General features: G+C 35.7%; 61 protein-coding genes (2 of these 61 cut by a window edge). 35 read left to right on the top strand and 26 right to left on the bottom strand.

All coding sequences use genetic code 11. The features are described from left to right. Positions 1 to 85: the final stretch of a pyridoxal-phosphate dependent enzyme gene (locus VBZ51_RS06865; protein ID WP_091608474.1), read on the top strand. 863 nt of this gene lie to the left of the window's left edge; only the last 85 of its 948 coding nucleotides appear in the window; the start codon falls outside the window, past its left edge; the stop codon is at positions 83 to 85. A 9-nt stretch (positions 86 to 94) separates the two neighbouring features. On the opposite strand, the gene VBZ51_RS06860 is transcribed toward VBZ51_RS06865, so the two are convergent. Continuing rightward, entirely contained in the window at positions 95 to 520 is a 426-nt protein-coding gene (locus tag VBZ51_RS06860) for a hypothetical protein (protein ID WP_416576461.1), read from the bottom strand. A gap of 1 nt (position 521) precedes the next feature. Beyond that, a complete protein-coding gene (locus VBZ51_RS06855) occupies positions 522 to 875 on the bottom strand; it encodes a heavy-metal-associated domain-containing protein (protein WP_416576460.1) in 354 nt (117 codons plus the stop codon). Between the two features lie 156 nt (positions 876 to 1031). Between VBZ51_RS06855 and VBZ51_RS06850 the strand changes: the two genes are divergently transcribed. Beyond that, positions 1032 to 1928 (top strand): DMT family transporter, encoded by an 897-nt coding sequence (locus VBZ51_RS06850; RefSeq protein ID WP_416576459.1) that lies wholly within the window; start codon positions 1032 to 1034, stop codon positions 1926 to 1928. Positions 1929 to 1988: 60 nt separating this feature from the next. Further along, on the top strand, positions 1989 to 2732 hold the full coding sequence (locus VBZ51_RS06845; RefSeq protein WP_416576458.1) for a head GIN domain-containing protein: 744 nt from the start codon (positions 1989 to 1991) through the stop codon (positions 2730 to 2732). Between the two features lie 67 nt (positions 2733 to 2799). Here VBZ51_RS06845 and VBZ51_RS06840 read toward each other — a convergent pair whose 3' ends face one another. Together VBZ51_RS06840 and VBZ51_RS06835 are read right to left on the bottom strand one after the other, a co-directional pair. Then, positions 2800 to 4872, bottom strand: coding sequence for a M16 family metallopeptidase (locus VBZ51_RS06840; RefSeq protein WP_416576457.1), 2073 nt, complete (start codon positions 4870 to 4872; stop codon positions 2800 to 2802). A gap of 8 nt (positions 4873 to 4880) precedes the next feature. After that, positions 4881 to 6197 carry a M16 family metallopeptidase gene (locus tag VBZ51_RS06835; RefSeq protein WP_394332430.1) on the bottom strand — a complete coding sequence of 439 codons (1317 nt, stop codon included), beginning with the start codon at positions 6195 to 6197 and terminating at the stop codon, positions 4881 to 4883. A 187-nt stretch (positions 6198 to 6384) separates the two neighbouring features. Here VBZ51_RS06835 and VBZ51_RS06830 point away from each other — a divergent pair, with 187 nt between their 5' ends. The 3 genes from VBZ51_RS06830 to rpmA all read left to right on the top strand — a co-directional run bounded on the left by VBZ51_RS06830 (position 6385) and on the right by rpmA (position 7915). Continuing rightward, complete coding sequence (locus tag VBZ51_RS06830) at positions 6385 to 6840, top strand: DUF4199 domain-containing protein (protein WP_058104882.1); 456 nt, start codon at positions 6385 to 6387, stop codon at positions 6838 to 6840. A gap of 95 nt (positions 6841 to 6935) precedes the next feature. Then, positions 6936 to 7613 carry a 50S ribosomal protein L21 gene (gene rplU / locus VBZ51_RS06825; RefSeq protein WP_416576456.1) on the top strand — a complete coding sequence of 226 codons (678 nt, stop codon included), beginning with the start codon at positions 6936 to 6938 and terminating at the stop codon, positions 7611 to 7613. A 41-nt stretch (positions 7614 to 7654) separates the two neighbouring features. After that, on the top strand, positions 7655 to 7915 hold the full coding sequence (gene rpmA, locus VBZ51_RS06820; RefSeq protein WP_013992723.1) for a 50S ribosomal protein L27: 261 nt from the start codon (positions 7655 to 7657) through the stop codon (positions 7913 to 7915). A gap of 64 nt (positions 7916 to 7979) precedes the next feature. On the opposite strand, the gene VBZ51_RS06815 is transcribed toward rpmA, so the two are convergent. Both VBZ51_RS06815 and VBZ51_RS06810 read right to left on the bottom strand, forming a co-directional pair. Then, positions 7980 to 9320, bottom strand: a complete 1341-nt coding sequence (locus VBZ51_RS06815; RefSeq protein WP_416576455.1) for a hypothetical protein — start codon at positions 9318 to 9320, stop codon at positions 7980 to 7982. Positions 9321 to 9377: 57 nt separating this feature from the next. After that, positions 9378 to 9899, bottom strand: a complete 522-nt coding sequence (locus VBZ51_RS06810; protein ID WP_071340538.1) for a 5' nucleotidase, NT5C type — start codon at positions 9897 to 9899, stop codon at positions 9378 to 9380. A gap of 154 nt (positions 9900 to 10053) precedes the next feature. Here VBZ51_RS06810 and VBZ51_RS06805 point away from each other — a divergent pair, with 154 nt between their 5' ends. Together VBZ51_RS06805 and VBZ51_RS06800 are read left to right on the top strand one after the other, a co-directional pair. Further along, positions 10054 to 10389, top strand: coding sequence for a CCC motif membrane protein (locus VBZ51_RS06805; RefSeq protein WP_416576454.1), 336 nt, complete (start codon positions 10054 to 10056; stop codon positions 10387 to 10389). Positions 10390 to 10526: 137 nt separating this feature from the next. Then, positions 10527 to 11111 (top strand): DUF3332 domain-containing protein, encoded by a 585-nt coding sequence (locus VBZ51_RS06800; RefSeq protein ID WP_416576453.1) that lies wholly within the window; start codon positions 10527 to 10529, stop codon positions 11109 to 11111. Positions 11112 to 11179: 68 nt separating this feature from the next. Here the strand turns inward: VBZ51_RS06800 and ahcY are convergent, their stop codons facing one another. Then, positions 11180 to 12496 (bottom strand): adenosylhomocysteinase, encoded by a 1317-nt coding sequence (gene ahcY, locus VBZ51_RS06795; protein WP_416576452.1) that lies wholly within the window; start codon positions 12494 to 12496, stop codon positions 11180 to 11182. Positions 12497 to 12578: 82 nt separating this feature from the next. On the opposite strand from ahcY, the gene VBZ51_RS06790 reads away from it, so the two are divergent. The 9 genes from VBZ51_RS06790 to VBZ51_RS06750 all read left to right on the top strand — a co-directional run bounded on the left by VBZ51_RS06790 (position 12579) and on the right by VBZ51_RS06750 (position 19603). Further along, positions 12579 to 13217: a 4'-phosphopantetheinyl transferase family protein gene (locus VBZ51_RS06790; protein ID WP_416576451.1), complete on the top strand. Its 639-nt coding sequence runs from the start codon at positions 12579 to 12581 to the stop codon at positions 13215 to 13217. Positions 13218 to 13234: 17 nt separating this feature from the next. Further along, positions 13235 to 13495 (top strand): thiamine-binding protein, encoded by a 261-nt coding sequence (locus VBZ51_RS06785; protein ID WP_071340536.1) that lies wholly within the window; start codon positions 13235 to 13237, stop codon positions 13493 to 13495. Continuing rightward, positions 13479 to 14111: a nicotinamide riboside transporter PnuC gene (pnuC, locus tag VBZ51_RS06780; protein ID WP_058104890.1), complete on the top strand. Its 633-nt coding sequence runs from the start codon at positions 13479 to 13481 to the stop codon at positions 14109 to 14111. The genes VBZ51_RS06785 and pnuC overlap by 17 nt, the downstream gene beginning before the upstream one ends. Continuing rightward, a complete protein-coding gene (locus tag VBZ51_RS06775; protein ID WP_071340534.1) occupies positions 14072 to 14635 on the top strand; it encodes an AAA family ATPase in 564 nt (187 codons plus the stop codon). Before pnuC ends, VBZ51_RS06775 begins: the two co-directional genes overlap by 40 nt. Beyond that, a complete protein-coding gene (locus tag VBZ51_RS06770) occupies positions 14632 to 16170 on the top strand; it encodes a DUF4301 family protein (protein WP_416576450.1) in 1539 nt (512 codons plus the stop codon). Before VBZ51_RS06775 ends, VBZ51_RS06770 begins: the two co-directional genes overlap by 4 nt. Positions 16171 to 16377: 207 nt before the next feature. Continuing rightward, a complete protein-coding gene (locus VBZ51_RS06765) occupies positions 16378 to 16680 on the top strand; it encodes a hypothetical protein (protein WP_416576449.1) in 303 nt (100 codons plus the stop codon). Between the two features lie 152 nt (positions 16681 to 16832). Next, the gene (locus VBZ51_RS06760; RefSeq protein WP_071340531.1) at positions 16833 to 17135 is read left to right on the top strand and encodes a hypothetical protein; all 303 of its coding nucleotides are present in this window, start codon (positions 16833 to 16835) and stop codon (positions 17133 to 17135) included. Positions 17136 to 17752: 617 nt separating this feature from the next. Then, positions 17753 to 18070: a hypothetical protein gene (locus VBZ51_RS06755; RefSeq protein WP_058104895.1), complete on the top strand. Its 318-nt coding sequence runs from the start codon at positions 17753 to 17755 to the stop codon at positions 18068 to 18070. A gap of 174 nt (positions 18071 to 18244) precedes the next feature. After that, on the top strand, positions 18245 to 19603 hold the full coding sequence (locus VBZ51_RS06750) for a sigma-54-dependent transcriptional regulator (protein WP_416576448.1): 1359 nt from the start codon (positions 18245 to 18247) through the stop codon (positions 19601 to 19603). Here VBZ51_RS06750 and VBZ51_RS06745 read toward each other — a convergent pair. Beyond that, positions 19578 to 22037: a hybrid sensor histidine kinase/response regulator gene (locus VBZ51_RS06745; RefSeq protein WP_416576447.1), complete on the bottom strand. Its 2460-nt coding sequence runs from the start codon at positions 22035 to 22037 to the stop codon at positions 19578 to 19580. The two genes, VBZ51_RS06750 and VBZ51_RS06745, sit on opposite strands and share 26 nt — an antisense overlap. Positions 22038 to 22431: 394 nt before the next feature. On the opposite strand from VBZ51_RS06745, the gene VBZ51_RS06740 reads away from it, so the two are divergent. Then, a complete protein-coding gene (locus VBZ51_RS06740) occupies positions 22432 to 24594 on the top strand; it encodes a TonB-dependent receptor (RefSeq protein WP_416576446.1) in 2163 nt (720 codons plus the stop codon). Positions 24595 to 24690: 96 nt separating this feature from the next. Further along, positions 24691 to 25356 carry a hypothetical protein gene (locus VBZ51_RS06735; protein ID WP_058104899.1) on the top strand — a complete coding sequence of 222 codons (666 nt, stop codon included), beginning with the start codon at positions 24691 to 24693 and terminating at the stop codon, positions 25354 to 25356. A gap of 3 nt (positions 25357 to 25359) precedes the next feature. Here the strand turns inward: VBZ51_RS06735 and VBZ51_RS06730 are convergent, their stop codons facing one another. Next, positions 25360 to 25797 carry a hypothetical protein gene (locus VBZ51_RS06730; RefSeq protein WP_074670299.1) on the bottom strand — a complete coding sequence of 146 codons (438 nt, stop codon included), beginning with the start codon at positions 25795 to 25797 and terminating at the stop codon, positions 25360 to 25362. A gap of 132 nt (positions 25798 to 25929) precedes the next feature. Here VBZ51_RS06730 and greA point away from each other — a divergent pair, with 132 nt between their 5' ends. Next, complete coding sequence (gene greA / locus VBZ51_RS06725) at positions 25930 to 26406, top strand: transcription elongation factor GreA (RefSeq protein ID WP_058104901.1); 477 nt, start codon at positions 25930 to 25932, stop codon at positions 26404 to 26406. 78 nt (positions 26407 to 26484) lie between these two features. Next, positions 26485 to 26874, top strand: a complete 390-nt coding sequence (locus tag VBZ51_RS06720) for an HIT family protein (protein WP_416576445.1) — start codon at positions 26485 to 26487, stop codon at positions 26872 to 26874. Here the strand turns inward: VBZ51_RS06720 and VBZ51_RS06715 are convergent. Next, a complete protein-coding gene (locus VBZ51_RS06715; protein WP_074670294.1) occupies positions 26871 to 27221 on the bottom strand; it encodes a hypothetical protein in 351 nt (116 codons plus the stop codon). The two genes, VBZ51_RS06720 and VBZ51_RS06715, sit on opposite strands and share 4 nt — an antisense overlap. 2 nt (positions 27222 to 27223) lie before the next feature. Further along, the gene (locus VBZ51_RS06710; RefSeq protein WP_416576444.1) at positions 27224 to 28372 is read right to left on the bottom strand and encodes a sensor histidine kinase; all 1149 of its coding nucleotides are present in this window, start codon (positions 28370 to 28372) and stop codon (positions 27224 to 27226) included. 126 nt (positions 28373 to 28498) lie between these two features. Between VBZ51_RS06710 and VBZ51_RS06705 the strand changes: the two genes are divergently transcribed. Beyond that, on the top strand, positions 28499 to 28876 hold the full coding sequence (locus tag VBZ51_RS06705; RefSeq protein ID WP_058104905.1) for a DUF3127 domain-containing protein: 378 nt from the start codon (positions 28499 to 28501) through the stop codon (positions 28874 to 28876). 134 nt (positions 28877 to 29010) lie between these two features. After that, positions 29011 to 29643: a leucyl/phenylalanyl-tRNA--protein transferase gene (gene aat / locus VBZ51_RS06700; RefSeq protein WP_416576443.1), complete on the top strand. Its 633-nt coding sequence runs from the start codon at positions 29011 to 29013 to the stop codon at positions 29641 to 29643. Here the strand turns inward: aat and VBZ51_RS06695 are convergent. From VBZ51_RS06695 to VBZ51_RS06685, 3 genes are read right to left on the bottom strand one after another with little or no spacing between them, the layout of a single operon-like run. Then, complete coding sequence (locus VBZ51_RS06695) at positions 29635 to 30324, bottom strand: DUF2490 domain-containing protein (RefSeq protein ID WP_416576442.1); 690 nt, start codon at positions 30322 to 30324, stop codon at positions 29635 to 29637. The two genes, aat and VBZ51_RS06695, sit on opposite strands and share 9 nt — an antisense overlap. After that, a complete protein-coding gene (locus VBZ51_RS06690) occupies positions 30311 to 30898 on the bottom strand; it encodes a hypothetical protein (RefSeq protein WP_416576441.1) in 588 nt (195 codons plus the stop codon). The genes VBZ51_RS06695 and VBZ51_RS06690 overlap by 14 nt, the downstream gene beginning before the upstream one ends. Before the next feature lie 19 nt (positions 30899 to 30917). Beyond that, complete coding sequence (locus VBZ51_RS06685; protein ID WP_416576440.1) at positions 30918 to 31481, bottom strand: DNA-3-methyladenine glycosylase I; 564 nt, start codon at positions 31479 to 31481, stop codon at positions 30918 to 30920. Between the two features lie 189 nt (positions 31482 to 31670). On the opposite strand from VBZ51_RS06685, the gene VBZ51_RS06680 reads away from it, so the two are divergent. The 5 genes from VBZ51_RS06680 to VBZ51_RS06660 are packed head-to-tail and all read left to right on the top strand — an operon-like array spanning position 31671 to position 37452. Further along, complete coding sequence (locus VBZ51_RS06680) at positions 31671 to 32357, top strand: TetR/AcrR family transcriptional regulator (protein WP_416576439.1); 687 nt, start codon at positions 31671 to 31673, stop codon at positions 32355 to 32357. Next, positions 32350 to 34032, top strand: coding sequence for a peptidase domain-containing ABC transporter (locus VBZ51_RS06675; RefSeq protein WP_416576438.1), 1683 nt, complete (start codon positions 32350 to 32352; stop codon positions 34030 to 34032). The genes VBZ51_RS06680 and VBZ51_RS06675 overlap by 8 nt, the downstream gene beginning before the upstream one ends. After that, positions 34025 to 35377, top strand: coding sequence for an HlyD family secretion protein (locus VBZ51_RS06670; protein WP_416576437.1), 1353 nt, complete (start codon positions 34025 to 34027; stop codon positions 35375 to 35377). The genes VBZ51_RS06675 and VBZ51_RS06670 overlap by 8 nt, the downstream gene beginning before the upstream one ends. Positions 35378 to 35379: 2 nt before the next feature. Next, positions 35380 to 36783, top strand: a complete 1404-nt coding sequence (locus VBZ51_RS06665; RefSeq protein ID WP_215997265.1) for a TolC family protein — start codon at positions 35380 to 35382, stop codon at positions 36781 to 36783. Positions 36784 to 36840: 57 nt separating this feature from the next. Beyond that, the gene (locus tag VBZ51_RS06660) at positions 36841 to 37452 is read left to right on the top strand and encodes a thioredoxin family protein (RefSeq protein ID WP_416576436.1); all 612 of its coding nucleotides are present in this window, start codon (positions 36841 to 36843) and stop codon (positions 37450 to 37452) included. Here VBZ51_RS06660 and VBZ51_RS06655 read toward each other — a convergent pair. From VBZ51_RS06655 to VBZ51_RS06630, 6 genes are all read right to left on the bottom strand, one after another. Continuing rightward, positions 37435 to 38163, bottom strand: coding sequence for a hypothetical protein (locus tag VBZ51_RS06655; protein ID WP_215997063.1), 729 nt, complete (start codon positions 38161 to 38163; stop codon positions 37435 to 37437). The genes VBZ51_RS06660 and VBZ51_RS06655 overlap by 18 nt on opposite strands. A 64-nt stretch (positions 38164 to 38227) precedes the next feature. Further along, a complete protein-coding gene (gene truB / locus VBZ51_RS06650; RefSeq protein ID WP_416576435.1) occupies positions 38228 to 38941 on the bottom strand; it encodes a tRNA pseudouridine(55) synthase TruB in 714 nt (237 codons plus the stop codon). 21 nt (positions 38942 to 38962) lie between these two features. Continuing rightward, entirely contained in the window at positions 38963 to 39760 is a 798-nt protein-coding gene (locus tag VBZ51_RS06645) for an undecaprenyl-diphosphate phosphatase (protein ID WP_058104916.1), read from the bottom strand. Next, positions 39761 to 40024 carry a DUF3098 domain-containing protein gene (locus VBZ51_RS06640; RefSeq protein ID WP_058104917.1) on the bottom strand — a complete coding sequence of 88 codons (264 nt, stop codon included), beginning with the start codon at positions 40022 to 40024 and terminating at the stop codon, positions 39761 to 39763. A 9-nt stretch (positions 40025 to 40033) separates the two neighbouring features. Further along, positions 40034 to 40912 (bottom strand): cell division protein FtsX, encoded by an 879-nt coding sequence (locus tag VBZ51_RS06635; RefSeq protein WP_416576434.1) that lies wholly within the window; start codon positions 40910 to 40912, stop codon positions 40034 to 40036. Positions 40913 to 40974: 62 nt separating this feature from the next. Then, positions 40975 to 42789, bottom strand: coding sequence for a T9SS type B sorting domain-containing protein (locus VBZ51_RS06630; protein ID WP_416576433.1), 1815 nt, complete (start codon positions 42787 to 42789; stop codon positions 40975 to 40977). A 201-nt stretch (positions 42790 to 42990) separates the two neighbouring features. On the opposite strand from VBZ51_RS06630, the gene VBZ51_RS06625 reads away from it, so the two are divergent. The 3 genes from VBZ51_RS06625 (at position 42991) to VBZ51_RS06615 (ending at position 48198) form a co-directional block, all read left to right on the top strand. Next, positions 42991 to 46008 carry a leucine--tRNA ligase gene (locus tag VBZ51_RS06625; RefSeq protein ID WP_416576432.1) on the top strand — a complete coding sequence of 1006 codons (3018 nt, stop codon included), beginning with the start codon at positions 42991 to 42993 and terminating at the stop codon, positions 46006 to 46008. A 258-nt stretch (positions 46009 to 46266) separates the two neighbouring features. Then, on the top strand, positions 46267 to 47367 hold the full coding sequence (gene ald, locus VBZ51_RS06620) for an alanine dehydrogenase (RefSeq protein ID WP_071340510.1): 1101 nt from the start codon (positions 46267 to 46269) through the stop codon (positions 47365 to 47367). Positions 47368 to 47502: 135 nt separating this feature from the next. Further along, the gene (locus tag VBZ51_RS06615; protein ID WP_058104922.1) at positions 47503 to 48198 is read left to right on the top strand and encodes a zinc metallopeptidase; all 696 of its coding nucleotides are present in this window, start codon (positions 47503 to 47505) and stop codon (positions 48196 to 48198) included. 71 nt (positions 48199 to 48269) lie between these two features. Here the strand turns inward: VBZ51_RS06615 and VBZ51_RS06610 are convergent, their stop codons facing one another. The 4 genes from VBZ51_RS06610 to VBZ51_RS06595 all read right to left on the bottom strand — a co-directional run bounded on the left by VBZ51_RS06610 (position 48270) and on the right by VBZ51_RS06595 (position 51237). After that, entirely contained in the window at positions 48270 to 48776 is a 507-nt protein-coding gene (locus tag VBZ51_RS06610) for a ferritin (protein WP_071340508.1), read from the bottom strand. A 110-nt stretch (positions 48777 to 48886) separates the two neighbouring features. After that, entirely contained in the window at positions 48887 to 49201 is a 315-nt protein-coding gene (locus VBZ51_RS06605) for a hypothetical protein (protein WP_071340507.1), read from the bottom strand. Between the two features lie 38 nt (positions 49202 to 49239). Then, positions 49240 to 49710: an Lrp/AsnC ligand binding domain-containing protein gene (locus tag VBZ51_RS06600; protein WP_071340506.1), complete on the bottom strand. Its 471-nt coding sequence runs from the start codon at positions 49708 to 49710 to the stop codon at positions 49240 to 49242. Between the two features lie 153 nt (positions 49711 to 49863). Continuing rightward, entirely contained in the window at positions 49864 to 51237 is a 1374-nt protein-coding gene (locus VBZ51_RS06595) for a saccharopine dehydrogenase family protein (RefSeq protein WP_416576431.1), read from the bottom strand. An 81-nt stretch (positions 51238 to 51318) separates the two neighbouring features. Between VBZ51_RS06595 and VBZ51_RS06590 the strand changes: the two genes are divergently transcribed. From VBZ51_RS06590 to pckA, 4 genes are all read left to right on the top strand, one after another. Continuing rightward, positions 51319 to 51711 carry a DUF423 domain-containing protein gene (locus VBZ51_RS06590; RefSeq protein WP_071342521.1) on the top strand — a complete coding sequence of 131 codons (393 nt, stop codon included), beginning with the start codon at positions 51319 to 51321 and terminating at the stop codon, positions 51709 to 51711. A gap of 62 nt (positions 51712 to 51773) precedes the next feature. Further along, the gene (locus VBZ51_RS06585; RefSeq protein ID WP_416576430.1) at positions 51774 to 53240 is read left to right on the top strand and encodes an SLC13 family permease; all 1467 of its coding nucleotides are present in this window, start codon (positions 51774 to 51776) and stop codon (positions 53238 to 53240) included. Next, on the top strand, positions 53241 to 54362 hold the full coding sequence (locus VBZ51_RS06580; RefSeq protein WP_416576429.1) for a glycerate kinase: 1122 nt from the start codon (positions 53241 to 53243) through the stop codon (positions 54360 to 54362). 252 nt (positions 54363 to 54614) lie between these two features. Continuing rightward, positions 54615 to 56231, top strand: a complete 1617-nt coding sequence (pckA, locus tag VBZ51_RS06575) for a phosphoenolpyruvate carboxykinase (ATP) (RefSeq protein WP_071340502.1) — start codon at positions 54615 to 54617, stop codon at positions 56229 to 56231. A gap of 52 nt (positions 56232 to 56283) precedes the next feature. Here the strand turns inward: pckA and VBZ51_RS06570 are convergent, their stop codons facing one another. Continuing rightward, positions 56284 to 57027, bottom strand: a complete 744-nt coding sequence (locus VBZ51_RS06570; protein WP_416576428.1) for a uroporphyrinogen-III synthase — start codon at positions 57025 to 57027, stop codon at positions 56284 to 56286. Between the two features lie 8 nt (positions 57028 to 57035). Further along, positions 57036 to 57463: the 3' portion of a DUF4271 domain-containing protein gene (locus VBZ51_RS06565; RefSeq protein ID WP_348111663.1), read on the bottom strand. 172 nt of this gene lie beyond the right edge of the window; only the last 428 of its 600 coding nucleotides appear in the window; the start codon falls outside the window, past its right edge; the stop codon is at positions 57036 to 57038.

Genomic DNA, 57463 nt, shown 5'->3' with positions numbered 1-57463 from the left:
GCAACAACCGGAAATTTTTCAGAATAAGAAAATTGGTATTATTATTTCTGGAGGAAATGTAGACCTTTCTAAATTACCCTTTTAAGCACTAGGTTTATTTTTCACTTAGAATTTTTTCAGCATTTGCAATACTGGAATTGATATTCTCTTTTACTTGTTTTACTTTTTCTTCCTCTTCTAAAAGCCATTTTTTCTTTTCATCACTAAGATCTTTTCCGTTCAAAATTTCATCGGCATCAAAGCGGTCTCCAAAACCTTGCATCCAATCCATCATAGATCTATTGGCTTCTTGTAAATCTTTCATTGCCTTGAATTCAACTGATTCCGCACCTAAGGAATCTGCCATTGGCTTAAGTTGACCAACAAGTTTTCCTAAAGTTCCCATTTTGGGCATCACCTCGTCATGGATGGCCATTACTTCGGACATTTTTGAAGTTTCTGTTTCCGTCTTTTTGGATTCCTTGCAGGAGGTAAAAGATATAAAGATGGCTATGGTAGCTATGTAAAGAATATTTTTCATTTTAGTTTTCTTGTGGGGTAACAGAAGTTATAGTGTATTCATAGTTTTTAACTTTTGTACCGGTAATAATTGATTTTACTTCTTCAATTGATATTAAAGAAGGGTCAAAAACGATATTTCCATTTTTATTGTTAAAACTGATATCAGCGGAAATTACGCCATCTTTCTCTTTAAGGTTAGATGCTATTTTATCCGCACAACCTTCTTGGCAAGCCATACCGTCTATACCAATTTCTACAGACTTAGTTATTCTGTTTTCTAATTTAATAATGCTCGTAGTGTTTTCTTGTGCCAATGAAACTGTTGTGGTCAAGGTGAAAACACTTATGAATAGAGCCAATATTTTTATTCTCATGATGCTAAGATTTAATGAATACTACTGTGAAGTAAATTCAGTTATAGCGTAAAGATACCAATTATGTAAAATCCATTTAAAAATCATTTGTAAAAATAAATAGCTAACCAGATGTTTTTTTAGAAAAAACCTCAATTTTGTTCTAAATCTAATCAATTGAAGAACATAGATCAAAAATGGATTTACCTAATAATTCTGTCATTTATTTGGGGTTCATCCTTTATTCTTATTAAAAGATCATTAGTAGGTTATACGCCATTACAGGTAGGTGGGTTGCGTATTGTTTTTGCATCATTGCTTTTGTTTGTGTTGGGATATAGATCATTGAAAACCTTATCTAAAACAGATTGGAAATGGGTTGTTATAGCAGGGCTCTGTAGTTCGTTTTTTCCACCTTTTTTCTTTGCACTTGCACAAACGGAAATCAGTAGCGGCATCACCTCAATTTTAAATTCGGTAGCACCTTTGTTTACAACAATGGTAGGTATTGCTCTTTTTGGTTTAGCGTTAAAAGGAAGACAGGTGATTGGTGTTCTCATTGGTCTTTTTGGTACTGTGGTATTAATAGCTGCCGGTATGGAGAATAATACGGATCAAAATTATTGGTATGCCTTCTTTATTATATTTTCTGCATTAGGGTACGCATTCAATATTAATATTATTAAGAAATATTTGTCTCATTTGAGTCCGTTGGCGGTTACCACGGCAAGTTTTGGTGTTGCGTTTTTTCCTGCTTTGATCATTCTTATATATTCTGGAGTATTTAGACTGTTTGCCGGTAACGGTGCTATGTATAAAGCGGTGTGGTATGTAATGGCACTGGCATTTTTAGGTACCGCTTTGGCAAATATTCTGTTCAATAAATTAATAAAGCTATCTAGTCCGGTATTTGCGGCATCAGTAACCTATTTAATTCCCTTAGTGGCTGTTTTATGGGGTTTTTTGGATGGAGAGAATATTAGTATACTTCAATTGTTGGGAGGTATTATTATCTTATTTGGGGTATGGCTAGTGAATAGAAAAAAAGTTAGTTCGGCAAAAATAACTACGTGAACTGTAACAATATCATCATATGGTTGTCTTTGAATTGAACTAATCAAAAAACTGAAGATCATGAAAAAAATAGTATTTGTCATATTGGCGGTCACTTTTGCGATCGGTAATATTCATTCTCAAGAAAAAACGTTCAACGTAAAGTCATTTGATAAACTAATTGTAAGTCCGCACATTGAATTGAATCTTGTAGAGGGTGAAGAGGAAAATGTGGTTATTGACAATGCAAAAGTTCCTTTAGAAAAGATAAATGTTGAAGTTGAAGGAAGAACCTTAAGACTGTATTTGGAAGGGGCTAAATTGGTTACAAAATCTGAACGTATTTCAAATGATAACTGGCGCGGTAGTAAACCTTTGTACAATGGTACCATGGCTACTATTACCGTCACATATAGAAAATTGGAAAATCTTTCTGTAAGGGGAGAAGAGATCGTAAGGTGTAAGAATCTTTTTAATGCAGATGATTTTAAAATGTCTTTGTATGGTGAGGCAAAAATTTATTTTGATGAGGTTTCTATAGACGAATTGACCGTGGCAATTTATGGTAGTAGTTATTTGGAAATTGGCGGAGGTAATGTAGCTCGTCAGGTTTTTAGGGCCTATGGTGAAAGTGAAGTAAATACTGAAAGTATGGTTGCCGATGAAACTAAAATTACTGCTTACGGAGAAAGCAATTTTAGAGTGAATGTGGTAGATAGGTTGAAGGTAACTTGCTATGGAGAAACAAATGTAAATTATACCGGTAACCCAGATGTGGATAAGGGCTTAATATTTGGCGAAGCCAGAATTAGAAAGATAGGTTAGAAGAAAGTAATTGTTTAAAACAAAAAACCCGCTTTTTAGCGGGTTTTTTTAGTGATGGTATGCTATGTTATTCAAAATCGGATGGAGAAACGCCATCGTTGATCTTGATTTCAGAAACTATGAATTCAAATGACTGAGGACCCACGGTCTGTATAATTTTGAAAGGGAACATAATGCCAGACACCTCTTTGTAATCCTCAAAATTAGTGATGCTTGAGATTTGTTGTCCTTGCATTTCATTTGTGGTGATCTCTTGAAGTTTCAATCCAGTTTCCACATCATAGAAAGCAGATTTCTTTTCGTTGATCGTAACTTTATAGGCATTTTTATCACCTACCATTTCCATTCCTTCTAAAGAAAGTGATTTAGCCTTTAGGTACTGAAGTTCGGATATCGGGGTAGATTCTCCTTTGAAAGTAACAATTTCTTCTTCGCCAAAATCTTTACGTTGACCTTGTACAACCATATAACCGCTATCACCATTAAGAACTTGCTTGCTAACCGAATTCCCCATCATTTGTACATCTTGCATCAATTGGTAGTTAGATGTTTTTTTGATGTTTAGGTTAAGCTTCATGCCCTGCATTTCAGCTTCGGCCATCATGGCGAATGTTTTTACGCTTTCAAGTTTGTCTTTTCCGCCAACAGCTGCTACATACTTTTCAATGATCGATTGTGCAGATACACCTTCCGGTACGGTAACTTCATAGTTGGGTGTTTCAACGCGATCTGCAGTTTTTGAATAAGCAAGTACAGGCAATTTTTTACCTTTAAATTGTACGTTCTGAAGGTTGCTTAGAATTTCACTTCCTTTACCAACAACGATTACACGGGCGTTATCAACATTGAAGTATTTTTTTGCGGCAGCCTCAACTTCTTCTTTGCTGATCTTTTCCAATTTTTCTAAAAAAGTCTTGTAGAAATCTTTTGGTAGATTTTCCTTTTCAACGTTCAGGGCATATCTGGCAATAGTCTCTGGGTCTTCAAGAGCCATAATAAAACTACCGGCATATAAAGCTTTGGTGTTTTTTAATTCCTCATCTGTAACAGGTTTAGAGGTTATAAGCTCAAGCTCTTTTAACATTTCAACTACGGAACTATCGGTTACCATATTTCTAACTTCTGCAGATGCCCTAAATCTAGACGGGCCATATTTGTCGTTCCCAATAGAAGAATAGGCACCGTAAGTGTAACCCTTGTCTTCTCTTAAATTAGAATACAACCTGCTATCAGATCCTCCGCCCAATATTTCATTGGCTAAAAGTGCGGCGATATAGTCATCGTCCTTCATTTTAAGATTTACGATATTTTGTACCGTAATTTCAGATTGAACCGCATTGGGCATATCAATAAAATTGATCTGGGTATTTGGTACGTTCTTTGGTTGAGAGTAAGAGAAACTTGGTGGTACCGCTTTGGTCCAAGAGGTAAAGTATGTTTCGGTCAATGTTTTTACTTCATCAAAATTTACGTCACCTATTACGATTAAATAAGCATTGGCGGGAACAAAGTATTCTCGATAAAAATCTTCAACATCGGCTAGGGTAACATTGGTTACGGTTGACTCTGTCGTGAATTCCCCATAAGGATGATTTTTACCATAGGCTAAGGCTCTTTGCGCTCTGCTAGATATAGATGAAACCACTTTCTCTTCAGATTTAAGTCCAGTAATAAGTTTGTCTTTTTCTTTATCAAATTCCTCCTGCGTAAATTTTGGATTAATAGCGGCATCCGCCATAAGTTCCATCATTCTTGTAAAGTATTTTGAAAGCGACTGAGCATACGCTCCTTGTGAGCTAAAATAAAGTCTAGCACCTAAAAAGTCGATTTCTTCGTTAAAGGCTTCTTTTGTTATGGTTTTTGTGCCTTGTCCCAAAAGACTGCCGGTTAAACTGGACATACCGGCCTTATTACCTTCTAAAATTGGAGGATTATCAATGGATAATTGAATAGATACCCTTGGAAGTTTATGATTTTCTACCACTAGTACTTTTAAGCCGTTATTCAGTTTAAAGGATTGTGGTGTGCCTAAATTTACTTCAGGAGCAGGTCCTGGTGTTGGCATTACTGTACGGTCTACTTGTGCCTGTATGGCAATAAAGGAGAACAATGCTAAGAGTAATATATATGTATTTTTCATGGTCGTGTTTAGTTTGCGGTATTTTGTTCAGGTAAATATTCTAGTACCAATCTTTGGTTGGGTTTCAAATACTTTTGGGCCACTTCTTGGATCTCTTCTCTAGTTATGGATCTATAAACTTCTATTTCTTTGTTGATTAAAGAAGTATCCCCATAGAGCATATAGTATTCAGCAAGTGAGTTTGCAATGCCCTCAACGCTAGAATTACTGTTTACAAACTGGTTCTCAAACTTATTCTGTAGTTTTTGATAATCGTTTTCGGAAATTAAATCAGTTCTCAATTTCTCTACTTCCTCTTCAATAGAGTTGTTAAGAGTGTTTAAACCTGTTTCACCTACGGGTAGCGCAAAAATGATGTACATACCATAATCTTCTAAAGTAACGGGTATGGCACCAATTTGTAAAGCCTGCTTTTCATCGTCTACCATCTTTTTGTATAGTTTGGATGATGGTCCGTCGCTGAGGTAGGTGGAAATCATTTCTAAAACTTGGCTGTCTCTATTTCTGAGTCCCGGAGTTCTATACGCGATCATAGAAGCCGGAATCTGAATGTTGGAGTCATAAGCTTTTGCATTGATTTCGGTAGTTATAGGGTCTTCTTTAGGGAAATTTCTGGTGATTTCTGCACCTTTTGGAATATCCTTGAAATAATCGGAAATCAATTTTTTGGCATTGTCTTTCTCAAAATCCCCGGCAATGACCAATACGGCATTGTTTGGAGAGTAAAACTTTTTCTTAAAAGCAATAAATTCGTCTAAAGTAGCGGCATCTAAATCTGCCATTTTGCCAATTACGGTTTCTTTATATGGATGATTTTGAAAAAGGTTTTTCTTGATATTTTCTATAAATTTACCATAGGGAGAATTATCGACACGAAGCCTTTTTTCTTCTTTGACTACTTCATTTTGAGTGTCTACCCCTTTTTGATTGATGACTGGGTGCAGCATTCTCTCAGATTCTAGCCAAAGCCCTAATTCTAAATTGTTAGAGGGGAATACTTCGTAGTAGTAGGTTCTGTCCTCATCAGTGGTAGCGTTTCCTGAGCCACCGTTAGAAGAAACAATTTTGTCCCATTCCCCTTTTTTAATATTCTCGGTTCCCTCAAAGAGTAGGTGTTCAAAAAAATGGGCAAAGCCCGTACGTTGTGGATCTTCATCTTTAGATCCTACATGGTATAGCACCGAAATGGAAATTAGCGGTGCGGTGTTGTCTTGGTGTAAGATTACATGTAGGTCATTGTCTAGGTCATACTCTTCAAAAGCGACCTCTTGTGAGATTCCGGCAAAAATGGAAAGGCACATTGCCGAAACCAGTAGTGATTTCATTTTCATTGAAACTGTATTAGGTTAGTGTTTAAATACTTTGTTCCATTGGTATATTTAAATACCATTTTGTTACAATAATTTTTGTTTTGTAGGAACAATCTTCAAATTTAGTATTCTTTAACATATTATTTCAAATTATTTATTGTTTATTCATTATCTTAAAAGAGTAAACAAAAATAAAATTAAGATGAACAATTTCGCCCTTCCTATAAGATTTGGTATCGCCGCCAGTGGTAGTTTAATCGCTTATTTTTTGGTGTTGTCTCTGTTTGGTCTTCATGTAAACGTTTTTTATAGCCTATTCAATGCAGTTATTACAGGGTTTGCCATTTATGAGGCCATAAAATATTATAAACTAAAAAAGGGAGATACGTTTAATTACTCGGGCGGTTTCATGGCCGGTTTAATTACCGGTGGTGTAGCAACCTTGCTATTTACACTTTTCTTTGCCATATATTCCACAGAGCTGCAACCCGGTTTTTTAGAACAATTATCAACGAGGTGGGCAAATACCTATAAAAGTTTTGAGGCTATTGTTTTTTTAGTAGTTGCCACTATGGGCTTTACCACAAGCCTGGTTTTAACACTTGCTTTTATGCAACTGTTTAAGACTTCGAATACTACAAAAATAAAGAGCGTATAAAATTCCACAAAAACGCTTGTAAATTCACGATTTAGAACTATATTTGCACCCGCCTATGGAAAAAATCCATCAGGTTTAATAATACATTTAACAATATGTACGCAATTGTAGAGATGGCAGGGCAGCAGTTTAAAGTTGCAAAAGACCAGAAAGTGTACGTTCACCGTTTACAAGTAGAAGAAGGTAAGAAAGTTACTTTTGACAACGTTCTTCTTTTAGATGATGGTTCGAGCGTAACTATCGGCGCCCCGGCTATAGACGGAGCCGCAGTAGAGGCTAAAGTCGTGAAGCACCTAAGAGGTGACAAAGTAATCGTTTTTCATAAGAAAAGACGTAAAGGTTACAAAAAGAAAAATGGACATCGTCAATCTCTTACCGAGATAGTGATCGAGTCTATTATTTCTAAAGGAGCTAAGAAAGCAGAAACTAAGAAAGCAGCACCAAAAGCTAAGAAGGCAGATGGTAAAGCGGCACCAGTTGATGTTTCTGTAGCATCTAAACCAAAAGCAAAGAAAGCTTCTGGTAAAGGTGATGATTTAAAAAAGATTGAAGGTATTGGTCCAAAAATAGCCGAAACCTTAAATAATGCAGGTATTTCTACTTTTGCTGATTTAGCAAAAACAGACGCAGCTAAAATTTCTGAAATTATTGCTGACGTTCGTGGAAATCACGTAACCGATACTTGGCCAAAGCAAGCTGAATTAGCTGCTGACGGTAGATGGGACGAGTTACAGAAATGGCAAGACGAATTAGACGGTGGTGTAGCTAAATAAGCTAGGTCATCAAAGTATAATAATATTTAAAACCTCAGACAATGGCACATAAGAAAGGTGTAGGTAGTTCTAAAAACGGTAGAGAATCAGAATCGAAACGATTAGGAGTTAAGATTTTTGGTGGTCAAGCTGCTATCGCTGGTAACATTATCGTTAGACAGCGTGGAACAAGACATAATCCTGGTGAAAATGTTTATGCAGGAAAAGATCACACATTACACGCACGTGTAGATGGTCTAGTGAAGTTTGAAAAGAAAGCAGGTGGAAAATCATATGTTTCCATTGAGCCTTTTGAAGCTTAAGCTTAAGACAAGTTATTTAGAAAACCCTCTTCAATACTGAAGAGGGTTTTTTTATGGAATAATTTTAAATTGAGTCAGCAAACTCTATATTCTTGGAGAGTTGTGGATGTAGAAGTAGGGTATTAATCAATTGGATGTTAGTATTCGGCTCGTTGTTCCGGATTACCTTTATAGAAGCTCCGTAGGTACCACCATATTCCTCGTAATTGTCAATATAAAAATTGTGCTTTTTAATATATAAATCCTTTAATTCTATTTGTTTATTGTCGATTAGTTTAATCAAATTTTTTGAAAGATTGTTGATAATAGTTTTTTGTTTTTTATTTAGACAATACACTGAAGGTATTAGTGCTCGTTGTTTGAATTCTAGCTTTATAAGAATTTTTCCTTTCGGTACGTAATCTCTGGTATGTCTTTTGTGAGCTTTTAAATGCTCCAATAACCTTTTTTTTAAATCGTTTTGATAAGTATTCCGTAAAATTTCTAGTTCTAACTTAATATTATTAGGAATGTCCTTTTCAATAGTTTCTCGCCAATTACATAAAACAGGCAAGTGGTGTTTGATTAGGTAATCTAAATAACTCTTAATTTCTTTTATTTTTTGAATTTTCCCTTTATTCTCATCATCGAAATAAGAGATTCTAAGCTTTTCATTATGCTCTTTCCATTCTAAATATTTCTTAAATTGTTGTTCGTTTAATATAGATTTTTTAAAAGATTTTTCTAATTCCCATTCTTCAAATTCGCTCAAAATTTCTCCATTAGAATCTTTACTGGTTTTGTTTTCTCTGTAATTATAAATTAGTTCGGCTTGCTCGTTTGTTAAATTAAGAGAGTCATTCATATTAACTATCAATTCTATTTGACCTTTTTTAATCCAATCTTCATTTAATTGATCTACCTTGTAAAACTCTTTTAATTGTTCTTGGTTTAGGAAAGTTTTTAATTTTTCATGGGCTATTTTTAAATATAAATTACGCCTATGGTTTATTTTATAATCTTCTACTTTGTAACCAGATTTATCACTTGTTTCCCATTGAATTTTTTGCAGTATTTCTTGAAGTTCTACTAATTCATTGTCACTCAATTTTAAAGAAGCGTATTCCTTTTGTTTGATTTCAAATCTTCTTTTTTCAAAATCTTGTTTTTCGTAATTACTTTTTACCTCTTGTTTTATTTCTCTAAATTGACTTCTTTGTTTAACGTTTAATTTTCTGTAAATGGTCTTATAATAACGACAGCGTTCTGTTTTTTCATCATAATCAGGATCAATACTCCATGTATAATCTTTAAACCACTTATAGGTGAGTTCATCAATTTCAAGAATCTGCCTTTTGGATAAATTTAAATGCTCGCCATACTGATCTGTAAATGTTATTGTATTCTTAATTTTGGGATGGGCCATAGCGTAAGAATGTAATGAACAAGGTAATTCACTTTAAATATAAATATTTTAGAGTAGTTACAATAACTTCTCACCAATCTCAAACCAAGTATTAACACGTTCAAAACCTTTTGTATTTACGTTGTGTGGAGAGGTGAATTGTAGGCTTCTGCCTTCAAAATTCTCTAAATTAAAACTACGGTCGTCTATGAGAACATCTCCTTTAAGAATGTGCTTATGACCACATAAAATGCGATTTTGCCAAGGAATAAAAGGAAAGTGTTCATCTAACCATTCACTTTTTTCTTCTAATGAATTGGGAAATTGCATAGCTGCAGATGCTATATATACCTCATGCTTATCGGCTAATCGTGCAAGTATTTCTTGACTGCCGGCAATCGGCTTTAAATTTCTAAAAAAGCCTCTTCTGGTGGCGTGCTTTCTAACACTGTCCTGGTGTGCTTCTGGCACCATATGCCAAACCTCTGATCCTTTACATATTTCTGAAGTGAGCTCACCTTTAAACTCTGTATTGTAAATTTCTATATGGGCACCGTAGGTATCGGCTATGACCTCGTCCATATCAACAAATATTATCATAGTGCTATATTTTAAACGAAGTACGTGAAAATGTAGGTAAGAGAAAAGAGATAACCCAATTGTATGTGCTTATGACTTTAATCTTAAGGAAAATATAAGATTGATTTAAAACTTAATGAATAACTTTAAGAAAACATTTCAATTAAATATCTCTATGGAAAGTAAAAAATTACCGAATTCTGCATTCATTTATGTGTTGTCCGTTCTTAGTTGTATTATCTGTTGTCTTGGCGGGTTTGGCATTATACCCGCAGTAATTTCTTATTATTTAGCTTCAAAATCTGAAGGAATTTATAAAATGAATCCTGATGGTTATGACAATTATGGTATTATAAAAAGGGGTAAAATAATTGCGATTATAGGGATAATTTTAAATATTATAGTAATTGGTATTACCATTTGGACGTTGAGCACAATTGGATGGGATGCATGGTCCGAGGAGTTCGTAAGAAAATGGAATGAGGGTATGCAAAGTGGTCAAGGTTATTAATATTGTTACGATAGCAGTATGTTATGAAATGCCCGTTTTTCAATATTAATGGATACCGTTAATAATTGATTTTTATCAGATTACAATTTTTGGGGTTAGTGATTATTTTGTACAACTAATTCTAAACAATTAAAATCATGAAAAAATCAGTTATCTGTATTGCTATGGCCGGCACATTATTATTTTCTAGTTGCTTGGGCTCTTTTAGCGCTTTCAATAATTTAAAGGACTGGAACCAAGGAGTCTCTGATAGTAAGTTTGTAAATAACCTGGTATTTTGGGGGTTGAACATAATTCCTGTTTACGGACTATTCTTTTTGGGTGATGCCATTATTTTCAATGTTATCGAATTTTGGAGCGGATCTAACCCAATTGCTATGGAAGAAGGAGAGTCTGAAACCCAAATGGTAGAAAGAGACGGTAATACCTTTGAAATGACCGCTACTAAAAATAGGATGCAGGTAACTGTTGTCGATGGACCTAAAAAAGGTAAGAAAATTGATTTGGTATATAAGCCAAGTGAAAAATCATGGAATGCGGTAAGACCTAATGGTGAGATTATAAAACTATCTTCTTTTGAAGAAGGTTTTTACATTGTTTACATGCCAAACGGTAAAGAGGTGAAAATTGATCCGTTAAGTTCTAAAGAACAAGGTTTGGTTCAATTAAAGGAGCAAACAGATTGTTATTATTTGGAAGGTATGTTGGCAGAAAACAACTAACTGGAAAAGCTTAAAACAAAAAAAGGTCTCGATGTTATCGAGACCTTTTTTATTTACAGGGCTATAATTTAGTATCTATAGTAATCAGGTTTAAAAGGACCTTCAACCGTAACACCAATATAATCAGCTTGGTCTTTCTTTAATTCGGTTAATTCTGCACCTAAACGAGACAAGTGTAATTTTGCAACCTTTTCATCTAAATGCTTAGGTAACATATATACTTCGTTCTTGTAGTTTTTACTATTCTTCCAAAGTTCAATTTGCGCCAAAGTTTGGTTGGTAAATGAATTACTCATTACAAAACTAGGGTGTCCGGTAGCACAACCTAGGTTTACCAATCTGCCTTCTGCCAAAATGATAATATCTTTACCGTCAATAGTGTATTTATCTACCTGAGGCTTAATTTCATCTTTAGTGTTTCCGTGGTTTTTGTTTAACCAAGCCATATCAATTTCATTGTCGAAATGACCAATGTTACAAACAATGGCTTTATCCTTTAGAGCTTCAAAATGTTCGGCTCTAATAATATCTTTGTTTCCAGTAGTGGTAATTACGATATCTGCATTACCAATAACGGTTTCCAGTTTTTTAACCTCAAACCCGTCCATACACGCTTGTAGTGCACAAATAGGATCAATTTCCGTAACGGTAACAATAGAACCGGCACCCTTAAAAGAAGCAGCGGTACCTTTACCAACATCACCATAACCGGCTACAACAACGCGCTTGCCTGCAAGCATGGTATCCGTAGCTCTACGTATAGCATCAACAGCACTTTCTCTACAACCGTATTTGTTATCAAATTTAGATTTGGTTACAGAATCGTTTACGTTAATAGCGGGCATAGGTAAAGTACCATTTTTTACGCGCTCATATAAACGGTGTACTCCTGTAGTGGTTTCTTCTGAAAGTCCCTTAACATCAGACGCCAATTCTGGATACTTATCCAAAACCATGTTGGTAAGATCACCACCATCATCTAAGATCATATTCAATGGTTTTCTGTCCTCGCCAAAGAATAGAGTTTGCTCAATACACCAGTCAAACTCCTCTTCGTTCATACCTTTCCAGGCATAAACAGGTACACCTGCGGCAGCAATAGCGGCAGCGGCTTGATCTTGGGTAGAGAATATATTACATGAGCTCCAAGTAACATCTGCACCCAATGCGGTTAAAGTTTCAATTAAAACGGCAGTTTGTATGGTCATATGAAGACAACCTGCAATACGTGCCCCTTTTAAAGGTTGCTCGTCTTTGTATTCTTCACGAAGGGCCATTAGGCCTGGCATTTCAGCTTCTGCCAATTCAATTTCTTTTCTTCCCCAATCGGCAAGGGAAATATCCTTTACCTTATAAGGCACATACGGAATAGTTTTCGTGCTCATATCTTTATAATTTTATACTTTCGTTAATCTATGTACAGCAATTTTTAATTCGTGCAAAGGTACGAATAACACTAAGAATCCCATGCCGCTTTACAAAACTATAACAGTAAACAAAGAAACCTCTGTAGCTATATGGAAGGTAGAAGAGACAGAAGAACATCTTTGGAAAGGAATTGAACTTACTGATCATTGTCAAAATAGGTTCAATGGTATGAAGTCTGATCTTCACCGTAAGGCATTTTTAAGCATTAGACATTTATTGGCCTTGTATAATTATGTAGATGCCGATCTGGAGTATGATGATAATGGGAAACCACATTTAAAGGACGGAAATTTTATTTCCATTACGCATTCCCATAATTTCACGGCGATAATAATAAGTGAATCCGAAGAAGTAGGTATAGATATTGAAATGCAGCGCGATAAAATATTGCGAATTGCACACAAATTTACACCATTTGAAGAGTATAGAACTTTGGCTAATACTGCAGCAATAATCAGAAAATTGACCATAGTGTGGGGCGCCAAAGAATCTTTATATAAAATTTATGGCCATAGAGGCGTAAGTTTCTTACATCACATCAACGTTCAAGATTTTATATTTAACGCTGGGCGGACAACGGCGCAAATAATTTTTAACGGGCAATCTTCGGACTATGGAATCAAGTTTTTAGAATTTGAGGATTTCACCTGTGTTTATGCCATTAGAAATAAAAATTAATATTTAGGCTACATTATATGGACATATCGGTAGAGTTGACTTTTTCTCCCTTACAAGACGATTTTGAGCAACACATTATAGATTTTATTAAAAAACTAAGGGCTAGTGGATTAACCATACTTGAAAATCCTTTAAGTACACAGGTGTTCGGCTCTTATGATGAAGTGATGGAAGTGCTGAATACCGAGATAAAAACAGCGTTTGAACTTATGGATCGCGGGCTTTTATTCATGAAAATAGTTAAATCTGATAGAAGCGACTATGAGCCCCATTTTTGATTATCTCTTTGGGCAATATGCCGATTATAGTACATTGGATATTACACTTGAAATTGTAGCCGTTATTTTTGGCTTATTATCTGTAATATGTTCTAAGCAAAACAACATTTTAGTATATCCTACAGGATTGATAAGTACTTCAATCTTTGTATATCTCCTTTTAAAATGGGGATTGCTGGGTGATATGATGATCAATGCATACTATTTTATAATGAGTTTATACGGTTGGTACATTTGGACAAGAAAGGTTGATGCCGACCATTATACACCAATCACTAGAACAACGAAAAAAGAAAATGGAATTTCGGTCATTATATTCATAAGTACGCTTGTTTTTGTGTTTACCGTGTATCAGGTTTTTGATAAATGGAATAGCTGGACCGCCTATGTTGATACTATAACAACAGCTATATTTTTTGTGGGTATGTGGTTGATGGCCAAGAGAAAAGTAGAAAATTGGATATATTGGATCATTGGGGATCTTATATCTGTACCATTATATTTTTACAAGGGATTTACGTTTACAAGTTTTCAATATCTCATTTTTACAATTTTGGCCGTTTACGGCTATAACGCATGGAAGAAAAATACAGACAAGAGCCTTCAGATGTCTTAAAAGTTGTTCTTTTTGGTCCGGAATCTACGGGTAAAACCACTTTGTCAGAACAATTGGCAAGGCATTACCATACCGTTTGGGTACCGGAATACGCTAGGGAATATTTACAAGATAAATGGAACAACGAACGTAAAACTTGTGAACCTCACGACTTACTGCCAATTGCAGAAGGGCAAATGCGTTTAGAGAACAAGCTGGCCAAAAAAGCTACAGATATTCTCATTTGCGATACAGATTTATTGGAAACCAAAGTATATTCGGAAGCCTATTACATAGGTAATTGTGATCCTATTTTAGAAAAATATGCATTGCAGAATACATATGATCTTTATTTGTTGACGTATATAGATATTCCTTGGGAAGCAGATGACCTAAGGGATAAGCCCAACGAGAGGGAAAAAATGTTCAATTATTTTAAAGATACTTTAGAAAAATACGGTAAAAATTTTATTACCTTGAAAGGAGACAAAAAACAACGTTTAAATAAAGCCATTAACCATATAGATACCTTATTACATCAATGATTGAACTTACAGAAAAAGACCAAAAGCAACTAGAGAGTAAAGGAATTTCTAAAGAAACAATGCTGGGTCATATCCAGACATTTAAAGAAGGTATACCTTTTGTCAATTTAGAGAATGCTGCTGTTATAGGTAACGGCATTCTTAAATTTTCCGATGAAGAAGAAAAAGAACTTATTTCTTTTTACGACTCAAAATTGAAGGATCTAGATATTTTAAAATTTGTACCCGCTTCTGGTGCGGCATCTAGAATGTTTAAGGCTTTGTTCGCATTTTTAAATGCTTACGACCCAAATAATGAAACATTACAGGCATATTTGGAAAGAACAAATGACAAGGATATACTGAAATTTTCCGCTGGTTTAGAACGCTTTCCGTTTTATGATAAAGTAATGGAAAGTATAGGCGCTTCTTTTGAGTCTGAAGGTGAGAAAGTCTACAAGTTCGTTGCTGAACTTTTAGGAGATAACGCACTAAATTATGGCTTTTACCCTAAAGGGCTATTGCCGTTTCATAAATATGCTAATTCTACGGCTACCCCTTTTGAAGAGCATTTAAAAGAAGGTGCCCTTTATGCCGGTTCTAACGGAAAAGCAAAACTACATTTTACCATATCTGAACAACACGAACAAATGTTTGGCGATGAATTTAAAGCATCTGGACCAAAAGTTTCTGCAGATACAGGAGTTACTTATGATGTGGATTACTCTTTTCAAAAAGCATCAACAGATACTTTGGCAGTAGATATGAACAATGAACCTTTTAGAAATGAAGATGGTTCTGTTTTGTTTAGACCGGGTGGTCATGGTGCACTGATCCAAAATTTAAATGAGCAAGATGCCGATATTATTTTTATTAAGAATATAGATAACGTAGCCGTAATGAAAGATGCAAAGGCCGTTGCGGATAGCAAAAAGGTATTGGCAGGTGTTTTGTTGAAAGAGCAGGAAAAAGCATTTGAATTTGCTGCCTTATTGGATAAGGGAGAAGCGGATGATGCAACTATAGAAGAGATCAAAAACTTCTTAAAAACAAATTTAAATGTTCGTTTTTCGGAAGAGTTCGATTCAAAATCAAATTCTGATAAAGTAAATATTTTAAAAGATAAGATAAATAGACCTATTCGTATTTGCGGTATGGTAAAGAATGAAGGTGAACCTGGTGGTGGACCGTTTTGGGTTACTAACAGCAAGGGAGAAGTTTCATTACAGATTATTGAATCTGCTCAAATTGATATGAATAATTCTCAACAAGCGGATATTTTAAAGAATGCAACGCATTTTAATCCAGTAGATTTGGTCTGTGCTGTGCGTAACTATAAAGGTGAGAAATATGACCTGTTGAAGTTCGTAGATGAAAAACAAGGTTTTATAACAGGTAAGACCAAAGACGGTAAAGAATTAAAAGCACTTGAGCTTCCAGGTTTATGGAATGGGGCAATGGCGTTTTGGAACACCATATTTGTAGAAGTTCCATTAGTGACTTTCAATCCGGTAAAAAGTGTAGTAGATCTTTTAAAAGATTCGCATCAGGCATAATTATCTATGCTAAAATAAGGTAAAAAAGTGTGTAGATTCTACACACTTTTTTTGTTTCTGCACAATTTTACACAGGGAAGGAAAGTGTAGTTGAAATTATAAGACATTGTAAATCAATAATTTACATCTGTAAAACTTTAGGTTGCAAGGTTGGCATAATTATTCTAATATACCTATCAAGAATGTTTAATTTAAAAACGTAGAAAGATGAAAAAATTAGTTTTTGCCACAGCTTTAGCAATAGGTAGTTTAACAATAGGTACTGCAGCTACACCAATTATATTTCACGATGGTATTATGGAAGATGTTTTCATTCAAGATTATACCGAGATAGCAACTTCTGATTTACCGGCACCAATTGTAAATGCCCTAGCATCGGATTATCAAGGTACAATGCTGAATAAAGCATATGTTGATGATGAAAATAACTATAAATTAGAAATTACTTCTCAAGATGGTTCTTCTGTAGTATTGTATGCAGATGAAGAAGGTAACTGGTTAGAAATGTAGAAATTATAAGTTTGAGTTAGTTGTTTATAAAAAGCTGCCTAGGCAGCTTTTTTCAATTTAGCACCTTTAAATTATGGCAATGGAAAATCCATATGTCAGATTCTTCCGTAAATAATTATAGAAGTAGAGTTATTAACGATTAAAACATTAGCATGAAGAATTACGCATTATTAGTATTCTTGACTTTAGGAATAACATTGAACAGTACAGCAATGACAGGTTCAAATTTTATAGAAAAAGAAATTGCTATCAATACAGATGAGTACGTAAAAATAAAATCGAGTGAGTTGACACCTCCGGTTATTGAAGAAATACTAAAACAATACCCAACGTCTAAACTTGGTGGAGCTTATAAAAATGATAGAGGAGAATTTAAATTGATTATGGTACTTAAAAGTGGTACCCGAAGAACCGTTTATATAGACCAATACGGTAATTGGATCAATAAAAAATAACCTGAAAAAAAGTTTTCAAAATAAAAAAAACTGCAAAAAGCGGTTTTTTTTATTTAAAAATGTGACCTACCAGAAAATGTTGTGTCTAAATAAGTGAAGCAAATTATGAAACAATGGTCACATTAGTATTTATTTCGGTTTTAGGCACAGTTCTAATTTTTTCTTTAGGGATGATATCAAAACTATGTTTAGAGAAGTAAATAGCAATAATATCACTTTCGCGTAAACACTAACCGTTAACTATGAAAGTGCCACCAAATAATTGTATTTAAAATAATCCCCCGGATTAGCATTGCCAGTATTAGTTGTTGTTGAATTGATTAAGGTGTTGATTAAAAATTTTAAAACAAGAGTTTGATAGGTGGTTTGAGGGGGGCTGCGCATTGCAGCTCCTTTTTTTGTTTTCAAATAAGTTCTGGGTCACAAGAAAATGTGACTGTTTTATTGGGTAAAAATTATACAGATACTAGTATTGGGTACAGTTTTACACAGCTTTAAGATAGGTGTAGTATATGTAACATTCTATGTATCAGTATTTTTGGTTTTTTAGGGATAATGGCATTCTTTTTTCTTAGTTAATAGTATTGAAAAGTAGTATTAACTTAAATATTAGAAAGATGAAGACTTTATTTTTATTAGGAGCAATGACATTAGGTGGTTTTACAATGAACGCACAAGATGCATTAATAGCAGAAAACGGAATTCAACATAATCAAGTAAATGAAATGTTGGTCGTGGCCGATGATTTCAAAGAAATTTCGGTAGCAGAAGTTCCTCAAGCAGTATCAGATGCAGTAGCTAAGAATTTCCCGACTGCTAGTCTAGATAAAGCATATACGAACAGTGAGAAACAGTATAAGTTGGTACTGTCTCTTGAAGATGGAACACAAGGAACCGTATATGCCGATGAAAATGGGAATTGGATAGATATGTAATTATAGAGAAACTTGTTTGTTCAAGTTGGTTTGGTCAGGAAAGGATAGCTAAGTGCTATTCTTTCCTTTTTTTTTGCTCTATTGAATTGATTAATTAAGCTTTATGATAATTTTAAAATACAAATAGTCGGCTTATGGTATTTTTACGTAAATACTTAGAATACCAAACTTACTATGTCCAAAATTTTAATTTTAGAAGACGATACTTCTTTTGCCCAAATGCTAAAAAAGTTTTTGGAAAGAAATGGTTTTGACATTGTGGTAAGTCAGACCGGGTTAGATGGTGAAAAGCAACTCAAAGAGCAAAATTTTCAATTAGTAATTACAGATCTGCGTTTACCGGATTATGATGGCATTAAACTCGTTTCTCAACTAAAGGACAGTATTCCGGTAATAGTAATGACCGGTTATGCGGAAGTATCTACCGCAGTTAAAGCCATGAAAATGGGTGCGTATGATTATATTTCAAAACCATTTACGCCAGATCAAATGTTAGCCGTAATTGATGGTGCATTACACGCTAAACCAATTATTTCGAAAGAAACGGCTATTACAACAAAAAATGACTCAAAATCAACTGTAGAAAATGAAGATAAGTCGTCAATTTCTAATGACTTGGAGTTACTTAGTGAAGCTGCGCAAAAATTAGATGAACATATTGCCTTAGTGGCACCTACAGATATGTCTGTTTTAATTAAAGGTGAGAGTGGCACTGGGAAAGAGGTTACGGCTAAAGCAATTCATCAAAAAAGCAATCGTAAAGAAAAACCGTTTATAGCGCTAGATTGTGGGGCAATACCTAAAGAACTTGCCGCTAGTGAATTTTTTGGTCATTTGAAAGGAAGTTTTACTGGGGCTATAGCCGATAAAATAGGAAGTTTTGAAGCGGCAAATGGGGGAACGTTGTTTTTAGATGAAGTAGGTAATCTTTCTTATGAGAATCAAATACAACTATTAAGAGCTTTACAAGAGCGTAAAATTAAAAGGATCGGTAGCAATACTGAAGTGGAGGTTAATGTCAGAATTTTATCGGCCACCAATGAAGATTTAAAAGCAGCAGTTGAAAAAGGTAATTTTCGAGAAGATTTATATCATAGGTTAAATGAGTTTTCTCTTCAAATACCGGCTTTAAAAGACAGGCAGGGAGACTTAGCTGTGCTAGCATCTCATTTTTTGGAAAAGTTCAACCAAAAATTAAACAAGCAGATTCTTGATTTTTCAGATGAGGTGTGGAATGTTTTTAATACATACCACTGGCCAGGTAATATAAGGGAATTGCAGAATGTTATTCAACGTGCAGTGTTATTGACTACCACCAATGAGATACAAGTGAATACTTTGCCAGAAGAGCTAATGAGATCAAAGCCGGAAAGAATCGACTTAGGTAGCGTGTCTAAAGCAGATTTTGAAAAAGAGCAAATTGTTAATGCTTTAAAACGTACTAATTACAACAAGTCTAAAGCGGCCAAGTTATTACAAGTAACCAGAAAAACGCTGTATAATAGAATTAACTATTATGATTTAGACCTGTAGAGATTTCCTGTGAAATTGCTTCCATAACATCGCTTATTTCTTGCTCCAGCTTCGCGTATTTTTCTGATATCGTTTTATGGGTTAAATCATTTTTCTTCAGGGTTTCAAAAGTTTCTAAAGTGTGTACAATTTTGTTCACATGCAATTGCCTGAACATAGGTAGCATTCTATGTGCAGTACTATTTATTTGTGCAATATTGTTTGTGGTTACCGCCATTTTTAATTCATTTAAATTTTTCCCTGTATCATTTTTAAATGTGAGCAATACCTCGTCAATAGCGGTTTTGTCTTTTCCCAAAAAGAGTTCAATGGTTTCTAAACTGTAAAGGTTTTCGTAGTCATTTCTAGAAATGAAAGGTTTTTCATGAGTATGTTCAAAATCCATTTCAAACATGTTGTTTAGTTTTTGTAAAAGATTGGTTTTTGAAAATGGTTTTCGGATTAGTCCAGTAAATCCTTTTTCGGTAAAGTGATCTACCGTAAGGTCTCGTCTTCCGGTCATAGCTAAAATGGGTTGATTTACATAATATTTAAATGTTCCTGATTTAAGTTGGTCAACAATATCATAGCCGGAGACAGTAGGCATTTCAATATCGGTCAAAACCATATTGAATTTAAAATCTGAATCGGGTTGAAAAGCGTTGAAATCGGTAAAAAGTAAAACTTCTATTTCGGCTGACTTTAGCATTTCCCCAATTAGTTTCAAAAACGAAGCATCATCATCAAAAACAATAATTTTTAACCTATCCGGTTTTAAAGCGATTTTTGTTTCAACAGATGATTTTTCACCATAAGCAATAGGTATTTTAAGTGTAAAGGTGCTGCCTTTGTTCAAATTGCTGTCAAGCGAGATCGTACCGCCTAACAATTCGGTAAGTTTTTTGGTAATGGTGAGTCCTAATCCATAGCCACCGTACTTTTTGTCGGTATCGTTTTCTGCCTGTGTAAATTCTTTAAAGATTAGTTTTTGCTTCTCTTTTGATATCCCTATGCCGGTATCGGAAATTTTCAGGAAAAGTTGTTTTGTTTTTTGTTTTTCAATGATATTGCCCGTTAAGGTGATAGAGCCTTTATCGGTAAACTTATAGGCATTGCCCAGTAAATTTGTAATAATTTGACGTAATCGAAAAGCATCTGAAACAACAGGATGTTCTAAAGACTCATCTAAATGAAGAATTAAATCAATATCCTTGGCCGTATACTGTGCGGCAATACTATTAGCAGTTTCGGAAATTAAGTCATTTACCTTAAAAGTAGATCTTTTGACTACCATTTTACCGGCCTCCAATTGAGAAAAATCCAGCAAATCGTTTACCAGATTGTTCACATATGTGGTAGCGGATTTTATTTGGTCAATATTCTTTTTATTAACGGTTCCATGGTCGTTTTCTTCTATTATATTGGTGTAACCGCTTATGGTGTTTAATGGGGTGCGTAAATCATGACTTACCGTTGCAATCAATTGTTCCCTACTTTTTAATAAAGAGTCAGAGTAGGCCTTCTCTTTTTCAAGTTTCTCTCTGTATACATTTGCTTTCCAGAAATCTCTATTTATAATAAAAGTAAAAATACCAACCACTAGAAAACCGAGTATTGCTGCAATAACGGCAAGGCGAATACTTCTTTTTAACAAGGTTTCCTTTTTAATGGAGTTGTTGATGCTGTTCGTAATAATCTCTTGCTCAAATGAAGAGAGGATGGTACGTAACTGCTGCGAAAGTTCAAGATCGGTTTTGTTGATATTGGTCTCTCTAAGGGCCAAGGTGTTTTCGTTTATGGCATTTTCCTGTTTAACATCTTTCAATAGATTTTTAGAGACTTGTAGAACACTGTCCATAGTCTGTGCATTGCTTTGTGAATTACCGTTTGTGGGGACATTGGCATTAAGATAATCCGCAACCTTTTTTATGGTACTTTGGGCCTTGGGTGAAAGTTCTTCTAAATTAGGAGCTAAGCCTTCCGGTTTAATAATTCCTAAAGATTCCTCTAACTTATCAAATTCCGCTAGTGCAGAATTTATAGCGGTCCCTGTTTGGTCCTTAAGTCTAATGGCTCTTAAGGCATTAATATTTGTCACTTTTTTATCTAAAAGTGCGCTAAGGCTGTCTAAAAGGTTGTGTTGATATTCACTGTCCGTTAACGTTTTTATTTCTTGAATATTGGTGCGTATGGAGTCTATTTTGTTCTCATAGGCGCTAAAATTAATTTTACTTTTGGTTTGCAATGCAAGTTTAGAGAGACTTTCAGCTTCATATAACTGGGCTAAAAAGGAGTTTGTTTTAAGTAATTTGTTGTCTTTTTCCGTTGTGTTTTCAGTAGCAATGTATTCTTGAACCTCCGTATAGATATAGTATGATGCAATAATGCCCAATATGACCAAAAGCAAGTAGCTAATAGTAATTTTAAGGGTGAACTTGTTTTTCTTGGAATCCATGTAATATTTCTAATTGTATAGTAAAGACAGATTGAAATGTATAGTTAAATACGACAAAACAGGGATAATAAGTTCTAAAATGATGTTAATTAAACAAGATGTTATTTTTTCAGATTTATTTATGAGAGTTAAAATTACTGCATTACATTTGCGGCATCTCAAAGGGGTGCCAAAATCCTGAAATTTTTTAGGACAAAGCTGAGATTATACCCAAAGAACCTGGGCGGGTAATGCTGCCAAGGGACCGAGCGTTAAAAAAATGTCCGGTGGACATTTTTAGCGAGGGGCCAGCCAGCGTAATGGCTGACTTCATTTTGGAAAACTAAGTCTTTAAATAGGCAAAATCAATTTTTACTTAGAATAATAGCCCCTTTTATTCGTAATTATTTTACGAATGAAACTTACTATTTTCACAATTGCGGCGTTTTTTGCGTTTAGTCTTGGAGTCAGTGCCCAAGAACAGGTAACTGATTCTCTGGAGGGTCAAAAAGTAGTCTTAGACGAAGTTTTCGTCTCTGCGGTAAGGGTAACCAAGCAATCTCCGGTTACATTTTCAAATCTTACAAAAGAGGAAATTAAACCAAGAAACCTTGGGCAGGACATTCCTGTATTAATGAACTTTTTACCATCTGTGGTAACTACTACAGATGCTGGTGCCGGTGTAGGTTATACTGGGCTTAGAGTAAGAGGTAGTGATGCTACACGTGTAAATGTGACCATTAACGGAATACCTTATAACGATGCCGAGTCTCAAGGTACATTTTGGGTAAATATGCCCGATTTTGCTTCTTCAACTGAGAGTTTGCAATTGCAACGTGGTGTAGGTACATCAACCAATGGTGCCGGTGCTTTTGGCGCAAGTTTAAACTTGTTGACAGACGGTTTTTTACAAGACGCGTATGGTCAAATATCAACTTCTATAGGTAGCTACGGTACATTAAGAAATAATTTAAAGTTCAGTACCGGATTATTAAATGATCATGTTGAAATTTCAGGGAGACTATCTAAAATTAAATCAGATGGTTATATAGATAGAGCAAGATCGGATTTGGAATCTTATTTTTTACAAGCGGCTTATAAAGATGACAATACTTTGATCAAGGCATTGATGTTTGGGGGTCATGAAATTACGTACCAAGCTTGGTACGGTATAGATGGTCAAACTTTGAGGGATAATAGAACTTTTAATCCTTCAGGTATTTATACTGATTTAGATGGTAATACCCAGTTTTATGATAATGAAGTGGATAATTACAAGCAAGACCATGCACAATTATTATGGAACGAACAGATTTCTGATTTTTGGAGTACAAATATTGCGTTGCACTATACAAGAGGTAGAGGTTATTTTGAGCAGTATAGAGAAGCCGATGATTTTTCTACCTATGGTTTTGAGCCACTGATTGTAGATGGTGAAGAAGTGAATACTACCGATTTAATTAGAAGACGATGGTTGGATAATGATTTCTACGGAACCGTTTTTTCTGCAAATTACAAGAAAGAAAAGTTAGATTTAATAATAGGTGGTGGTCTTAATAAATACGAAGGCGATCATTTTGGTGAGGTAATCTGGGCTAGATATGCTAGTAATAGTAGTTACAGAGATCGTTATTATGATGATAGTTCATCTAAAACAGATTTTAATTTATACACAAAGGCAAATTATCAATTAACAGATCAATGGTCATTGTATGGAGATGTTCAGTATAGAACAGTTGGGTATAAAGCAAACGGGGAAGATACCGGTCTTGTTGATGATACGTTCAATTTTTTCAATCCAAAGGCAGGAGTAACCTTTGATCTTAATGCGAATAATAATTTTTACTTGTCGTATGCGGTTGCCAATAGGGAACCCAATAGGAACGATTATGAAAATGGTAATCCAAAACCTGAGAAACTAAATGATTTTGAATTGGGATGGAGGTATGTTTCTCCTTCAGTTCAGGTAAATACCAATGTATATTACATGAACTATAAAGATCAGTTAGTGGTTACTGGTGAATTAAATGACGTTGGTGCACCATTAAGGGAAAATATTGGTGATAGTTACAGGCTAGGTTTGGAAGTTGATGCAAATATAATATTGGGTGAAAAATTCAACCTAAGGCCTAACATTGCCATCAGTCAAAATAAGAACAAAGATTTCTTTATTGATAGAGATGGTATGCTACAAGGTTTAGGAGATACCAACATTGCTTATTCTCCGGGCTTGGTGGCGGGTAACGTTCTTAGTTATATGCCATGTGATGCTATGAATATTTCGCTGTATTCAAAGTTTGTAGGTGAGCAATATCTAAGCAATACAGATACAGAGGCATCTAAGCTAGACTCTTATTTTACCACAGATTTCAATATTACTTATGAGATTAACATGAATAGCATTGTAAAGTCTATCGTGTTTTCAGGTTTGGTAAATAACATCTTCAATGAAAAGTATGTTTCTAACGGGTATACTTATGTAGATAGTTGGTCTACACCTGGTAGTTCATTTGAAGTACAAGGTTACTATCCGCAAGCAGGAACTAACTTTTTATTAGGTGCAACAGTGAATTTTTAGTTGATAATAGAAAGATATAAAGTTGTCTTAAATATTTGTTGAGGATGTAAGGCGCATAGTGGAATAATCTAAATTAGGAGACTAATTATCAGGGTTATGGAGCGCAACATTCCAGTTTTTGGCAGTAGGTTAAGAAACAACATAGTAACGGTGCCAGAGGTCATTTCTCAATGCTCTGGCATTCGTGTTTTTGGGCAATCTATAAAGTCGTTTTTGTTTAGTACGGACGTAGCTATTATAAGAAATACCAATGCCAATGCAATTATAGCGGTATATCCGTTTACACCGCAACCGGTAATATCAAATGCTTTGATATTGGCTGCCGACAAGCCTATATTTTGTGGGGTCGGTGGCGGTTTAACAACCGGGGTACGGTCTTTAGAATTGGCAATACATGCAGAATTTCAAGGTGCTTTAGGGGTGGTTTTAAATAAGCCTACCCCAAACAGCCTTATTACGATGCTTAAGGAAAAAATTGATATACCGGTAACCATTACGGTGGTTTCGGAAAAAGATGATATTAAAGGTAGAATAGATGCAGGTGTGGATATATTCAATGTGTCCGGCGCAGCTAAAACTGCAGATATCATCAAAAAAATTAGGGATTTAAATGATAAGGTTGCCATCATTGCCACGGGTGGAAAATCTGACGATTCTATAGTTGCAGCAATAGATGCCGGGGCAAATGCAATATCGTATACACCACCAAGTACAGGTGAACTGTTCAAAGAAATAATGGAGAAATACCGCGCTGAAGAATAATGATTAGTTAGAGATGATTACACTACCACCACTAAAGGTGGTACGATATTCAAGCATGTCATAATATCGATTTTCATCATCTGGTCTATTCAATAGTTGACCGGTAAATAAGCTGTATTCATAATCTTCGCAAGAACACGTTGCAATTTGTCCATTTAGCTGCATGGTAGAGCAATCGTTAGGTGCATGATTTGGACAACTGGCCTCAAATGCCCTAAATTGATCAAAACCGGCATTGATAACAAAAACACCTCGTGTACCGGCAAGATCACTTTGAATATATACGGCACTACCCGTATTTGTAAGTGGGCTGTAGGAAGGCAAGTTTAAATTAGCTTCAAAACGAAAGCCTATTTCCTGTAAGTACGGATTTCTGTTGGTTCCATCATTGCTACAAGCAGTGATAATCAATAGAATTAGGATACTTAATCTTCTGAACATGCTATAATTTTGTTTTCAATAACTTCAACAAATGTGCGTAAAATTTATGTATATTTGTGTTAAATCCTCTCTTAAAAAGCCGAATTAACAGGCATTTGCAGAGGATTTGTCTATTTATAAAACGAGGAAGTTATGAGTAATATATCATACTATACTGTCGAAGGGTTAAAAAAACTAAAGGCAGAACTAGATCATTTAAGAGATGTTGAGCGCCCAAAGGCGTCTCAAGCAATTGCAGAAGCAAGAGATAAAGGCGATTTGTCAGAAAACGCAGAATATGATGCTGCAAAAGAAGCACAAGGTTTGTTGGAAATGAAAATTTCCAAGATGGAAAATACCGTGGCCAATGCACGTATAATTGATGAGTCGCAATTAGATACCTCTAAGGTATTGGTACTTTCTACCGTAAAGCTAAAAAACCAAAATAATGGTATGGAAATGACCTATAAATTGGTAGCGGAAAGTGAGGCGGATCTTAAAACGGGTAAAATATCTGTAAGCTCACCAATTGGCAAAGGACTTTTAGGTAAAAAAGTGGGAGATACTGCTGAAATTACTGTTCCTAGCGGAGCAATAAAATTTGAAATTCTTGAAATAACAAGAGCTTAAATTTTTTAAATAACTATATTTAATCCTATCCTTTTGAAAAGGGTAGGATTTTTTATTTCCATTAAATAGTAAACGATTATGCCAACGATTTTTACCAAGATCATAAATGGTGAAATACCATGTTTTAAAGTAGCTGAAGATGAAAATTTCTTAGCATTCTTAGATATCAACCCAAACGCTAAAGGGCACACCTTGTGTATACCTAAAAAAGAGGTAAATAAAATATTGGACTTGGATGAGGAAACGTACTTGGGTCTCATGTCATTTTCAAGAAAAGTGGGTAAGGCTCTCAAGAAAACAGTGGATTGTAAACGTATTGGTATGTCCGTTATTGGGTTAGAGGTACCGCATGTGCATGTTCATTTAATTCCGTTGAACGAAATGAAAGATGCAACTTTTCAACACAAGGTAAAACTAAGTGATGAGGAACTGGCAGACTTGGCCCAGGAAATTGGAGCTAAGATTTAAATGGCACCAGAAATAAAAAGGTAAACAGCTCCTGCGACCAAGGCGATCATAGCTAATAAAAGCCCATAAAATAATAATGTTGGTTGAGATGATTTTTTAGCTGGAACAGCCGTTTTTTGATAATAGTTGAACATGCGCTCTATATCATCCGTCCAACTTACTGGGTAGATTGTAGTATGGCAGGTATTGCAAACTAATTTATTGCTGAGGTCTCCAGTAATCTTATGAAAAAAGCTACCGTAGGTGTGTTTTTGATAAAAAGTAAGACTTAAATCCTGATTAAAACACTCCGGACAGTTATTGGTCAGTTGAGCTTCTTTAATAACTTCAAATTTTTCCTTCGCCATAATTAGTGAACCACTTTTAAAGAAATTTGCATTATAGTTCCTTCTTTGCCAGATGATGACACCTTTATTTTTCCATCGTGATACTCTTCCACAATTCGTTTAACCAAAGAAAGTCCTAAGCCCCAACCTCTCTTTTTTGAGGTGAAACCGGGTGTAAAGATACTATTATAGTTGCTTTTTGAAATACCGTGCCCGGTATCGGCAATTAAAATATTCACGAATTTATGATCTGGTACTATTTCAATGGCAATGCTGCCCTTGCCTCGCATGGCATCAATTCCGTTTTTAACCAAGTTTTCAATAGTCCAATTGTATAATGAACTGTTGAGCATAACGGGCAAGTGGTCCACTTTAGAGCTAAATGAAAAGTGAATAAGTTTAGAACTTCTTCTTTTCAAATAATCAAAAGCATCTTGTGTTTCTTTTACAATATCACTTTCAACAAGTTTTGGCAATGATCCAATTTTGGAAAAACGTTCGGTAATGGTCTGTAGCCGGTCAATATCCTTTTCAATTTCTTTGGTAATACTTGGGTTAATGTCTTCAGATTTTATAAGTTCGTTCCATCCTAAAAGAGAAGATAGGGGAGTGCCAATTTGGTGGGCGGTCTCTTTGGCCATACCTGCCCATAATTTATTCTGTTCGGCAGCCTTATTGGTCTTGAACAGAAAATAGATTACGGCGGCAAAAAGAAAAATAATAAGAAGTAAGGCAATAGGGTAAAACTTCAGCTTGGTTAAAACGTCAGAATTGCCGTAATATAACGTGGCTAAATGTTCGCCTTGCTGATCAATGGAAATAGGGGTATTTTCATTCTTGAATTTTTTTAGTTGACTTTGAATGTAGGCGGAGTCCTGAGCTTTGTTTGGTGGAAAATTATTCACCCTTATAGACTTGTCTTTGTTTATAAGGATCATTGGGGTAGAAGTGTTGTTTTGAAATACCTTTAAATGAAGACTGCCTAAATCTACAGTTTCAGAGGATTGCAAAAATTCTGATTGCGCAGTAGCCCAAATCTCCATTTTTAAACGCTCTTCCTCTTTAAATTGTTTAAAAAAGCTATTGGTATTCCATAAGATTAGACTAACCACAACAAAGGAGCCTACCAATAGAAAAATGTTGGAAATTTTGTTTTTAGGAATAAAGTTCATCCAATAGTTATCTAATACTAAAGATAACCCTAATTGTGAATAATTGTTGTGTTGTAATCTATGTACCGTGTTTTATTACCGCTTCATTTTATGTATTTTTGAAATCTATTGTAAAAAGAGTTCAAGATGGAAATAGAAGGTAAAGTTAAGTTGATAGGTGAAACCCAAACTTTTGGGTCCAACGGGTTTAGGAAAAGAGAGTTGGTCGTTACTACAGACGAGCAATATCCACAGCATATCATGATAGAATTTGTTCAAGATAAATGTGATTTGTTGAACAGTTATGCCGTAGGGCAAGATGTAAAAGTTAGTATTAATCTTAGAGGAAGAGAGTGGACAAATCCTCAAGGTCAGGTAAAATATTTCAACTCAATTCAAGGTTGGAGGATAGAAAATTTATCTCAACAAGCACCGGCGCCAGGTATGCCACCAGTACCACCAATGGAGGCATTTGAACCAGCTGATAATTTAAACGAAGAGGATCATGATGATCTTCCGTTTTAATAATTATAGCACAATAAAATAAGGGGTACTGTCCTTTAAATAAAAAACTTGTTTAGCTTAAAAAGTTGAACAAGTTTTTTTGTTTTCACACCTTTGGTTAATTTGAACAAAAACGAAAAAGTCTCAAAAGAATCATGTACTTTTTAACTGATGAACTTGTCTTTCCGCCCGTGGAAAATGCCAATGTTGAAGGCTTGTTGGCCGTTGGTGGCGATCTTTCCCCAGAGCGGTTGTTGTTGGCCTACCAAAACGGAATTTTTCCATGGTTTGATAACGATTCTATAATATTATGGTGGAGTCCGGATCCTAGAATGGTGCTATTTCCAAATCAGATAAAGGTCTCTAAAAGCATGAAAAAAGTAATACGAAACAAGCAATTTAGGCTTACTAAAAATACTTGTTTTGAAAAGGTTCTAGAATATTGTTCTTCCGTACCAAGAGAAGGACAAGACGGTACATGGATTACCGAAGCAATGAAAACCGCATATATTAAATTACATGAAAATGGCATTGCCCAATCCTATGAGGTTTGGGAAAAAGATAAACTGGTAGGGGGCTTGTACGGTGTTGATCTAGGTCATGTATTTTGTGGAGAAAGCATGTTCAGTCTTACATCTAATGCATCTAAGTTTGCCTTTATTGAGCTAGCGGAAGAATTGTTTCTAAAAGAGTATAAGGTAATAGATTGCCAATTGCACACCGATCATTTGGCCAGTATGGGAGCCAAAGAAATTGCAAGAAAAGATTTTATGGCAATCTTAAAGTGATATAACCAAACTATTTAAAAAGAGAAAAACGTGTTCAGTTTTTTCAGTATAATTCTCCATTCTGAACTGTACACCCAATTGTGCTTTTAAATGGTTTGAAATAGACCAACCTACTTGCGATGTTATGCGCTGGTCATACATTGCTTTGACACTTTTTTCAATACTTAATAAAGATTCTGTGGTAGCCACTAAGTATGGTTCTCCAATATCTGTTCTTAAACCTTTTAAGGGAATGTCAATGGCAAAACGATATCTAAAACGATGAATAAGTGTAGAAGGTTGTATGCGCTGCTCAATTCTAAACCGGTTGCCAAAGCGGACGCTATTGGTAATTTTGGTAATGTTGAATTGTTGCGTTAACCGTAGTTCATTTTCCTTGTCATTTTCAAATGCTTCTCTAAATCTATATTGTACTCCTAAGCCTATGCTCTTATAGGGATCTATTGTTAAAGAGGAAAAATGGGCTATTTCTATTTGGCGTACAGTTAACTGAGATTTGTTATTGTGATAGGTATAATTTCTATTCGATAAAGAAAAATTTTGTTTAAGTAAAGGGGTTACTTTGTAGTTTAAAGCTACTTCAGGCTCCCAATATGCAACAGTGTTATTTTGAGATTGAACATAACGTACACATAAGAACAGCAATAAGGTAAAAATGAACCGAAATCTAGTACAGTACATGGTCATAGTTAGGGGGAAGAGAGGTTCTTATATCCATAAAATTTCCATCGGCATCAAATAGAATCTCATAATCTAAATAGCCTTTTTCTTTTCTTCCAACAACTACCAGTTCGTAATTGTTAGAGGGTAGTATCAAGTTTTGAAATGCGTTTTTAAAAGTGTGATCAATAGGATCGGTATTTGAAGGATATTGCTGTTGCAGCCTTTTAATACGATATTTAGTGAAATTATTGTTCAAATACTCTTCTATTTTGGCAAAGGTATCATTAGGTATATCGTCTGGTTTAATTAGTATTTCAATATCTTCAAGATTGCCTTTTTTATCAAATTCAATGCTGTACCAAAGCTTGTCTTTTTTCAATTTCGCCTCATAACTAACTTTAGTGCTATCCGTCTCCTTATAGAACTTAATACGCCTATAATCTGTAACATTTTCTTCTATGGTAGAGATAGCAACAGCAGGAAACTGAGATTTTAAAATACGATGTTCCCTTTCGTATTTATACTGAGCCTGCCCAAACTGACTGTAAAAAAACAGAGTGGTTATTAGTAATAGCGTTTGAATATTTTTCATAATAACGGTGTTATGTTACTTACACTTCAGTGTATCTAAAACAATCTAGTTGATGATCATTTACCATGCCAGTGGCCTGCATAAACGCATAAATAATAGTACTGCCCACAAACTTAAAACCGCGTTTTTTTAGGTCTTTACTAATGGCATCTGATATGGGTGTATTGGCAGGGGCATCTTTGTAATTTACTACTTTGTTCTTAATAGGTTCATTGTTTACAAATTCCCAAATATAACTACTGAAACTACCAAATTCTTTCTGAATTTCCATGTAGGCAATGGCATTGGTCACCGTTGCCCTAACTTTTAATTTGTTTCTGATAATGCCCTCATCTTGTAGTAAAGAGAGGATTTTGGTTTCAGGATATTTAGCAATTTTCTTATAATCGAAATGATCGAATGCAACCCTAAAATTTTCTCGTCTTTTTAAAATAGTGATCCAGCTTAAACCAGCTTGAAAGGTTTCCAACACTAAAAACTCGAACAGTAAATCATCGTCTTTAACGGGTACGCCCCATTCTTGGTCATGATATGCTTCATAAAGCGTATCGCCCTTGCACCAACCGCATCTTACTTGTTCCATAGAAAGTTTCTTTAATGACAAAAGTATTTAAAAAGATCAGAACTTACCTTTTTCTTTAATTTGGTAGAATAGTGTTTAATTTCTTTTGGAGCCCATTAAAGAAAGTTTAAATTTAAGTTAATAGTTGTTAAACTATTATTAGTTGATAGTAATACTATTATATTTACATTTTATGTAATTGGTAGTATTATGGATAGGCTGTTGCAAGGGGTGCAGATAAAAGTTAATGAGAAACTTTATTTAAAGGACCCTGAATCTTCTGGACTAGGTAAAAAAATCGTTGAGTACAGTATTCAAATGATCAACGAAATTGGTTTTGAAAGGTTTACTTTTAAAAAGCTAGGTCATCAAATAGGTTCTAACGAGAGTTCTATTTATAGATATTTTGAAAACAAACATAAATTACTTGTTTACCTAACCTCTTGGTACTGGGGGTGGATGGAATATCAATTGGTCTTTGCAACGCACAGTATTAAAAATCCAAAAGAAAAATTATTAAAGTCCATTATAATCATAACTAGGGAAATCAAGGAAGATTCCGTATTTTCTCATGTCAATGAAGTCTTTTTAAATCAAATTGTAATCAATGAATACTCTAAAGCTTATTTGACCAAAGAAGTAGACGAAGAGAATAAAGAAGGTTATTACGCTATATATAAAAGATTGGTAGGGCGTTTGTCTACTATGATTTCCGAGGTTGATGCAGATTATGAATATCCTAAGAGTTTAGCAAGTACCATTTTGGAAAATGGTTTGCACCAACATTATTTAAGAGAGCACTTTCCGTCACTTACAGATTGTAATAAGAAAGTGACACCAACACAATATTTGACTCACCTTGTATTCAATACATTAAAACAACACTTAAATGAGTAAAAACATACTAACTGCCTGGCAGCGTTTTTTAGGACTGTTAAAACTGGATAAAAAGGATATTTTTCAAGTTTTCTATTATGCCATATTCGCGGGGGTCGTCAACCTGTCGTTACCATTGGGTATACAGGCAATAATAAACTTAATGCAAGGTGCTCAAATTAGTACATCTTGGATCGTATTAGTCATTTTGGTGACATTGGGTGTTGCTTTTGTTGGGGTGCTGCAGCTTATGCAAATAAGAATCATTGAAAATGTACAGCAAAAGATATTTACTAGGGCATCTTTTGAGTTTGCATATCGTTTTCCTAAAATTAAGATGAGCGAACTGCACAATTACTATCCGCCAGAATTGGCAAATAGGTTTTTTGATACCTTGACTATTCAAAAATCGTTATCAAAAGTATTGATAGATTTTCCAGCGGCATTACTGCAGATTGTTTTTGGGTTATTGCTACTATCGTTTTATCACCCATTTTTTATTGTTTATGGTATGTTGTTGCTGTTGTTGATTTACGTGGTGTTCAAGTTTACTGCTCAAAGAGGTCTGGATACGAGTTTAGATGAATCTAAGAGTAAATATAAAATTGCGCACTGGCTTCAAGAGATAGCCAGGTCTATAGTAAGTTTTAAGTTATCTGGTAAAACATCTCACGCATTGGATAAAAATGATACCCTCGTAGTCAATTACCTCAATGCAAGGGAAAGTCATTTTAGGGTTTTGGTATTGCAGTTTATTCAAATGATCGGGTTCAAGGTTTTGGTCACCGCAGGTCTTTTATTGATTGGTGGGTTATTGGTGCTTAATCAAGAGATGAACATTGGTCAGTTCGTAGCGGCCGAAATTATTATTCTTTTAGTAATCGGTTCGGTTGAAAAATTAATCTTAGGATTGGAAACGTTTTATGATTTATTGACATCTCTAGAAAAGATGGGGCAAGTGGTAGATAAAGAACTTGAGGCTCAAGAAGGAGAAAAACCATTTATGGAGAACCAGGCCTTTACTGTTGAGCTAAGTGAAATATCTTACAGTGTACCACAGCCAAAAAGACAAATAATTAAGGATCTAAGTTTAACCATATCCCCTAGTTGTACTATTCTTCTAAGAGGTAATAGTGGTTCTGGTAAAAATACTTTATTGCGCTTAATTGCGGGAATCATTGAACCAGACAGTGGTGGTGTGTACGTGAACGGAGTTTCGTTAAAAGGTATGAACCTTAATTATTACCGTTCGCACTTAGGTCAATCATTACCGGAAGAATCCCCATTTGAGGGTACAATCTTGAACAACATCACCTTTGGTGATAAAGAGACCACAAATGAGCAAGTGTATTGGGCGTTAGATAAAGTAGGACTTACGGATTTTGTAAAAAAACAACCAGAAGGTCTTAATACGGTATTGTACCCTGAAGGTAAACAGATTCCATATACCGTGTCAAAAAAGATAGTGTTGGCTAGAAGTATTGTCCGTAAGCCAAAACTGCTCATTCTTAAAGACCCGCTTGATCAGTTCAATGTAGATGAAGCAGACCGTATTTTGAGTTTTTTAAGTAATCCAGCTAACGGTTGGGCATTACTTGTAGTAAGTGAGAACGATAAGTGGATCAAAAAATGTTCGCGTATCATAACCATGGAAAAAGGACAGATTATTAACGAAATCCAAGGAAAAGATGCTTAATATATCTCATAACAAACTTAACCGGAAAGTCTCTATAGATAGATTCAAATCGGTACAGAAGGTAAACCACAAGAGGCACTACAAGCATTTTAATAGGTTTCTTTTGGCATTTGCCGTGGTAGGTGTCATAGTACTGTTTTTGCCTTGGACGCAGACCATAACCGCTAGAGGTAATTTAACTACGTTGACCCCGGGGCAAAGACCTCAAACTATTCAATCACAAATACCGGGTAGAATAGAACAATGGTATGTACAAGAAGGAGATTATGTAGAAAAAGGAGATACCATATTGTTCATTTCTGAAGTGAAATCAGAATATTTTGATCCAGATTTAGTGGAGCGCACAGGGCAACAATTAAAATCTAAGAGTTCATCTGTAACCTCATATGGTGAAAAGGTGAAGTCGTTGGACAATCAAGTTGCGGCACTTATCAATGAAAGAAGATTAAAACTTGAGCAAGCAAAGAACAAGCTGCTACAGGCCAAATTAAAGGCACAAAGCGATAGTATTGATTTTGAGGCCGCTAAGACAAATATTCAAATTGCTGAAAGGCAGTTTGAAAGAACTGTGCAATTAGAGAGCGAAGGTTTAAAAGCGGTAACAGATGTTGAGGCAAAACGGTTGAAATTGCAAGAAACCCAAGCAAAGTTGCTCTCGCAAGAGAATAAATTATTGGCGGCCAAGAACGAAATAATCAATGCGGAAGTAGAAATCAATAGTGTTCAAGCATCATATACAGATAAGATCTCAAAGGCACAGAGCGATAAGTTTACGGCGATGTCCAATCAATTTGATTCTGAGGCTCAGGTCAGTAAGTTGGAGAATGATTATACCAATTATAAAATGAGGAGTGAGCTGCGTTATATTAAGGCTCCGCAAAATGGGTATGTCAATAAGGTATTAACAGCAGGTATAGGAGAAACGTTTAAAGAAGGCACGCCGTTGGTAGGTATTATGCCGGCAGATTATGATATGGCGGTTGAAACTTTTGTGGCGCCAATAGACTTGCCTTTGATCCATTTAGGAGAAAGTGTTAGAATACAATTTGATGGTTGGCCGGCTATCGTTTTCAGCGGATGGCCAAATGCATCATATGGTACCTATGCGGGTAAGGTGGTAGCTATAGAAACGTTTATAAACCCTAATGGTAAATATAGGGTGCTGTTATCTCCGGATGAAGAAGATCAAGCATGGCCAGATGCCTTACGTGTTGGTTCAGGGGCAAATACTATTGCCTTATTGGAAGATGTGCCTATTTGGTATGAGCTTTGGCGTCAGTTAAATGGTTTTCCACCTAACTATTACCAACCTGAAGGTGCCCAGGACAAACCCGTAAAAAAATAATGATGAGAAGCATTTTTTTCTTTTTCTGTATATGTGCCGGTTTTTTTGTGTCGGCCCAAACGGTAGATTCTGTCCAGCTAGGGTTTAAAGAGTATTTAGGATATGTAAAAAAGTACCATCCTATTACTAAACAAGCTGAGATGGTAATGAGCGTTGGGCAAGCAAATCTAATGAAGGCCCGTGGTGGGTTTGATCCCAAAATAGCGGTAGATTATGCAACTAAAGAATTTAAGGGAACGGAATATTATGATCTTTTAAATACTACGTTTAAAATTCCTACCTGGTATGGTATAGAATTAAAAGGCGAGTTTGAGCAGTACTCTGGAGAATACTTGAACGCAGAGCGAAATGTACCTGATGATGGATTGTACAGTGCCGGGGTTGCCCTTTCTCTAGGACGTGGTTCATGGATCAATGAGCGTATGGCAACCGTAAAGAAGGCAAAGTTTTTTAGGGAGCAATCTAAAGCCGATAGGGATCTATTGGTCAATCAAATTTTGTTCGATGCTTCATTGGCATATTTCAATTGGTTGCAGGCTTATAGAAATAGTATATTGTTCAATGATTTTTTAGAGAACGCTAAAGTAAGGTTAGAGGGGGTCAATAAAAGTGCCAACGCTGGTGAAATTGCTGCTATTGATACCGTTGAGGCTAAAATTGCCGTACAAAACAGAGCTTTGGAAAGAGAGCAGGCTAATGTAGTTTTACGTAACGCAAGATTGGAGCTTTCCAATTTTCTCTGGATGGGAGAAAATATACCTATGGAATTACAACCAGGTGTGGTGCCAGAACTGTCTTTAGATGTAGAGATAGATCAAGCTTTGGAAATTTTAGGTAAACCTTTAGATAGTTTTGACCTTGAAAATCATCCTAAGCTAAAATCCTTAGGGTATAAAATAGATGGTTTACGCGTAGATAAGCGATTAAAAACAAATAAACTATTACCTAAAATTGACGTTGAGTATAAGTTTATTACTGAAACGCCCGAGTATTTAAATTCATTGGAAACCCAAAATTATAAGGGTGGTTTAAATTTTGAGTTACCTTTATTTTTAAGAAAAGAACGGGGAGACTTAAAACTGGCTAAACTGAAATTAAGGGATGCACAGTTTGAGTTAGATAACGCCGAGGTGCAAATTCAGAATAAGGTATTGGCTATATATAATGAGTTGGCTTCTTTTGAAAATCAGAATATTTTAATAGATGATATCGTTGCCAGTTATGAGGCGTTGCTAGCAGCGGAAGAACGAAAATTCAGTTTTGGGGAGAGTTCGTTGTTTTTGATCAATTCAAGGGAATCAAAGTTAATAGATGCGGTCTTAAAACAGAATCAAGTAGAAAATAAATATTTTACGGCGAAGGCCAAATTATTCAACAGCCTGGCCGTCAATCCTGAAAATTTGTAAGTATTCTATTTGTAATGCTACTAATGTGATCGATCAAGATATTTTAAAGTAAGCATTATGGAGTTATTATTGGAAGATATTAAAGCAAAGGGATTAAAAAGCGGTTATAGTTATGTCGAGTATAGGGCATTGGTTTCTGACCTGGCTGAAAAAGGAGCGTCTACCGGTCCTGAGCAAACTGAAGCACTTTCGCAATATACCCAATTGAATAACAGCCGTATGCGTAGGTGGGATAAAACCTTAAAATTTACCGATGAGGTTGTTGACAAGATAAAGTCTGTGGATCAAAAAGTTTTATGGGTAGTATTATCAGAGAGCTGGTGTGGCGATGCTTCTCCTGCTCTGCCAGTTATGCATAAATTCACTGAAATCAATCCTAATATATCATTATCTATAATCTTAAGAGATGAGAACTTACATATTATGGATCAATTTTTGACCAATGGAGGTAGGTCAATACCAAAATTAATTTCCGTTGATGTTAAAGAAAACACGGTTGAGGCTACATGGGGTCCAAGATCTAAAAAGGCAACTAAACTAGTAGAAGATTATAAGTCGGAGTACGGTAAACTAACGCCTGAATTTAAACAGGATCTTCAAATTTTTTACAATAAGGATAAGGGGCAAAGTATAGTTCAAGATCTGCTGGAATTACTTCCCTTGAAATAAATAGGTAATGGTGCCTTTCTGGGAATCTTTTTCAGAACTGTTGAATCTTGCTTTCAAAGCATAATTAATGGCGTTTTCAACAAGACATCCGTTAGATGTTCCAGAACTTTTTGCATTGTAATCTGCTTCGGTTACATAGCCTAGTGCATTTACTTCTATATTGATAACAACTTTTCCACCTTCAATACAAGTGTATATTGGTGGGGGTAATTTATAATTATTTCTATCAACCAAAGAATAGGATACTGACGTTCTTCTGGCGGCAAGGTTATTGGTAAATTCTTTTTTCTGTGCTTCTTTTTCTCCTAAAAGCTGCTTTTTTTCTTCTCTCTTTTTAGCCAAGGCCTTTACCCTTTCAGAATAACCAGAATCGGAAATCATACTTTCAGTAGGGTCACCGTCACTCATTTCACTACGTTCTTCCATCAGTTCTTCTAAAGTCTGTAATGGTTCTGGATTACCGTAGCTAGGTTTTGCGGTTTCGTTAAAAGCTAAATGACTTTTTATTGGATCGGCCTTCATTTCTTCATCAACAGGATCTTCTTCTTTGAGAATTTCTTCCAATACCTCTGGGTCCATGATCATTTCAACCACATAGTCTTCGTGAGATTCCTCTTGACCACCGAACTGAATACCAAACAAAACCAGCACTACAATAGACAGGCTAAAGGTAGTAGCAAGTAATGATAATTGTTTTCTGTTCAGATTCATGAATATATAACCTTAATAATACCAAAATATTTTAGAAGATCGATAAATGGCATTTCAAAATCTGCTATTTATTTTCTTCTGGTGCCAATAATAAATCGGCGAAGTCCAAAGGGTCTTGGGCTTTATCTACGTTAAAATCACCTATTTTGGTTCTTCTAAGGGTCGTTAAATGTGCTCCGGAGTTTAATGCTTTTCCTAAATCGTGCGCCATAGATCTTATATATGTTCCTTTGCTGCATGCAATTCTAAAATGCACGTTCAAGTTGTCTATGTCGGTAATTTCAAATGCACTTACCTGTACCTTTCTTTTTGGAATATCTACAGTTTTACCTTCTCTTGCCAGTTCGTACAAACGTTTGCCATCTTTTTTCAATGCGGAAAAAACAGGCGGGGCTTGTTCTATTTCACCGATAAATTCATGGGTGGTAGCTTTTATAAGCTCTGGCGTTATATGATCGGTCAAAAAAGTCTCATTGATTTCGGTTTCCAAGTCATAAGAAGGTGTTGTACTGCCTAAAGTAATTATACCTGTGTATTCTTTTTCCTGACCTTGGAATTCGGTAATTTTTTTGGTGAACTTACCTGTGCAAATCACCAAAAGACCTGTTGCTAAAGGGTCTAACGTACCTGCGTGACCTATTTTAAATTTCTTTAAGCTGAACTTTTTTCTAATCGCCCATTTCAATTTATTGACCGCTTGAAAAGAGGACCATTCCAGTGGTTTATCGATCAATAATACTTGACCGTTTAAATAGTCTTCTTTGGTCAAATCTTTCATGAATTTTGGTGTTTTGATGTTTTACGGATTGGTAAACCCGTAAATAACGGCGATCAATCCTACAATAAGACAATATATGGCAAAATAGGAGAGCTTGCTTTTACGTACCAATTGGATCATCCAAGTACAAGCCGCAAGGCCGGCAACAAAGGCGGCAATGAATCCGGCACCCATTGCAACGTTGTTTTCCCCGTCAAAAGTTAAGTCCCCGCTCATAAGGTCTTTCGCGATCTTACCAAAGATTAATGGAACAACCATTAAGAAAGAGAATCTTGCGGCTTTAGATTTGTCTACGCCTAAAAGAACAGAGGTAGAAATAGTAGCTCCACTTCGTGAAATACCGGGTAGCATAGCTATGGCTTGAGAAATGCCAACTATAAAGGCATTTCCAAAACTTACTTTTTTATCGGTGTCTTTGGCTTTATCGGCAAAATATAAGAGTACAGCAGTAATGATCAACATAAAACCTACGAACCTTATATTGCCGCCAAAAAAAGCTTCTAATTGCTCTTCAAAAAACAGACCTACAAATACTGCAGGTAACATAGAGACAATTATTTTAGCAGAGAATTGGCTTTCTTCGTTCCATTTAAATTGAAACAAACCACTTATAATTTCCCAAATATCTTTTCTAAAGACTACAATGGTACTTAGTGCGGTAGCAAAATGAAGTACAACGGTGAACAATAAACTTTCTTCCTGTACAGAGTTATCTCCTAAAATAGCTTTACCCAATTCTAAATGACCACTTGATGAAACAGGTAAAAACTCGGTCAATCCTTGTATGATACCGAGTATAATAGCATCTAAAGTATCCAATTAATTTTTCTTTTTGTGTGGGTTCAACAAAATGGCATAAATTTCTATACCTAAGCCAATAAGCACTAAAGTAGGGGCAAGTCTTATTCTTCTAAAATTATAAATTTCAGGATTAAAAACGTTGGGGTCATCGCTGCCGCCACCGCTCATTAAAATAAATCCTACTGCAATACAGGCAAGTCCAATGAACATGAACATGTAATTCTTCTTTTGAAAAATAAATTCCTGTTTAGGTTGCTGTTCAATTTTGTTCTTTTTACTCATGCCGCAAATTTAATAATATAATTCGTCCGTTCTAAGATTTAAGAAGCGTTGGGTGGCGAAATAGGTGCTAATGAACGAAATAAGTATACCCAGTAGAAAAACGCCTATAAATAAGGTGACTAAAATATAAGGTTCTTCTAGTAACCCTAAGTCTTCAAAATTAGTATTTACATAGTATACGACACCGCCAATGGCCAACAATGCAATAGTAGCACCGATCATACCTAATTTAATATTTTGCCATATAAATGGTCTACGGATAAACGTTTTGGTAGCACCTACCATTTGCATGGTCTTTATGATGAATCTTTTTGAGTAAATAGAAAGGCGTATGGAGCTGTTGATCAGCAATACGGCAATAAAGGTGAAAATGGCGCTAGCTACTAAAATCCAGAAACCTATCTGTTCTACACTTTTTGCTACCATGCTAACCAGCACCCTATCATAACTGACTTCGTCAACAAAACTTTTTTCAGAAAGTGTTGCGGCAATCTCTTCAACTTTTTCTGCAGTAACAAAATTAGCGTTTAGCTTTACGTCTATCGAGTTTTTAAGAGGGTTGTAGCCTAAGTAGTCTACAAAATCTTCCCCAATTTCTTCACTATGTTGTTTTGCGGCTTCTTCTTTAGAAACATAGGTAGAAGACTTGGTGTATTCTGACATTGCCAAGGTTTTTTGGAGTTGCTCCACTTCAATTTCCTTGGTATTTTCTTTTAGAAATACAGAAATGGTAATCTGCTCTTTAGAGCGATCTGCCATTTTTTTGGTGTTTAAAACCAGTAGTCCTAAAATTCCCAATAGGAATAAGACCAATGCAATACTTAACACCACAGAAAAGTACGAGGAGATAAGTTTGCGTCTTTGATAATTTTCGAAAGAATTAGCCATAGTGCTTAAAAGTGCAGTAAAAATAGCAAAGTAAAGTGAAATGGTACTTAAAAAAATAAGCCTTAACGTTTTAAACTAAAGTGCCCCTTAAATTGAGCCGTGTCTGCTTCAATTAGATACCAATAGTCATCTTCTGGCATATCTTCTCCATTAAAGGTGCCATCCCAAGAGGTGGCGTTTGTGTTCCCAAATTTTATAAGCTTGCCATAACGATCATAAATATAAATGGTGATGTTGCTAAAAACCTCTAATCCGTCAGGTTCAAAAAAATCGTTGAACGCATCTCCATTAGGGGTAAAGAACTTTGGAATGACCAAGTGATAAAAATCTTGGGTTACTACGCCGCAATCTGTATTGTCCCGCACGTAAATAGTATAAAATCCACCTTCAACAGCATCAAAAATGGGGTTTTGTTGAAATGAAATTCCGTCTAGGGAATATTCAAAATTTCCATCGTTAATAGTAGTTATGCGTATTGATGCTCCGTCGGATATAATGTTGTCTATTCTGGGAAGATCTATTTGTTCCACATTAAAATTTCGAATGGTTGAGCAACCATTTGCATTGGTGATGACCACATTGTAATCGCCCGGTGTGATAACATCAATTTGTTGTGTGGTTTCACCCGTGTTCCATTGATAGGCGACATTTTCAACCTCGGCATCTAAAGTGGTAAAAGAATCTTCACATAAAAATGTGCTGATGTCATCTGGAGCTATTGGTAAGGGGTTTACGGTTAGCGTTACCGCTGTTCTTGTGGTAGATGCACATACTATTTCAGTTGAGTTTGCTTCGGCATAATACATGCCGGCGACACCAATTTCTAAATTTTGGCTATTGGATAAAATTAAATTTCCACCGGTAGGGGCGTCATACCAATTAACGGTGTAGTTATTTTGGGAGGCTACCGTTAATATTCCCAATTCTCCTTCACAGACCATAATGTCCCCATTACTTGTTGGAGCTGCTGGTATGGGCAAAACGGTAATATCAAAAACATCGGACACCACATTGCAAAGATCGTTATTGACATTGACTGCGTCTTCGGCAATTTTTGTCCTGAAATAGGTAGTTGTGGTTACTAATGGGGTATCTAAAATGGCACTATTCTCACCAGGAATATCTGCCCAGTTTTGTTGGTCCGTACTTTGCTGCCATTGATAGGCGTGTGTGCTAAAAACAGAAGAATCTGGTGTAGCCGTAAGTGTTCTTGAGACTCCGCCTTGGGTTTCACATACCACTAAACTTACTTCATTAGATGGTGTTGAGACCGTAACGTTGTCTCCGCATGATCGAAATAAAATGTCATCTATAGCTAAATCATTGCCACAACCGCCATTACTATTGTTTCTCATCTTTAAAATGACAGATGTTTGGCCTGGCTCGGTTTTAAATACCAAGGCATATTGGTTCCACTCGGTGGTGCCGGTATTGAAAATATTTCCTGTATCACCTTGAGCTAGAAGATTAGTGTCCGTTTCGTCCCAAATTTGAAAACGAACGTTAACGGGTATACTGTTGCCTTCGCAGCTATTTGCAGGTTGAAGGTTAATGAGCCAAGAAGAAAATTCATAGGTGGTATTCTCACATAATCCCGTAACCTGACGTTGATAGAACTCCCCGGCAGTAAAACTGGCATTGACGATAAATGCTTTTCCATTGGTGTCTCCAGGGGTATGATCTTGTAGGGAAAGCCAATCAAAGTAATTTGTGGTGCTAGAAATAGTATAATCCCCATCATTAGGGGTAAAGGCGGTAAAATTATATGTGGTTGTGCCAGCGGGCAAAGCTGGGCCGTTATTTGTCCCGGCACCAAAATCTTCTGTAAAAATAGGGTCGCCAGAATTGCCACCGCAAAATCCTAATTGGGCTTTCATTTCTATGGAAACCAAACAGAATATGAAAAGTAAAAAGACTAATTTTTTGGGACACATTAATTTCACGATTGTAAGATACCAAATTTAGTCAATAGGCAATAGTTCTATAGTTTGTAGAAGTAAAGCTGTTAATTAGCAATATCTTTTTAACTCTCAACGATTCAACCTATTTTTGCGACTTACAGAAAAGAAGTAACTATCATGCAATACAATTTCAACGAAATTGAGGCCAAATGGCAAAAATACTGGGCAGAAAACCAAACATTTAAAGCAGAGAATAATTCTGAAAAGGAAAAGTTTTATGTGCTGGATATGTTTCCTTATCCTTCTGGTGCGGGACTCCATGTTGGTCATCCGTTAGGGTATATTGCGAGTGATATTTATGCACGTTACAAAAGACATAAAGGTTTTAATGTATTGCATCCGCAAGGGTATGATTCTTTTGGGTTGCCTGCAGAGCAATATGCCATACAAACAGGTCAGCATCCTGCAATAACCACTGCAGCCAATATTAAAACATATAGAAGGCAATTAGATCAATTAGGTTTCTCTTTTGACTGGAGCAGGGAAGTAAGAACTTCTAGTCCTGAATATTATAAATGGACACAGTGGATATTCATTCAAATATTCAATTCTTGGTATAATACCGATACGGACAAGGCGGAAGATATAGATACTTTGATTTCCGTATTTGAGGCAGAAGGCAATGCCAATGTAAATGCGATTTGCGATGATGATATTGCTATTTTTTCTGCGGAGGACTGGACCAATTTTTCTGTTGTAGAAAAACAAGAAATTCTTTTAAAATATAGATTAACGTATTTGGCGGATACCGAGGTGAACTGGTGTCCGGCATTGGGAACGGTTTTGGCAAATGACGAAATAGTGAACGGAGTGTCAGAACGTGGTGGTCACCCGGTTGTTCGTAAAAAGATGACCCAGTGGAGCATGCGTATATCTGCCTATGCACAACGTTTGTTAGACGGACTGGATAAGATAGATTGGCCCCAGCCCTTAAAAGATTCGCAAACCAATTGGATAGGTCGTTCACAAGGTGCATCGGCTATTTTTAATGTGAAAGAACATGACGAAAAAATAGAGGTTTTTACCACAAGGCCCGATACCATTTTCGGAGTCTCTTTTATGACTTTGGCGCCAGAGCACGAATTGGTGGGTAAAATAACTACGGCAGAGCAAAAAACTGAGGTAGAGGCATATATTGAGGCAACGGCAAAACGTAGCGAGCGTGATCGAATGGCAGATGTAAAAACCATTTCCGGTGCATTTACAGGTGCCTATGCAGAGCACCCATTTTCAAAAGAGCCTATTCCTATTTGGATCGGTGATTACGTATTGGCGGGTTATGGAACAGGCGCGGTAATGTCCGTACCATGTGGTGATCAGCGCGATTATGATTTTGCAAAGCATTTTAATATTGATATTCCTAATGTATTCGAGGGTGTAGATATTTCTGAGGAAGCTTTTGCTGACAAGGAAAAAACGGTTATTGCAAATTCTGATTTCTTAAACGGATTGCCGTATAAGAAAGCCATGAAATTGGCAATCTATGAGTTAGAGAAAATAGGACATGGTGAAGGAAAAATAAATTATCGTTTGCGCGATGCTGTTTTTAGTCGTCAAAGATATTGGGGAGAACCTTTCCCTGTATATTATGTAGACGGAATGCCGCAAATGATCGCAAAAGAACATTTGCCAATTGAGTTGCCCGAAGTGGAAAAGTATTTGCCAACCGAAACTGGCGAACCACCATTAGGTAACGCTGAGGTATGGGCTTGGGATACCGTTGCTAATAAAGTTGTCAATAATAGCGAGATAAATAATACCACTGTATTTCCACTAGAACTGAATACTATGCCAGGTTGGGCAGGTAGTTCGCAGTATTTTAATAGGTATATGGATCCGCATAATAGCGAGGAGATATTTTCTAAAGATGCTATTAACTACTGGCAAGATGTAGATTTATATATAGGTGGAAGCGAGCACGCAACAGGTCACTTATTGTACTCTCGTTTTTGGCAAAAATTCATGTTCGATAAAGGTTTGGTACCTAAAGATGAGTTTGCTAAAAAACTGATCAACCAAGGAATGATTACGGGGACTAGTGCTTTTGCTTATAGGGTAGATATAACTCCTGGATTTGATTCAAATAATGACCGACTTTTTTCTGATGAGGAAATTATTAACACAAAAATATTTATATCTAAAAATCTGTATGATAATATTTTAGCAGATAATGATGTTTTGGCAGATTTTGAAATTGATCTTGAATCAGCCTTGGTTGGAATTTTTGGTCCGGGACTTGTTAAGCCAAATGTTGATAGAAATAGAATTTTACCGATACATGTTGATGTTTCACTTGTAAATAATTCCGACGAACTTGATTTAGAGGGATTTAAGAATTGGTTAAATGAATATAAGAACTCGATTTTCTTTTCAAACTCTGGTAGAGTGATATCTGAAAATAACAACGAGAAATTCACTGTAGGTCGTGAAGTCGAAAAAATGTCCAAATCCAAATACAACGTAGTAAATCCAGATGCTATTTGTGAAGAATATGGTGCAGACAGTTTGCGTTTGTATGAAATGTTCTTAGGTCCGTTAGAGCAATCTAAACCTTGGAACACGGCAGGTATCACCGGAGCACATGGTTTCTTAAAGAAACTGTGGAAATTGTACACGCCATTTTTAGATGAAACCGCAATCGCTGAGCGTAGCCGAAGTGAAGAAGAGCCTTCTAAAGAATCTTGGAAAACATTGCACAAGACCATTAAAAAGGTAGAAGAGGATATTGAAAACTTCAGTTTTAATACATCGGTATCTACTTTCATGATCTGTGTAAATGAACTTTCAGCTCAAAAATGTGTCAGCAGAAAAGTTTTGGAGCCATTGGCTATATTGGTATCGCCATATGCGCCACATATTGCGGAAGAATTGTGGAGCAAATTGGGTCATTCAGACTCTATTGCAACGGCACCTTTCCCAAAATTTGAAGAAAAGTATATCAAAGAAAGTGATAAAGAATATCCGATATCCTTTAACGGTAAAATGAAATTTACCATGCAGTTGTCTTTAGATTTAAATAAAGACGAAATAGAGGCGGCGGTTATGTCACATGAAAAAACCCAACAACAATTGGCAGGGCGTACTCCTAAAAAGGTGATTGTAGTACCTGGTAAAATTGTAAATATCGTTGGTTAATTCTTAGGTAGTATTACTAGAAAAGAGGCAATGGGAATTGCCTCTTTTTTTTTGCGTTAAATATTCATCAAGGTAATAGCTAATTTTTGATGTTTAATTGAATAATTCATCATAAAATGAAATATACCCCCTAAAAAATAGGGGTATGGTGGTTGTAAAATGATAATTATGACATGAGACCCCTGTGTTTTATCGAATTATTGTTTGATATATGACTAATTAGTATCAATTTTGCAGTGTAATATAAAATGATAAATCATGATTGTTGGTATTCCAAAAGAAATTAAGAACAATGAAAGCAGGGTAGGTATGACGCCGGCCGGTGTTTTCGAATTGGTAAAGAACAACCATAAAGTATATGTACAGTCAGAGGCTGGTGAAGGCAGTGGTTTTTTCAATCAAGATTATCAACAAGCTGGTGCAATTATTCTTGATACGATCGGGCAGGTATATGCCATGAGCGAAATGATCGTAAAGGTAAAAGAGCCTATAGAAGAAGAGTACGATCTAATTCAAGCAGGGCAAATACTATTTACATATTTTCATTTTGCATCTAGTGAGGCTTTGACAAAGGCAATGATCAAACAAAAAGCCATTTGTATAGCGTATGAAACCGTTGAAGATGAAGAAGGGACTTTGCCACTTTTAACGCCCATGTCAGAGGTTGCAGGTAGAATGGCCATACAACAAGGTGCAAAATATTTGGAGAAACCCGTAAAAGGACGTGGGGTACTTTTGGGAGGTGTTCCAGGTGTTGCTCCAGGTAAGGTTTTGGTGTTGGGTGCAGGTGTAGTGGGTATACAAGCTGCAAAAATGGCAGCAGGCCTAGGTGCGCATGTTACTATTTTGGATATTAACATGAAGCGTTTACGTTATGTAAATGATGTAATGCCGCCACATGTGGTAACAGAATTTTCAAACGAGTTTAATATTAGAAAATTAATTAAAACGCACGACTTAATTATAGGAGGTGTTTTATTGAAAGGTGCTAAAGCTCCTAATTTGATTACTAGAGACATGTTGAAAGAAATGAGACCCGGAACCGTAATCGTGGATGTTGCCGTAGATCAAGGCGGATGCGTTGAAACTACCAGACCTACCACCCATGAAGATCCTATTTATATCATTGATGATGTGGTACATTATTCTGTAGCTAATATGCCGGGTGCGGTACCTTATACGTCTACCATGGCATTGACCAACGTAACTTTGCCTTACGCGTTAAAGTTGGCTAATTTAGGTTGGGAAGCAGCCTGTGAAAAAGATGCATCTTTACATAAGGGATTAAATATTGTAGAAGGCAAAGTGGTATATCAAGAGATAATGGAAGCTTTTGGTTGGGAAGAGATTGTAGCCTAATCTGTACAAATTGTCAGTAAAATATGCCTCGTCATATCCGAAAGGAATTTGGCGGGGTTTTTGCTTTTATACATGTAGATTCATATTTAAGTATGAATCTTTAGTATATTTAATCGATTTAAAATTAGAAAAGTTATGATGGGATATTATATATTGATCGGGGCTATAGCTTTGGTCAGCTGGTTAGTTAGTAATAAATTAAAGAGTAAGTTCAAGCATTATTCTAAGGTGCATTTGCAAAATGGAATGAGTGGTGCCGAGATTGCTGAAAAGATGTTGGCGGATCATGGCATACGCGATGTAAAAGTGGTATCTACTGCTGGTATGCTTACCGATCACTACAACCCAAAAAATAAAACGGTCAACTTAAGCGAAGGTGTGTATAATCAAAGAAATGCAGCTGCAGCTGCGGTAGCCGCTCACGAAGTAGGGCATGCCGTACAGCATGCACAAGCCTATGAGTGGTTGGGTATGCGATCTAAATTGGTACCTATTGTTAGTGTAACCTCTGGGATGTCTATGTGGGTTGTATTTGGTGGTTTGGCATTGGGTGCCGCAGCCGGTGTTGGTTTTGGTTATTGGGTGGCTGTTGCCGGTCTAATAATGATGGGTATGGCAACACTGTTCAGTTTTGTAACCTTGCCTGTTGAATATGATGCAAGTAATAGGGCATTGGCATGGCTTAAGAATAAGAATGTTGTTACTCCACAAGAGTATGCAGGCTCAGAGGATGCTCTAAAATGGGCGGCACGTACATATTTAGTTGCTGCTATTGGGTCATTGGCAACTTTGGTCTACTGGGGACTTCAAGTATTTGGAGGAAGAGACTAAACGTAAAGTATTGGTATAAAAAAAGGGAGCTTACTTTTGTAAGCTCCCTTTTTTCATGTTCGATAAGTTATTTATTTAATACGCTCATCAATTAATTTAAGGGCAATTCCTTCTCTACCGATTACTTCAAATAGGTCTAGAATATCTCTCATAGATTTTTCTTCTTCTAATTGTTCTTTTACAAACCACTGTAAGAAATTTTCAACAGCAAAATCTTCGGTCTTTTTCGCCAAAGAAATGATTTTGTTGATCGAATTGGTTACGGCAATTTCTTGCTCTAATGCAGTTTCAAAAATTTCCTCTAATGAAGAGAAGTCATGATTTATATTCGATATTTCCGGTGAAATTGCATTGCCACCACAATCGTTGATGAATTTGAAAATTTTCATCATGTGTTCACGTTCTTCATTTGCTTGTCGGTAGAAAAATTCTGCACTACCGTTATATGAATGCTGATCACACCATGATGCCATTGCTAAATAAGATGAAGAAGCCTTGCCTTCCATCTGTATTTGGTCATTAAGGGCATCTAAAGATGTTACCTTAATACTCATGTTTAATCTCGCTATATCTTTCATTTCTCTTAAAATTTAGTATAAAAGTAACGACTATAATATGAATTATAGTATTTGGGTCTTAATTTGAATTTGATTTAAGACCAATTATAAATAAGAAAACTGGGTAAACTTTAAGATGTGGTTACTATGTGGTCTATATCAAGCGATATAAAACTATAGTCTACCAACGTTTTTAAGTCTAAAAGCTCAATGGTATTTAATATGAATAAGTGCTCTTTGTTGCAAAGCATTAATACTTCAAAACCATGTTTGTTAAGGTCAGAATCAAAATGATTTTCTATTGAAATATTTTGCACTTTGTTGCGTAGGGCAAGCAACTGGCAAAAAGATAATTTAATGGTCTTTTGGTTCATGTCAAGGTAATGACATTTCTCTTTATCGGATTGATAAAGCGTATAAAATTTAGATTGAAAAACCACTTTCATAGGGCAAATCTAAAGCTTATTTAGATTAAATCAAAATATTAAATAGTGATTTGCCTGTCGATCTGTTGTGCCAATGAAATAAAGGTTTCTGTTCTTGAAACTCCCTCTATTGCTTGAATTTCCTTGTTTAACACTTGCATTAAATGTTCGTTGTCACGACAAAGTACTTTAATAAGAATAGACCAGTTTCCGGTAGTATAATGGCACTCTAACACTTCGGGTATTTTTTCAAGTTGTTTTACTGCCATTGGGTTGCTCATAGCTTTATCTAAATAAATGCCAATATACGCCATGGTAGTATAACCCAATGATTTGGGATTGACAATAAATTTAGAACCGGATAAAAGTCCAGATGCTTCTAGTTTTCTTAGTCGCTGATGTATTGCCGCCCCAGATATGCCAATACTTCTAGCAATTTCTAGTACTGGTTTACGAGCGTCTTCCATTAGAAATCGTAAGATCTTTTTGTCAATTCCGTCAATTTTAGCCAAAGAAGTAGGTGTTTTCATATATCGTTAAATCAATAACCCCAATCCATAGATTGGAGGTGAGCTTATGAATATGTTTATTATTTCAAGGAAAGCCTTAAAGAAATTGCATCCTCAATAAGGAATCAAAACATAAATGTACTTATTTGGTTTCAAAATGATAGTTAAAATACCTTATGTAATTACAGAATTGGGGTTGTACCCTAAATAAGGTACCTCATATTCCTTGAAATTTACACCATAAGTTTCCAGTTCCATCAATATAGGTTCATAAACCTCTTTAGAAATGGGTATTTGAACTCCCGGTGTTGTTATTTCGCCATTAAGTATTTTTAATGCTGCCATGGCTACGGGTAAACCAACTGTTTTTGCCATTGCGGTAAAGGTTTGGTTCTCACCTGTTACCACCAATTTAGAATCAATTTGTTTTTTTTCTCCATCTAATTCATAACCAAATTTATGGTACATAACGATCATATCTTTTTCTTCGGCTTTAAGTGTCCAGCTATCTTCAAGAATTTTTTGAAGTGCTTGAGCTGGGGTGGCGTTTGGTATACCTAGTACTTTAGTTTGATCAAATATGTTGAGTTCAAGTAATTTATCCCATCTAATATCATCTTGGTCAAGTTTTAAGTAATGTCTTAGTTTAAGTTCAACGGAATCTGTAGGAGAATAAGGAAGAAATAGGTTTATGAATTCCCTGTAACTCATGTTTTCCGAGTTCTCAATGGAGTAAGTGTCATCTGTAACCCCTAATTGTATAAACATGTTCCATGCTTTGGAAAACCCTACACGGCGCATGGTACCTCTATATATGGTTAGGGCGTCTTGTAATTGGTAAGCTTCTCTATAGTTCAGTGAATCACGGTTGGCGTAACCTTCAAATCTTCCGTAACCTTCAATTTCAAAAAATTCTGTTCTTCTAAAAAGTCTGTGGTAGGGTATGTATTTATAGGTGCCTTCCTGTATAAACTTAGCCGTGCCACCTTGTCCTGCGAGCACTACATTTCTTGGGTTCCAAGTAAATTTATAGTTCCATAGGTTGTTATCATGTTCAGGGGCAACAAGACCGCCACAAAAAGATTCAAACAGTATAATTTTGCCTCCTTTTTCACGAATACGGTCTATAACTTGCATGGCACTCATATGGTCAACCCCTGGATCTAAACCTATTTCGTTCATAAAAACCAATCCGTTTTCCTTTACCTTATCATTTAAGGCCAATAATTGAGGGCTAACGTAAGATGCTGTGACCAAATGCTTCTTCAGTTGAACACAATCTTCTGCAACCTTAATGTGAAAATGGGCAGGTAGCATAGAAATAACCAAGTCAGAAGCTGCAATAGAATCCTTTCGCTCCGTGTCATTAAAAATATCTAAACCAATAACGGTACAATGGCTATGATTGGCAATAGATGTTGGTATGGCAGCGGGATTTATATCGCCAATAGTAATATGTAGATTTTCTATGGTTGCTTTGCCTAATAGGTAGTCTAATAAATAGGAGGTAGATTTACCTGCGCCTATAACAAGAATTTTTCGCATCATACGATTTCAGTATTTTTGATTGGTAAGGATTTACTAAGGTATCAAATTGTTACATTTATAAAAAAAGTTATAGTTAAAGTTATGAAAAAAACAATTTTAACAACTGCATGCGTATTTGGAATGCTGGCGGTGGTGTTTGGAGCTTTTGGTGCACATGGGTTGAAGAAATTGGTAGATACCCAAGCAGTGACGACGTTTGAAACCGGGGTAAGGTATCAAATGTATCATGCTTTTTTCTTATTTGCGCTTGGTCTGTTGCCAAAAGAATTTCTAAAGTCAGAAAAAACAATTTATATATGCACGGTTATAGGAGTGCTATTGTTTTCATTCTCCATATACCTGTTGTCTTTGAATTCGCTATTTAGTATTGACCTCAAGGTAATTGGACCACTAACACCGATCGGAGGACTTTTCTTGATAGCGGCATGGTTGATCTTGGGTTATAATATATTAAGGTCTAAAATTGTGAAATAGCCGGCTAAATAGCTCTAGTTAGTTCTTAAATAACGTATTTTCAACCCGTTAATGGTGCTTTTATGAGTAAAACTAAATTATTGGGTCTGGTTTTGGGTCCTATTTCCTTTATACTTATTCTGTTCTTTTTTCGTCCCGAAGGTTTGTCCGTACAGGCAAATGCCGTATTGGCATCTACCATTTGGATAGCTATTTGGTGGATAACCGAAGCAATTCCTATTGCAGTAACTGCATTGCTGCCCTTGGTGTTGTTTCCGTTATCAGGTGGTTTGGATCTATCGTCAACATCTGGCGCGTTTGGTCATAAGTATGTCTTTTTATATATGGGGGGCTTTATAATCGCCATTGCAATAGAAAAATGGAATCTACATAGAAGAATAGCGCTGAATATTATCAATTTAATAGGTTCTGATATTAGAAAGATAATTTTAGGTTTTATGATGGCAACTGCATTTTTGTCCATGTGGATCTCCAATACGGCTACGGCAGTGATGATGTTGCCCATTGGCTTGGCTATAATTAAACAATTACAGGATAACCCAGATACCGTAGAAGATGAAAACCAGACCTTTGGTAAGGCATTGATGCTGGCAATAGCCTACAGTGCATCTATTGGTGGTGTTGCAACCTTAATAGGTACTCCGCCCAATTTAGTGTTGGCAGGGGTGATATTGGATACCTATGGTTATGAAATAACGTTTATGCAATGGTTTGCTTTTGGTTTGCCTATTTCCATTATCCTAATTTTTATCTGTTGGAAATACTTGACCAAATATGCCTTTAGCTTTAAACAAAAGTCTTTTCCTGGCGGGAAACAAGAAATACAACGCTTATTGTCAAGTCTTGGCAGAATAACTTATGAAGAAAAGGTGGTTGCCTTGGTATTTGCCTTGACCGCATTCTGTTGGATTACACGGTCAGTTTTATTACAAAAACTGCTACCTGGGCTTGATGATACCATAATAGCCATATTTTTTGCTATTGTGTTGTTTTTACTTCCTTCAAAGAAAAAAGGTGAGCAATTGATCAACTGGGAAGAGGCGGTAAAAATGCCTTGGGGAATTATTCTACTTTTTGGGGGCGGTATGGCCTTGGCCAAAGGTTTTGAATCTAGTGGACTGGCCGAGTGGATAGGTAGTCAAATGACAACTTTATCGGGTCTACCAATTCTTATACTCATATTGGTATTGATAGCTTCGGTCAATTTTTTAACCGAGATAACCTCTAACTTGGCTACGACCGCAATGTTACTGCCGGTATTGGCACCAATGGCATTGACCATAGATGTACACCCTTTTGTGTTAATGGTAGGGGCGGCGGTTGCGGCATCATGTGCTTTTATGTTGCCGGTTGCCACACCACCCAATGCTGTAGTCTTTGGTTCTGGTTACCTACGAATTCCGGATATGGTAGGTAAGGGTTTATTTATGAATATAATTTCTATTTTTATATTGACCTTTTTTGTATATTTTATTCTCCCAGAATTATGGGATATCTCAATAAATAGTTTCCCCCAGAAATTTAAATAAATGAAACTATTACTAATTCCAGATAAATTTGAAGGCTCTCTAACGAGTGAAGCTTTTGCAGATGCATTTGTTTCCGGTATGAAAAAATTAGGGAAGCCTTTTAGTACCCAATATATTAAGGCAACCGATGGTGGAGAAGGGTTTTTAAATACCGTAGCAAATTATAGGCCATGTATTTCTGTTGATGTAATCAGTGAAAACCCAAAAGGTGAGCCTATACGATCGTACTACCTATATAATAAGCAGAGTAATTCCGCATATATAGAATTGGCAAATACTTCTGGTCTGCAATTGTTGTCCTATGATGAGCGAAACCCAATGCTTACTAGTACTTATGGAACAGGATTACAAATAAAAGATGCTATAGAGAAAGGTATTAAACATATTTATATAGGTCTTGGCGCAAGTGCTACCAATGATGGTGGAATTGGTATAGCCAGTGCTCTTGGATATGATTTTTTAGATGATAAGGGAGAAGTGCTAATGCCTTTGGGGTCAAGTTTGCAATTAATTAAATCCATAGATGAATCTAGAGTTATAGCACAATTGAAAGATGTAGACATTTTTATGGTACATGATGTTGCTAATCCATTATTTGGTAAAGACGGTGCAGCTTTTGTTTATGCAAAATATAAAGGAGCAAGCGAAAATTCTATAATGGAATTGAATAAGGGTTTAATAAGGCTGAACAAAGTAGTTTCAGAAAAATATAAAGTATTTTATAATGATTTGCCGGGTGCAGGGGCTGCGGGTGGAGCAGCTTTTGGGTTGAAAACGTTTTTAAGTGCCAAAGGTTTGGGAGCCATGGACTTTAGTGTTGAATTATCTGGATTAAAACAACTTTTGAATCAAGAAAAATTTGATTATATCATAACTGGCGAAGGTAAAATAGATGAGCAAAACCTGAACAGTAAATTATTACAAGGAGTAATTAAACTTGGTAAAAATTATAAAATTCCGGTAATCACAATTTGTGGAGCACTACAAATATCAAAAGATGCTTTAAAGAGTAAAGGTGTTTTTGATGTATTGGAAATACAAGATACCAGTAAGGATCTTGATTATAATATGAAGAATGCCGCCCAACTTTTATCCGCTAAAACTGCAGAATATTTCATCTAAAAATTAGTAAAAAAAAGTCGTTTTTTTATTTATTTCTTAAAATTTTAAGGTGTAAATAACAATAATGCAATTATAATACGTTATTGCTTTATAATGTGTATTGAAAAATATAAAGTGCCTGCGAATAATTTTCCTTTTTACTCAATCTTTAATTGAATTCGTATTTCTTCGTGAAAAGGTGCTAATTGGACTCTGAAAATCAGAGGTTCAGCTTTTATTTTTTTAGTTTTACACGAACAAATTTTCTAAAGCATGAAAAGCTCAATGACAAATGCGAATACCATATCCCTGAAAAATTATGGGATTACACACGCCAATTTTCATTATCAAGAAACCCCTGAACAGCTTCAAAAAGCAACTCTGGAAATGGACATGGGAGTTGAAACCAGTAACGGAACACTTGCGGTCAAAACCGGTGAATTTACAGGTAGATCTCCTTTGGATAGATTTATAGTTAAAGATGATATCACAAAAGATAAGGTCTGGTGGGGTAATATCAACATTGCATTTGAAAAAGAAAAATTTGATGCACTATATACTAAGGTAATAGACTATTTAAACGAAAAAGAACTTTTTGTTAGAGATAGTTATGCTTGTGCAGATGAAGATTATAAACTGAATATAAGGGTCATTAATGAGTATCCTTGGTCTAATATGTTTGCGTATAATATGTTTTTACGACCAACCGAGACCGAATTGGAAGATTTTACTCCGGAATGGACGGTAATCAATGCACCTGGCTTTATGGCAGATCCTGCTGTTGATGGTACAAGACAACATAACTTTGCTATTTTAAATTTCACCGATAAAATTGCTTTGATCGGTGGTACGGGTTATACGGGTGAGATTAAAAAAGGAATTTTCTCTGCATTGAACTTTATTTTACCGGTATATAAAGAAACATTGCCAATGCATTGCTCGTCAAATGTTGGTGAGGATGGTGATACAGCAATCTTTTTTGGACTATCAGGTACGGGTAAGACAACCTTGTCAACTGATCCCAATAGAAAACTAATAGGTGATGATGAACATGGTTGGACCAGTAGAAATACCGTTTTTAATTTTGAAGGCGGTTGTTATGCCAAGGTCATTAACTTGTCTGAAGAGCAAGAGCCAGAAATTTATGGTGCCATTAAGCCAGGGGCAATTCTGGAAAATGTGGTTTTAGATGATAAGGGTAATGTTGATTTTTCAGATACTTCAATTACTCAAAATACAAGGGTGAGTTATCCAATTCATCATATTGATAATATTCAGCAGCCATCAATTGGTAAGAATGTGAAGAATATTTTCTTTTTGACTGCTGATGCTTTTGGTGTGCTACCTCCAATATCTAAATTAACTCCTAGTCAAGCTGCATACCACTTTATTTCTGGTTATACGGCAAAGGTGGCAGGTACAGAAGCTGGTGTTGTAGAGCCGGTACCATCATTTTCTGCATGTTTTGGAGCTCCGTTTATGCCTTTGCACCCAACTAAGTATGCAGAAATGCTAAGTAAGAAAATGAAAGAGTCTGGTGTAGATGTATGGCTTGTAAATACGGGTTGGACAGGTGGTCCTTATGGAGTGGGAACTCGAATGAAATTAAAGTATACAAGAGCAATGATCTCAGCTGCCTTAAGTGGAGAGTTAGGTCTTTATTCTTATGATAAATACCATATACATTCAGTATTCGGTGTTGCGCAGCCAAGGGAGTGTCCTGGGGTACCAACATCGGTTTTGAGTCCTAGAGCTACTTGGAACGATGATGAAAAATATTACACCACTGCGTTTAAGTTGACAAATGCTTTTAGGGAAAACTTTAAAAAGTTTGAAAGTTATGCCAGTGAAGAAATAAGAAGGGGCGGACCACAACGGTACGCGTTTTAGGAGATAAAAAAAAGCCTTGCAATGCAAGGCTTTTTTTTATGTATGTAGTTCGTTATTTGTTAACGCTCATAATATATTTCTGTAACGCCATAGTCATAGATGGTGTTTCTGGCGTTGGGGCTTTAATATCTATTCTTAACCCTGCGTCTGTTGCAGCATCTACTGTAGAATTTCCAAATACGGCTATTCTAGTATTTTTCTGGTCAAAATCTGGAAAGTTCTGTAGTAAAGATTCAATACCGGACGGACTAAAGAAAACTAAAATGTCATAATAAACATTTCTTAAATCGGACAAGTCGCTTATAACGGTTTTGTAAAAAATTGCTCTTTTCCAATTGATGCCTAAAGATTCTAATGTTTCGGGCACATCTGGCTTTAATACATCAGAAGAAGGAAGTAAGAATTTTTCATCTTTGTACTTCTTGATCAATGGTACCAAATCGGTAAATAATCTTTTTCCAACGTATATTTTACGTTTTCTATAGACCACGTATTTTTGAAGGTAATAGGCAACCGCTTCAGATTGGCAGAAGTATTTCATTGAATCTGGCACTTTAAAGCGCATTTCATCCGCAATTCTAAAGAAATGATCTACTGCATTTCTACTGGTTAAGATAATCGCAGTAAAATCGTTCAGATCTATCTTTTGCTGGCGAACTGTTTTTGCGTCAACTCCTTCTACATGAATGAACGGTCTAAAATCAACCTTTACTTTCTCTTTGTCGATAAGCTTGGAATAGGGGGAGTTTTCCATTTTTGGCTCAGGTTGAGAGACCAAAATCGTTTTTACTTTCATATGCTGCACTATTTTAGAAAGCTTCCCATAATAACTAAGGGTGCAATTTCGAGTGCGCAAAGGTACAAAATAAAATAGAAAAAATAGCTGCTTATAAATTTTTGATAGTTGTTCAGAACTGTTATCCAACCAATTATATTGATAACTAAAAATAAAATTAAAGCTATGATTATGATAATTTTTGAGTCTATAAAAACATAAGCTAAAAATACGTTGGCAATAAACAGAATAATGCCAGAATAATTTAAGTAAGTTAATTTCTTAAATATCAGCTCGTTAAACGTATTGTATGAATTAAAAATGAATCCGTTAAAAAGCTGAGCCATGGTTTTTGTACCAATAAATAAGAAAACCCCTGCAAGTAGTAAAGGAAAAATATATGGGTTTTTTGCTTCGGTAGGATTAAAATAAGAACGCCAAATAAAAAAAATAAAAA

This window comes from Maribacter sp. HS (assembly GCF_048059195.1).
Taxonomy (GTDB): Bacteria; Bacteroidota; Bacteroidia; order Flavobacteriales; family Flavobacteriaceae; genus Maribacter; species Maribacter dokdonensis.
This window is presented reverse-complemented; position numbering and strand designations above follow the sequence as displayed.

Coding starts and splice junctions, on each gene's coding strand:
- VBZ51_RS06630 (WP_416576433.1), bottom strand. CDS start 42,789: ATGAAAGCCCAATTAGGATTTTGCGGTGGCAATTCTGGCGACCCTATT.
- VBZ51_RS06670 (WP_416576437.1), top strand. CDS start 34,025: ATGCTTAATATATCTCATAACAAACTTAACCGGAAAGTCTCTATAGAT.
- VBZ51_RS06610 (WP_071340508.1), bottom strand. CDS start 48,776: ATGAAAGATATAGCGAGATTAAACATGAGTATTAAGGTAACATCTTTA.
- VBZ51_RS06570 (WP_416576428.1), bottom strand. CDS start 57,027: ATGAAAGTAAAAACGATTTTGGTCTCTCAACCTGAGCCAAAAATGGAA.
- VBZ51_RS06815 (WP_416576455.1), bottom strand. CDS start 9,320: ATGGCCCATCCCAAAATTAAGAATACAATAACATTTACAGATCAGTAT.
- rplU (WP_416576456.1), top strand. CDS start 6,936: ATGTACGCAATTGTAGAGATGGCAGGGCAGCAGTTTAAAGTTGCAAAA.
- VBZ51_RS06605 (WP_071340507.1), bottom strand. CDS start 49,201: ATGAAAGTGGTTTTTCAATCTAAATTTTATACGCTTTATCAATCCGAT.
- VBZ51_RS06770 (WP_416576450.1), top strand. CDS start 14,632: ATGATTGAACTTACAGAAAAAGACCAAAAGCAACTAGAGAGTAAAGGA.
- VBZ51_RS06830 (WP_058104882.1), top strand. CDS start 6,385: ATGAACAATTTCGCCCTTCCTATAAGATTTGGTATCGCCGCCAGTGGT.
- greA (WP_058104901.1), top strand. CDS start 25,930: ATGAGTAATATATCATACTATACTGTCGAAGGGTTAAAAAAACTAAAG.
- ald (WP_071340510.1), top strand. CDS start 46,267: ATGATTGTTGGTATTCCAAAAGAAATTAAGAACAATGAAAGCAGGGTA.
- VBZ51_RS06585 (WP_416576430.1), top strand. CDS start 51,774: ATGAGTAAAACTAAATTATTGGGTCTGGTTTTGGGTCCTATTTCCTTT.
- VBZ51_RS06590 (WP_071342521.1), top strand. CDS start 51,319: ATGAAAAAAACAATTTTAACAACTGCATGCGTATTTGGAATGCTGGCG.
- VBZ51_RS06740 (WP_416576446.1), top strand. CDS start 22,432: ATGAAACTTACTATTTTCACAATTGCGGCGTTTTTTGCGTTTAGTCTT.
- VBZ51_RS06730 (WP_074670299.1), bottom strand. CDS start 25,797: ATGTTCAGAAGATTAAGTATCCTAATTCTATTGATTATCACTGCTTGT.
- VBZ51_RS06800 (WP_416576453.1), top strand. CDS start 10,527: ATGAAAAAATCAGTTATCTGTATTGCTATGGCCGGCACATTATTATTT.
- VBZ51_RS06595 (WP_416576431.1), bottom strand. CDS start 51,237: ATGATGCGAAAAATTCTTGTTATAGGCGCAGGTAAATCTACCTCCTAT.
- VBZ51_RS06705 (WP_058104905.1), top strand. CDS start 28,499: ATGGAAATAGAAGGTAAAGTTAAGTTGATAGGTGAAACCCAAACTTTT.
- VBZ51_RS06775 (WP_071340534.1), top strand. CDS start 14,072: ATGGAAGAAAAATACAGACAAGAGCCTTCAGATGTCTTAAAAGTTGTT.
- VBZ51_RS06840 (WP_416576457.1), bottom strand. CDS start 4,872: ATGAAAAATACATATATATTACTCTTAGCATTGTTCTCCTTTATTGCC.
- aat (WP_416576443.1), top strand. CDS start 29,011: ATGTACTTTTTAACTGATGAACTTGTCTTTCCGCCCGTGGAAAATGCC.
- ahcY (WP_416576452.1), bottom strand. CDS start 12,496: ATGAGCACGAAAACTATTCCGTATGTGCCTTATAAGGTAAAGGATATT.
- VBZ51_RS06675 (WP_416576438.1), top strand. CDS start 32,350: ATGAGTAAAAACATACTAACTGCCTGGCAGCGTTTTTTAGGACTGTTA.
- VBZ51_RS06735 (WP_058104899.1), top strand. CDS start 24,691: ATGGAGCGCAACATTCCAGTTTTTGGCAGTAGGTTAAGAAACAACATA.
- VBZ51_RS06615 (WP_058104922.1), top strand. CDS start 47,503: ATGATGGGATATTATATATTGATCGGGGCTATAGCTTTGGTCAGCTGG.
- VBZ51_RS06640 (WP_058104917.1), bottom strand. CDS start 40,024: ATGAGTAAAAAGAACAAAATTGAACAGCAACCTAAACAGGAATTTATT.
- VBZ51_RS06750 (WP_416576448.1), top strand. CDS start 18,245: ATGTCCAAAATTTTAATTTTAGAAGACGATACTTCTTTTGCCCAAATG.
- VBZ51_RS06755 (WP_058104895.1), top strand. CDS start 17,753: ATGAAGACTTTATTTTTATTAGGAGCAATGACATTAGGTGGTTTTACA.
- VBZ51_RS06625 (WP_416576432.1), top strand. CDS start 42,991: ATGCAATACAATTTCAACGAAATTGAGGCCAAATGGCAAAAATACTGG.
- VBZ51_RS06680 (WP_416576439.1), top strand. CDS start 31,671: ATGGATAGGCTGTTGCAAGGGGTGCAGATAAAAGTTAATGAGAAACTT.
- VBZ51_RS06810 (WP_071340538.1), bottom strand. CDS start 9,899: ATGATAATATTTGTTGATATGGACGAGGTCATAGCCGATACCTACGGT.
- VBZ51_RS06805 (WP_416576454.1), top strand. CDS start 10,054: ATGGAAAGTAAAAAATTACCGAATTCTGCATTCATTTATGTGTTGTCC.
- VBZ51_RS06855 (WP_416576460.1), bottom strand. CDS start 875: ATGAGAATAAAAATATTGGCTCTATTCATAAGTGTTTTCACCTTGACC.
- VBZ51_RS06660 (WP_416576436.1), top strand. CDS start 36,841: ATGGAGTTATTATTGGAAGATATTAAAGCAAAGGGATTAAAAAGCGGT.
- rpmA (WP_013992723.1), top strand. CDS start 7,655: ATGGCACATAAGAAAGGTGTAGGTAGTTCTAAAAACGGTAGAGAATCA.
- VBZ51_RS06710 (WP_416576444.1), bottom strand. CDS start 28,372: ATGAACTTTATTCCTAAAAACAAAATTTCCAACATTTTTCTATTGGTA.
- VBZ51_RS06655 (WP_215997063.1), bottom strand. CDS start 38,163: ATGAATCTGAACAGAAAACAATTATCATTACTTGCTACTACCTTTAGC.
- VBZ51_RS06715 (WP_074670294.1), bottom strand. CDS start 27,221: ATGGCGAAGGAAAAATTTGAAGTTATTAAAGAAGCTCAACTGACCAAT.
- VBZ51_RS06745 (WP_416576447.1), bottom strand. CDS start 22,037: ATGGATTCCAAGAAAAACAAGTTCACCCTTAAAATTACTATTAGCTAC.
- VBZ51_RS06685 (WP_416576440.1), bottom strand. CDS start 31,481: ATGGAACAAGTAAGATGCGGTTGGTGCAAGGGCGATACGCTTTATGAA.
- VBZ51_RS06690 (WP_416576441.1), bottom strand. CDS start 30,898: ATGAAAAATATTCAAACGCTATTACTAATAACCACTCTGTTTTTTTAC.
- VBZ51_RS06765 (WP_416576449.1), top strand. CDS start 16,378: ATGAAAAAATTAGTTTTTGCCACAGCTTTAGCAATAGGTAGTTTAACA.
- VBZ51_RS06635 (WP_416576434.1), bottom strand. CDS start 40,912: ATGGCTAATTCTTTCGAAAATTATCAAAGACGCAAACTTATCTCCTCG.
- VBZ51_RS06720 (WP_416576445.1), top strand. CDS start 26,485: ATGCCAACGATTTTTACCAAGATCATAAATGGTGAAATACCATGTTTT.
- VBZ51_RS06835 (WP_394332430.1), bottom strand. CDS start 6,197: ATGAAATCACTACTGGTTTCGGCAATGTGCCTTTCCATTTTTGCCGGA.
- truB (WP_416576435.1), bottom strand. CDS start 38,941: ATGAAAGATTTGACCAAAGAAGACTATTTAAACGGTCAAGTATTATTG.
- pnuC (WP_058104890.1), top strand. CDS start 13,479: ATGAGCCCCATTTTTGATTATCTCTTTGGGCAATATGCCGATTATAGT.
- VBZ51_RS06580 (WP_416576429.1), top strand. CDS start 53,241: ATGAAACTATTACTAATTCCAGATAAATTTGAAGGCTCTCTAACGAGT.
- VBZ51_RS06695 (WP_416576442.1), bottom strand. CDS start 30,324: ATGTACTGTACTAGATTTCGGTTCATTTTTACCTTATTGCTGTTCTTA.
- VBZ51_RS06860 (WP_416576461.1), bottom strand. CDS start 520: ATGAAAAATATTCTTTACATAGCTACCATAGCCATCTTTATATCTTTT.
- VBZ51_RS06600 (WP_071340506.1), bottom strand. CDS start 49,710: ATGAAAACACCTACTTCTTTGGCTAAAATTGACGGAATTGACAAAAAG.
- pckA (WP_071340502.1), top strand. CDS start 54,615: ATGAAAAGCTCAATGACAAATGCGAATACCATATCCCTGAAAAATTAT.
- VBZ51_RS06785 (WP_071340536.1), top strand. CDS start 13,235: ATGGACATATCGGTAGAGTTGACTTTTTCTCCCTTACAAGACGATTTT.
- VBZ51_RS06845 (WP_416576458.1), top strand. CDS start 1,989: ATGAAAAAAATAGTATTTGTCATATTGGCGGTCACTTTTGCGATCGGT.
- VBZ51_RS06665 (WP_215997265.1), top strand. CDS start 35,380: ATGAGAAGCATTTTTTTCTTTTTCTGTATATGTGCCGGTTTTTTTGTG.
- VBZ51_RS06790 (WP_416576451.1), top strand. CDS start 12,579: ATGCCGCTTTACAAAACTATAACAGTAAACAAAGAAACCTCTGTAGCT.
- VBZ51_RS06760 (WP_071340531.1), top strand. CDS start 16,833: ATGAAGAATTACGCATTATTAGTATTCTTGACTTTAGGAATAACATTG.